General features: G+C 51.4%; 55 protein-coding genes and 1 tRNA gene (2 of these 56 cut by a window edge). 33 read left to right on the forward strand and 23 right to left on the reverse strand.

All coding sequences use genetic code 11. From position 1 onward, the window contains the following. The 4 genes from ada to mqo form a co-directional block, all read left to right on the forward strand. Positions 1–802 carry the 3' portion of a bifunctional DNA-binding transcriptional regulator/O6-methylguanine-DNA methyltransferase Ada gene (gene ada, locus AACU19_RS01835; protein WP_105278006.1) on the forward strand. Its footprint begins 263 nt before the window's first position, so only the last 802 of its 1,065 coding nucleotides appear in the window; its start codon lies beyond the left edge, outside the window; the stop codon is at positions 800–802. After that, positions 802–1,452 (forward strand): DNA oxidative demethylase AlkB, encoded by a 651-nt coding sequence (gene alkB / locus AACU19_RS01840; RefSeq protein ID WP_032184645.1) that lies wholly within the window; start codon positions 802–804, stop codon positions 1,450–1,452. The genes ada and alkB overlap by 1 nt, the downstream gene beginning before the upstream one ends. 75 nt (positions 1,453–1,527) lie before the next feature. After that, the gene (yojI, locus tag AACU19_RS01845) at positions 1,528–3,171 is read left to right on the forward strand and encodes a microcin J25 efflux ABC transporter YojI (protein ID WP_088541292.1); all 1,644 of its coding nucleotides are present in this window, start codon (positions 1,528–1,530) and stop codon (positions 3,169–3,171) included. 217 nt (positions 3,172–3,388) lie between these two features. After that, positions 3,389–5,035, forward strand: a complete 1,647-nt coding sequence (gene mqo / locus AACU19_RS01850; RefSeq protein WP_000758096.1) for a malate dehydrogenase (quinone) — start codon at positions 3,389–3,391, stop codon at positions 5,033–5,035. A gap of 149 nt (positions 5,036–5,184) precedes the next feature. Here the strand turns inward: mqo and eco are convergent, their stop codons facing one another. Then, positions 5,185–5,673, reverse strand: coding sequence for a serine protease inhibitor ecotin (eco, locus tag AACU19_RS01855; protein WP_000849211.1), 489 nt, complete (start codon positions 5,671–5,673; stop codon positions 5,185–5,187). A gap of 133 nt (positions 5,674–5,806) precedes the next feature. Next, a complete protein-coding gene (locus AACU19_RS01860; protein WP_032303389.1) occupies positions 5,807–5,971 on the reverse strand; it encodes a hypothetical protein in 165 nt (54 codons plus the stop codon). Positions 5,972–6,079: 108 nt separating this feature from the next. On the opposite strand from AACU19_RS01860, the gene napF reads away from it, so the two are divergent. From napF to ccmH, 15 genes are read left to right on the forward strand one after another with little or no spacing between them, the layout of a single operon-like run. After that, positions 6,080–6,574, forward strand: a complete 495-nt coding sequence (gene napF / locus AACU19_RS01865; protein WP_000686721.1) for a ferredoxin-type protein NapF — start codon at positions 6,080–6,082, stop codon at positions 6,572–6,574. Beyond that, on the forward strand, positions 6,564–6,827 hold the full coding sequence (gene napD / locus AACU19_RS01870; RefSeq protein ID WP_000557378.1) for a chaperone NapD: 264 nt from the start codon (positions 6,564–6,566) through the stop codon (positions 6,825–6,827). The genes napF and napD overlap by 11 nt, the downstream gene beginning before the upstream one ends. Continuing rightward, entirely contained in the window at positions 6,824–9,310 is a 2,487-nt protein-coding gene (napA, locus tag AACU19_RS01875) for a periplasmic nitrate reductase subunit alpha (protein WP_000778067.1), read from the forward strand. Before napD ends, napA begins: the two co-directional genes overlap by 4 nt. Before the next feature lie 6 nt (positions 9,311–9,316). Then, the gene (gene napG, locus AACU19_RS01880; protein WP_000091291.1) at positions 9,317–10,012 is read left to right on the forward strand and encodes a ferredoxin-type protein NapG; all 696 of its coding nucleotides are present in this window, start codon (positions 9,317–9,319) and stop codon (positions 10,010–10,012) included. Next, on the forward strand, positions 9,999–10,862 hold the full coding sequence (napH, locus tag AACU19_RS01885; RefSeq protein ID WP_000013515.1) for a quinol dehydrogenase ferredoxin subunit NapH: 864 nt from the start codon (positions 9,999–10,001) through the stop codon (positions 10,860–10,862). Before napG ends, napH begins: the two co-directional genes overlap by 14 nt. After that, complete coding sequence (napB, locus tag AACU19_RS01890) at positions 10,859–11,308, forward strand: nitrate reductase cytochrome c-type subunit (protein WP_000835174.1); 450 nt, start codon at positions 10,859–10,861, stop codon at positions 11,306–11,308. The genes napH and napB overlap by 4 nt, the downstream gene beginning before the upstream one ends. Before the next feature lie 9 nt (positions 11,309–11,317). Continuing rightward, positions 11,318–11,920 carry a cytochrome c-type protein NapC gene (gene napC / locus AACU19_RS01895; protein ID WP_000528376.1) on the forward strand — a complete coding sequence of 201 codons (603 nt, stop codon included), beginning with the start codon at positions 11,318–11,320 and terminating at the stop codon, positions 11,918–11,920. Positions 11,921–11,932: 12 nt separating this feature from the next. Next, positions 11,933–12,556, forward strand: a complete 624-nt coding sequence (ccmA, locus tag AACU19_RS01900; protein WP_105278007.1) for a cytochrome c biogenesis heme-transporting ATPase CcmA — start codon at positions 11,933–11,935, stop codon at positions 12,554–12,556. Then, positions 12,553–13,215 carry a heme exporter protein CcmB gene (ccmB, locus tag AACU19_RS01905; RefSeq protein WP_000971730.1) on the forward strand — a complete coding sequence of 221 codons (663 nt, stop codon included), beginning with the start codon at positions 12,553–12,555 and terminating at the stop codon, positions 13,213–13,215. The genes ccmA and ccmB overlap by 4 nt, the downstream gene beginning before the upstream one ends. A gap of 41 nt (positions 13,216–13,256) precedes the next feature. Then, on the forward strand, positions 13,257–13,994 hold the full coding sequence (gene ccmC / locus AACU19_RS01910) for a heme exporter protein CcmC (protein WP_001295447.1): 738 nt from the start codon (positions 13,257–13,259) through the stop codon (positions 13,992–13,994). Next, complete coding sequence (ccmD, locus tag AACU19_RS01915) at positions 13,991–14,200, forward strand: heme exporter protein CcmD (protein ID WP_000186540.1); 210 nt, start codon at positions 13,991–13,993, stop codon at positions 14,198–14,200. Before ccmC ends, ccmD begins: the two co-directional genes overlap by 4 nt. Further along, positions 14,197–14,676, forward strand: a complete 480-nt coding sequence (gene ccmE / locus AACU19_RS01920) for a cytochrome c maturation protein CcmE (RefSeq protein ID WP_001026418.1) — start codon at positions 14,197–14,199, stop codon at positions 14,674–14,676. Before ccmD ends, ccmE begins: the two co-directional genes overlap by 4 nt. Next, positions 14,673–16,616 (forward strand): cytochrome c-type biogenesis heme lyase CcmF, encoded by a 1,944-nt coding sequence (gene ccmF, locus AACU19_RS01925; RefSeq protein WP_105278008.1) that lies wholly within the window; start codon positions 14,673–14,675, stop codon positions 16,614–16,616. Before ccmE ends, ccmF begins: the two co-directional genes overlap by 4 nt. Next, on the forward strand, positions 16,613–17,170 hold the full coding sequence (gene dsbE / locus AACU19_RS01930) for a thiol:disulfide interchange protein DsbE (protein WP_000824445.1): 558 nt from the start codon (positions 16,613–16,615) through the stop codon (positions 17,168–17,170). Before ccmF ends, dsbE begins: the two co-directional genes overlap by 4 nt. After that, positions 17,167–18,219 carry a cytochrome c-type biogenesis thiol:disulfide oxidoreductase CcmH gene (ccmH, locus tag AACU19_RS01935; RefSeq protein WP_105278009.1) on the forward strand — a complete coding sequence of 351 codons (1,053 nt, stop codon included), beginning with the start codon at positions 17,167–17,169 and terminating at the stop codon, positions 18,217–18,219. The genes dsbE and ccmH overlap by 4 nt, the downstream gene beginning before the upstream one ends. A 212-nt stretch (positions 18,220–18,431) precedes the next feature. On the opposite strand, the gene narP is transcribed toward ccmH, so the two are convergent. Next, the gene (gene narP / locus AACU19_RS01940) at positions 18,432–19,079 is read right to left on the reverse strand and encodes a nitrate/nitrite response regulator protein NarP (RefSeq protein ID WP_105278010.1); all 648 of its coding nucleotides are present in this window, start codon (positions 19,077–19,079) and stop codon (positions 18,432–18,434) included. Positions 19,080–19,398: 319 nt separating this feature from the next. Here narP and yejO point away from each other — a divergent pair, with 319 nt between their 5' ends. Further along, positions 19,399–21,993 carry an autotransporter YejO gene (yejO, locus tag AACU19_RS01945; RefSeq protein WP_123057619.1) on the forward strand — a complete coding sequence of 865 codons (2,595 nt, stop codon included), beginning with the start codon at positions 19,399–19,401 and terminating at the stop codon, positions 21,991–21,993. A 100-nt stretch (positions 21,994–22,093) separates the two neighbouring features. Here the strand turns inward: yejO and AACU19_RS01950 are convergent. The 3 genes from AACU19_RS01950 to AACU19_RS01960 all read right to left on the reverse strand — a co-directional run bounded on the left by AACU19_RS01950 (position 22,094) and on the right by AACU19_RS01960 (position 24,252). Then, positions 22,094–22,170, reverse strand: a tRNA-Pro gene (locus AACU19_RS01950). Positions 22,171–22,244: 74 nt separating this feature from the next. Further along, a complete protein-coding gene (gene yejM / locus AACU19_RS01955; RefSeq protein ID WP_105278012.1) occupies positions 22,245–24,005 on the reverse strand; it encodes an LPS biosynthesis-modulating metalloenzyme YejM in 1,761 nt (586 codons plus the stop codon). 19 nt (positions 24,006–24,024) lie between these two features. After that, on the reverse strand, positions 24,025–24,252 hold the full coding sequence (locus AACU19_RS01960) for a YejL family protein (RefSeq protein WP_001135667.1): 228 nt from the start codon (positions 24,250–24,252) through the stop codon (positions 24,025–24,027). A gap of 181 nt (positions 24,253–24,433) precedes the next feature. On the opposite strand from AACU19_RS01960, the gene yejK reads away from it, so the two are divergent. Further along, complete coding sequence (gene yejK / locus AACU19_RS01965) at positions 24,434–25,441, forward strand: nucleoid-associated protein YejK (RefSeq protein ID WP_000050789.1); 1,008 nt, start codon at positions 24,434–24,436, stop codon at positions 25,439–25,441. Between the two features lie 140 nt (positions 25,442–25,581). Here yejK and rplY read toward each other — a convergent pair whose 3' ends face one another. Next, positions 25,582–25,866: a 50S ribosomal protein L25 gene (gene rplY, locus AACU19_RS01970; protein ID WP_000494197.1), complete on the reverse strand. Its 285-nt coding sequence runs from the start codon at positions 25,864–25,866 to the stop codon at positions 25,582–25,584. 124 nt (positions 25,867–25,990) lie between these two features. Continuing rightward, positions 25,991–27,751: a DEAD/DEAH box helicase gene (locus AACU19_RS01975; RefSeq protein WP_000578095.1), complete on the reverse strand. Its 1,761-nt coding sequence runs from the start codon at positions 27,749–27,751 to the stop codon at positions 25,991–25,993. 149 nt (positions 27,752–27,900) lie between these two features. Here AACU19_RS01975 and rsuA point away from each other — a divergent pair, with 149 nt between their 5' ends. From rsuA to AACU19_RS01990, 3 genes are all read left to right on the forward strand, one after another. Then, positions 27,901–28,596: a 16S rRNA pseudouridine(516) synthase RsuA gene (rsuA, locus tag AACU19_RS01980; RefSeq protein WP_001353088.1), complete on the forward strand. Its 696-nt coding sequence runs from the start codon at positions 27,901–27,903 to the stop codon at positions 28,594–28,596. Positions 28,597–28,623: 27 nt separating this feature from the next. Continuing rightward, positions 28,624–29,814 carry a multidrug efflux MFS transporter Bcr gene (gene bcr, locus AACU19_RS01985; RefSeq protein WP_000213385.1) on the forward strand — a complete coding sequence of 397 codons (1,191 nt, stop codon included), beginning with the start codon at positions 28,624–28,626 and terminating at the stop codon, positions 29,812–29,814. Positions 29,815–30,146: 332 nt separating this feature from the next. Then, complete coding sequence (locus AACU19_RS01990; protein WP_000202798.1) at positions 30,147–30,491, forward strand: YejG family protein; 345 nt, start codon at positions 30,147–30,149, stop codon at positions 30,489–30,491. 3 nt (positions 30,492–30,494) lie between these two features. Here AACU19_RS01990 and yejF read toward each other — a convergent pair whose 3' ends face one another. From yejF to yeiP, 10 genes are all read right to left on the reverse strand, one after another. Further along, positions 30,495–32,084, reverse strand: coding sequence for a microcin C ABC transporter ATP-binding protein YejF (gene yejF / locus AACU19_RS01995; protein ID WP_039020515.1), 1,590 nt, complete (start codon positions 32,082–32,084; stop codon positions 30,495–30,497). Between the two features lies 1 nt (position 32,085). After that, positions 32,086–33,111, reverse strand: a complete 1,026-nt coding sequence (locus AACU19_RS02000; protein WP_000088899.1) for an ABC transporter permease — start codon at positions 33,109–33,111, stop codon at positions 32,086–32,088. Further along, positions 33,111–34,205 carry a microcin C ABC transporter permease YejB gene (locus AACU19_RS02005; protein WP_000501604.1) on the reverse strand — a complete coding sequence of 365 codons (1,095 nt, stop codon included), beginning with the start codon at positions 34,203–34,205 and terminating at the stop codon, positions 33,111–33,113. The genes AACU19_RS02000 and AACU19_RS02005 overlap by 1 nt, the downstream gene beginning before the upstream one ends. Beyond that, on the reverse strand, positions 34,206–36,020 hold the full coding sequence (locus AACU19_RS02010) for an extracellular solute-binding protein (protein ID WP_105278013.1): 1,815 nt from the start codon (positions 36,018–36,020) through the stop codon (positions 34,206–34,208). An 81-nt stretch (positions 36,021–36,101) separates the two neighbouring features. Continuing rightward, positions 36,102–37,658: a cyclic di-GMP phosphodiesterase gene (locus AACU19_RS02015; RefSeq protein WP_039020517.1), complete on the reverse strand. Its 1,557-nt coding sequence runs from the start codon at positions 37,656–37,658 to the stop codon at positions 36,102–36,104. A gap of 180 nt (positions 37,659–37,838) precedes the next feature. Next, a complete protein-coding gene (gene mepS / locus AACU19_RS02020) occupies positions 37,839–38,405 on the reverse strand; it encodes a bifunctional murein DD-endopeptidase/murein LD-carboxypeptidase (protein ID WP_000241011.1) in 567 nt (188 codons plus the stop codon). Positions 38,406–38,817: 412 nt separating this feature from the next. Next, a complete protein-coding gene (lpxT, locus tag AACU19_RS02025) occupies positions 38,818–39,531 on the reverse strand; it encodes a Kdo(2)-lipid A phosphotransferase (RefSeq protein WP_001354773.1) in 714 nt (237 codons plus the stop codon). 38 nt (positions 39,532–39,569) lie between these two features. After that, a complete protein-coding gene (gene yeiR / locus AACU19_RS02030) occupies positions 39,570–40,556 on the reverse strand; it encodes a zinc-binding GTPase YeiR (protein ID WP_000198812.1) in 987 nt (328 codons plus the stop codon). A gap of 117 nt (positions 40,557–40,673) precedes the next feature. Next, a complete protein-coding gene (locus tag AACU19_RS02035; protein ID WP_032184621.1) occupies positions 40,674–42,140 on the reverse strand; it encodes a mannitol dehydrogenase family protein in 1,467 nt (488 codons plus the stop codon). A gap of 222 nt (positions 42,141–42,362) precedes the next feature. Continuing rightward, on the reverse strand, positions 42,363–42,935 hold the full coding sequence (gene yeiP, locus AACU19_RS02040) for an elongation factor P-like protein YeiP (RefSeq protein WP_001136827.1): 573 nt from the start codon (positions 42,933–42,935) through the stop codon (positions 42,363–42,365). Between the two features lie 154 nt (positions 42,936–43,089). Here yeiP and AACU19_RS02045 point away from each other — a divergent pair, with 154 nt between their 5' ends. Further along, a complete protein-coding gene (locus AACU19_RS02045; protein ID WP_000389030.1) occupies positions 43,090–43,344 on the forward strand; it encodes a YkgJ family cysteine cluster protein in 255 nt (84 codons plus the stop codon). Here AACU19_RS02045 and setB read toward each other — a convergent pair. Next, the gene (gene setB / locus AACU19_RS02050; protein WP_000551977.1) at positions 43,341–44,522 is read right to left on the reverse strand and encodes a sugar efflux transporter SetB; all 1,182 of its coding nucleotides are present in this window, start codon (positions 44,520–44,522) and stop codon (positions 43,341–43,343) included. The two genes, AACU19_RS02045 and setB, sit on opposite strands and share 4 nt — an antisense overlap. A 367-nt stretch (positions 44,523–44,889) precedes the next feature. Here setB and fruB point away from each other — a divergent pair, with 367 nt between their 5' ends. The 6 genes from fruB to AACU19_RS02080 all read left to right on the forward strand — a co-directional run bounded on the left by fruB (position 44,890) and on the right by AACU19_RS02080 (position 52,301). Continuing rightward, the gene (gene fruB / locus AACU19_RS02055) at positions 44,890–46,020 is read left to right on the forward strand and encodes a fused PTS fructose transporter subunit IIA/HPr protein (protein ID WP_000487253.1); all 1,131 of its coding nucleotides are present in this window, start codon (positions 44,890–44,892) and stop codon (positions 46,018–46,020) included. Further along, positions 46,020–46,958: a 1-phosphofructokinase gene (gene fruK, locus AACU19_RS02060; protein WP_000091263.1), complete on the forward strand. Its 939-nt coding sequence runs from the start codon at positions 46,020–46,022 to the stop codon at positions 46,956–46,958. The genes fruB and fruK overlap by 1 nt, the downstream gene beginning before the upstream one ends. A 16-nt stretch (positions 46,959–46,974) precedes the next feature. Then, on the forward strand, positions 46,975–48,666 hold the full coding sequence (fruA, locus tag AACU19_RS02065; protein WP_105278014.1) for a PTS fructose transporter subunit IIBC: 1,692 nt from the start codon (positions 46,975–46,977) through the stop codon (positions 48,664–48,666). Between the two features lie 423 nt (positions 48,667–49,089). Beyond that, complete coding sequence (locus AACU19_RS02070; protein ID WP_001208127.1) at positions 49,090–50,031, forward strand: pseudouridine kinase; 942 nt, start codon at positions 49,090–49,092, stop codon at positions 50,029–50,031. Next, entirely contained in the window at positions 50,019–50,957 is a 939-nt protein-coding gene (psuG, locus tag AACU19_RS02075) for a pseudouridine-5'-phosphate glycosidase (protein ID WP_001292440.1), read from the forward strand. Before AACU19_RS02070 ends, psuG begins: the two co-directional genes overlap by 13 nt. Before the next feature lie 93 nt (positions 50,958–51,050). Further along, positions 51,051–52,301 carry a NupC/NupG family nucleoside CNT transporter gene (locus tag AACU19_RS02080; RefSeq protein ID WP_000353869.1) on the forward strand — a complete coding sequence of 417 codons (1,251 nt, stop codon included), beginning with the start codon at positions 51,051–51,053 and terminating at the stop codon, positions 52,299–52,301. A 70-nt stretch (positions 52,302–52,371) separates the two neighbouring features. Here the strand turns inward: AACU19_RS02080 and AACU19_RS02085 are convergent, their stop codons facing one another. Next, positions 52,372–53,070: a transcriptional regulator YeiL gene (locus AACU19_RS02085; RefSeq protein ID WP_105278015.1), complete on the reverse strand. Its 699-nt coding sequence runs from the start codon at positions 53,068–53,070 to the stop codon at positions 52,372–52,374. Positions 53,071–53,199: 129 nt separating this feature from the next. Between AACU19_RS02085 and rihB the strand changes: the two genes are divergently transcribed. Then, a complete protein-coding gene (gene rihB / locus AACU19_RS02090) occupies positions 53,200–54,141 on the forward strand; it encodes a ribosylpyrimidine nucleosidase (protein ID WP_089575610.1) in 942 nt (313 codons plus the stop codon). Positions 54,142–54,240: 99 nt separating this feature from the next. Further along, complete coding sequence (locus tag AACU19_RS02095; RefSeq protein ID WP_105278016.1) at positions 54,241–55,491, forward strand: NupC/NupG family nucleoside CNT transporter; 1,251 nt, start codon at positions 54,241–54,243, stop codon at positions 55,489–55,491. 55 nt (positions 55,492–55,546) lie between these two features. Here the strand turns inward: AACU19_RS02095 and AACU19_RS02100 are convergent, their stop codons facing one another. From AACU19_RS02100 to AACU19_RS02110, 3 genes are all read right to left on the reverse strand, one after another. Continuing rightward, the gene (locus tag AACU19_RS02100; protein WP_001064991.1) at positions 55,547–56,635 is read right to left on the reverse strand and encodes a sugar kinase; all 1,089 of its coding nucleotides are present in this window, start codon (positions 56,633–56,635) and stop codon (positions 55,547–55,549) included. Positions 56,636–56,637: 2 nt separating this feature from the next. Further along, positions 56,638–57,495, reverse strand: coding sequence for a deoxyribonuclease IV (gene nfo / locus AACU19_RS02105; RefSeq protein ID WP_000873890.1), 858 nt, complete (start codon positions 57,493–57,495; stop codon positions 56,638–56,640). A 73-nt stretch (positions 57,496–57,568) separates the two neighbouring features. Then, positions 57,569–57,671 carry the final stretch of a YeiH family protein gene (locus AACU19_RS02110; protein ID WP_032303367.1) on the reverse strand. 947 nt of this gene lie beyond the right edge of the window, so 103 of the gene's 1,050 nt are visible here — the last part of the coding sequence; its start codon lies beyond the right edge, outside the window; the stop codon is at positions 57,569–57,571.

Raw genomic sequence — 57,671 nt, forward strand, 5'->3', positions numbered from 1 at the left:
CCACGCCTGCCGACTGCTGGAACAGGAAACGCCTGTAACGCTGGAAGCCTTAGCCGACCAGGTGGCGATGAGTCCGTTCCATCTGCATCGGTTGTTTAAAGCGACTACCGGAATGACGCCTAAAGCCTGGCAACAGGCCTGGCGCGCTCGCCGTTTGCGTGAATCGCTGGCGAAAGGGGAGAGCGTGACGACGTCCATTCTTAACGCCGGATTCCCCGATAGCAGCAGTTACTACCGCAAAGCCGACGAAACGCTGGGCATGACGGCTAAACAATTCCGTCACGGTGGCGAAAATCTGGCGGTGCGTTACGCGTTGGCTGATTGTGAGCTGGGCCGGTGCCTGGTGGCAGAAAGCGAGCGGGGGATTTGCGCGATATTACTGGGCGATGATGACGCGACATTAATCAGCGAGTTGCAGCAGATGTTTCCCGCTGCCGACAACGCGCCTGCCGATCTGACGTTTCAGCAACATGTGCGCGAGGTGATCACCAGTCTGAATCACCGCGACACACCGCTGACGTTACCGCTGGATATTCGCGGCACCGCTTTTCAGCAACAAGTCTGGCAGGCACTGCGCACGATACCTTGCGGTGAAACCGTCAGTTATCAGCAACTGGCAAACGCCATCGGCAAACCGAAAGCGGTACGTGCCGTTGCCAGCGCCTGTGCCGCTAACAAGCTAGCTATCGTAATACCCTGTCATCGGGTAGTCCGTGGTGATGGCACTCTTTCCGGTTACCGCTGGGGCGTGTCGCGCAAAGCGCAACTGCTGCGCCGCGAATCTGAACATGAGGAGAGGTAATGTTGGATCTGTTTGCCGATGCTGAACCGTGGCAAGAGCCACTGGCGGCTGGTGCGGTGATTTTGCACCGTTTTGCTTTTAACGCTGCGGAGCAACTAATCCGCGATATTAATGACGTTGCCAGCCAGTCGCCGTTTCGCCAGATGGTCACCCCCGGGGGATATACCATGTCGGTGGCAATGACCAACTGTGGGCATCTGGGCTGGACGACCAATCGGCAAGGTTATCTCTATTCGCCCATTGATCCGCAAACAAATAAACCGTGGCCCGCCATGCCGCAGAGTTTTCATAATTTATGTCAACGTGCGGCTACGGCGGCGGGCTATCCAGATTTCCAGCCAGATGCCTGTCTGATCAACCGCTACGCTCCTGGCGCGAAACTGTCGCTGCATCAGGATAAAGACGAACCGGATCTGCGCGCGCCGATTGTTTCTGTTTCTCTGGGCTTACCCGCGATTTTTCAATTTGGCGGCCTGAAACGAAATGATCCGCTAAAAAGATTGTTGTTGGAACATGGCGATGTGGTGGTATGGGGCGGTGAATCGCGGCTGTTTTATCACGGTATTCAACCGTTGAAAGCGGGGTTTCATCCACTCACCACCGACTGCCGCTACAACCTGACATTCCGTCAGGCAGGTAAAAAAGAATAAAAATAAGAATTATTATTGCTGTGCGCGCGAAGATGTTTAAACTGCGGGCTGTAATTCATTGTCCGGGTTTTCTGCATGGAACTTCTTGTACTTGTCTGGCGGCAGTATCGCTGGCCATTTATCAGTGTGATGGCGCTAAGCCTCGCCAGTGCGGCATTAGGCATTGGCTTAATTGCTTTTATCAATCAGCGCCTTATCGAAACGGCGGATACCAGTCTGCTGGTATTGCCGGAGTTTCTGGGATTATTGCTGCTGCTAATGGCGGTGACGCTAGGTTCGCAACTGGCGCTCACCACTCTGGGGCATCATTTCGTTTACCGACTGCGTAGTGAATTTATCAAGCGGATTCTCGATACTCACGTCGAGCGCATTGAACAACTCGGTAGCGCCTCGTTGTTGGCGGGGTTAACCAGCGATGTGCGCAATATCACCATTGCTTTTGTGCGTCTGCCGGAACTGGTGCAGGGGATCATTCTCACTATCGGTTCCGCGGCGTATTTGTGGATGCTATCGGGCAAAATGTTGCTGGTAACGGCTATCTGGATGGCAGTCACCATCTGGGGTGGTTTTGTGCTGGTGGCGCGGGTGTACAAACATATGGCGACCCTGCGTGAAACCGAAGATAAGCTGTACACGGATTTTCAAACCGTACTCGAAGGGCGCAAAGAGCTGACTCTGAACCGTGAACGCGCCGAGTATGTGTTTAACAACCTCTACATTCCTGATGCGCAAGAGTATCGCCATCATATCATCCGCGCAGACACCTTCCATCTTAGTGCCGTGAACTGGTCAAACATCATGATGCTGGGCGCAATCGGCCTGGTGTTCTGGATGGCGAACAGTCTCGGTTGGGCCGATACCAACGTTGCCGCGACCTATTCGTTAACGCTGTTATTTCTGCGTACGCCGCTGCTTTCGGCGGTTGGTGCGTTGCCGACGCTGCTGACGGCGCAGGTAGCGTTTAACAAGCTGAATAAATTCGCGCTCGCACCTTTCAAAGCTGAGTTTCCGCGTCCGCAGACGTTTCCCAACTGGCAAACGCTGGAGCTGCGCAATGTTACGTTTGCTTATCAGGATAACGCGTTTTCCGTTGGGCCGATTAACCTCACCATTAAACGTGGCGAACTGCTGTTTCTGATTGGCGGCAACGGTAGCGGAAAATCGACACTGGCCATGTTGCTGACGGGCTTGTATCAGCCACAAAGCGGCGAAATCTTGCTGGATGGCAAACCTGTCAGCGGCGAACAACCGGAAGATTATCGCAAACTGTTTTCGGCAGTGTTTACCGATGTCTGGTTGTTTGATCAACTGCTGGGGCCGGAGGGGAAACCTGCTAACCCGCAACTGGTTGAGAAGTGGCTGGCGCAGCTGAAAATGGCTCATAAGCTTGAGTTAAGCAACGGGCGTATTGTTAACCTGAAGTTATCAAAAGGGCAGAAAAAACGCGTCGCGCTGTTGCTGGCGCTGGCAGAAGAACGCGATATTATCCTGTTGGATGAATGGGCGGCGGATCAGGACCCACACTTCCGTCGTGAGTTTTATCAGGTGCTGCTGCCGCTGATGCAGGAGATGGGTAAAACGATTTTCGCCATCAGTCATGATGATCATTACTTTATTCACGCTGACCGCCTGCTGGAAATGCGCAACGGGCTACTTAGCGAGCTGACAGGCGAAGAGCGCGATGCTGCTTCGCGTGATGCCGTTGCCCGGACGGCATAATATTTCGACGCTGACCTGGCGGACTGCTGCCGCCAGGTCAATATTCTAAAAAAACCTTCGTTTCTAATAACCCTATAATTAATCAACGAAATTATAATGTTTCTAAAATTAGAATATAATTTATAAACATTATTTAAATGTTGTTACTTAAGTGTTACCGTTGATGCCGCGCAAATCTCACCTGCAATAAAGCGACTAAAAGTAAGGCATTAACAAGATGAAAAAAGTGACTGCCATGCTCTTCTCGATGGCCGTGGGGCTTAATGCCGTTTCGATGACGGCAAAAGCGAAAGCGTCCGAGGAGCAGGAAACTGATGTACTGTTGATTGGCGGCGGCATTATGAGCGCCACGTTGGGGACTTATTTACGCGAGCTGGAGCCTGAATGGTCGATGACCATGGTGGAGCGCCTGGAGGGTGTCGCGCAGGAGAGTTCGAACGGCTGGAACAACGCCGGAACCGGGCATTCTGCACTGATGGAACTCAATTACACCCCGCAAAACGCCGATGGCAGCATCAGTATTGAAAAAGCAGTCGCCATTAACGAAGCATTTCAGATTTCCCGCCAGTTCTGGGCGCACCAGGTCGAGCGCGGTGTGCTGCGTACTCCGCGTTCATTTATCAATACCGTTCCGCATATGAGCTTTGTCTGGGGCGAGGATAACGTTAATTTCCTGCGCGCCCGTTACGCCGCGTTGCAACAAAGCTCGCTGTTTCGCGGTATGCGTTACTCTGAAGATCACGCGCAGATCAAAGAGTGGGCACCGTTAGTGATGGAAGGGCGCGATCCGCAACAGAAAGTAGCAGCAACACGCACAGAAATTGGCACTGATGTGAACTATGGCGAGATCACCCGCCAGTTGATCGCCTCCTTACAGAAGAAATCTAACTTCTCGCTGCAACTCAGCAGCGAAGTCCGCGCCCTAAAGCGTAATGACGATAACAGCTGGACCGTCACCGTTGCCGATCTGAAAAACGGCACTGCACAGAACATCCGCGCCAAATTTGTCTTTATCGGCGCGGGTGGTGCGGCGCTGAAACTGTTACAGGAATCGGGGATTCCGGAGGCGAAAGACTACGCCGGTTTCCCGGTGGGCGGACAGTTCCTTGTTTCGGAAAACCCGGACGTGGTTAATCACCATCTGGCGAAGGTTTACGGTAAAGCCTCCGTTGGCGCACCACCGATGTCGGTTCCGCATATCGATACCCGTGTTCTGGACGGTAAACGCGTCGTGCTGTTTGGGCCATTTGCCACCTTCTCAACCAAATTCCTCAAAAACGGTTCATTGTGGGATCTGATGAGTTCCACCACCACCTCAAACGTGATGCCGATGATGCACGTTGGGCTGGATAATTTCGATCTGGTGAAATATCTGGTGAGTCAGGTGATGTTGAGTGAAGAGGATCGTTTTGAAGCGTTGAAAGAGTACTATCCGCAGGCGAAAAAAGAGGACTGGCGTTTGTGGCAAGCGGGGCAGCGCGTGCAGATTATCAAGCGTGATGCCGAGAAAGGTGGCGTACTGCGTCTGGGTACCGAAGTGGTCAGTGACCAGCAAGGGACCATTGCCGCGTTGTTGGGGGCATCGCCAGGGGCGTCAACCGCCGCGCCGATTATGTTGAATCTGCTGGAAAAAGTATTTGGCGATCGCGTTTCAAGCCCACAATGGCAGGCCACGCTGAAAGCGATTGTTCCGTCTTATGGACGCAAGCTGAATGGTGATGTGGCGGCAACCGAACGCGAGTTGCAGTACACCAGCGAAGTGCTGGGGCTGAAATACGACAAGCCGCAGGCAGCAGATAATACGCCGAAACCGCAGTTGAAACCGCAACCCGTTCATAAAGAAGTGGCGGATATTGCGTTGTAATGATGTGCCACATCCGGCATGTTATGCCGGATGTGGCGTATGCTGATAAGACGCGCCAGCGTCGCATCAGTCAACCGGCTTGGGCGTGAGATGTCGGATGCGGCGTGACCGCCTTATCCGACCTACGGGGTGGAGCACTTCACGGCAGTTTAGAGGACTACCGCGTTGTCAATTTTCTCTTCCGCCTTCCAGATGCGGTATTTCACATCTACATTGTCTGGCGTATACACCACGATCGGCAGCTTGCTGTTGTAACGCAGCATTCCAGCATCGCCCAGATACGCGGTGACAAATTTCTTCTCTTTCTTGCCATCCGGGCAGGCCATCATCGTGGAAACCGGCGAGCTAACTTTATCAAAGACGTAATAATCATAGCCCCAGCCTTCCAGCGTTTTGCTTTCCAGCTTCCCGCCGAGACGATGCAAATTGCAATCGACTTCCAGCGTCTGACCGATTAACAGTTCTACTTTCAGGGTAGATTCATCTTCTTGCGGGGTTAACTGAATCACCTGACGCTTCATGCCTTTTTCAGCTTGCGGATAAGGCGCGATTTTTTCCAGTGGCTGGACGCTCTCTGCCGCCCAGGCGGAAGTGGTAGCGAAAGCGGCAAACAATACTGCAGGTAGAATGGTCTTCATTGTTGTATTCCCTTCGTCATTTATAGGTTTTCACCGATGATGTCGCTGAAGGTTAACATATTCATCAGATTTATTAATTTGCTTTATGAATAACTAAAAGAACATTCAGACAATTTTACCTTCTCTTTTAGTGTTAAATTCTGAGGAGTGGTAAAGCCTTGAGAAATATCTCTGGCGAATTAATCGCTATATAAATATGTTTATAACCATTTGAAATGTGAGCAAAAGCCCGTTTTTGCCACTCTTCCCACCACTCTTTTGATCCTGCTACAGGTTTTACCCCGATCGGGGTATGCATCTTTGACACATCCTTTAATATCTTAGCGGCTATAAAAATGGCTTATTAATTATGCGGTTTATTTGGTCGCTCTCAATTTTCAGAGCGTATTAATGATGGAAGGTCAATGTGAAGATTGATGCATCCCGTCGGGGCATACTCACTGGTCGCTGGCGCAAAGCCAGTAACGGTATCCGTCCGCCCTGGTCCGGTGATGAATCTCATTTTCTGACTCATTGCACCCGCTGTGACGCCTGTATTAATGCTTGTGAAAACAACATTCTGCAACGCGGCGCGGGGGGCTATCCGAGCGTTAATTTCAAAAATAACGAGTGCAGCTTCTGTTATGCCTGCGCGCAAGCTTGCCCCGAATCGCTATTTTCTCCGCGCCACACCAGGGCCTGGGATTTGCTGTTCACCATCGGGGAGGCATGCCTGGCGTATCAAACAGTTGAATGCCGCCGCTGTCAGGATAGCTGTGAGCCAATGGCAATTATCTTTCGCCCGACGCTCTCCGGGATCTACCAGCCGCAACTTAATAGCCAACTTTGCAACGGATGTGGAGCATGTGCAGCCAGCTGTCCGGTATCAGCCATAACTGCGGAGTATCTCCATGCACACTAACTGGCAAGTTTGCAGCCTGGTCGTGCAGGCCAAAAGCGAACGAATTTCAGACATCAGCACCCAACTGAACGCCTTTCCCGGCTGTGAAGTCGCTGTCAGCGACGCGCCGAGCGGTCAGTTGATTGTGGTGGTGGAAGCAGAAGACAGCGAAACGCTGATCCAAACCATTGAGTCAGTACGCAACGTAGAGGGCGTGCTGGCGGTGTCGCTGGTTTATCACCAGCAGGAAGAGCAAGGTGAGGAAACACCATGAAACTCAGTCGTCGTAGCTTTATGAAAGCTAACGCCGTTGCGGCCGCTGCGGCGGCTGCCGGTCTCAGCGTGCCGGGCGTTGCCCGCGCCGTTGTTGGTCAGCAGGAAGCCATTAAATGGGATAAAGCACCATGCCGTTTCTGCGGTACTGGTTGTGGCGTTCTGGTCGGAACGCAGCAGGGGCGTGTGGTGGCCTGTCAGGGCGACCCGGACGCACCGGTTAACCGTGGTCTGAACTGCATTAAGGGCTATTTCCTGCCCAAAATCATGTACGGTAAAGACCGTTTGACGCAGCCGCTGCTGCGTATGAAAAACGGTAAATATGACAAAGAAGGCGAATTTACCCCAATCACCTGGGATCAGGCCTTCGATGTGATGGAAGAGAAATTCAAAACCGCCCTGAAAGAAAAAGGGCCGGAATCGATCGGTATGTTCGGTTCTGGTCAGTGGACTATCTGGGAAGGTTATGCCGCGTCCAAGCTGTTCAAAGCGGGCTTCCGTTCGAACAACATCGACCCGAACGCGCGTCACTGTATGGCGTCGGCGGTAGTTGGCTTTATGCGTACCTTTGGTATGGATGAGCCGATGGGCTGCTATGACGACATCGAACAGGCTGACGCGTTTGTGCTGTGGGGCGCTAACATGGCGGAGATGCACCCGATTCTCTGGTCGCGCATCACCAACCGTCGTCTCTCTAACCAGAACGTCACCGTGGCGGTGCTTTCTACCTACCAGCATCGTAGCTTCGAGCTGGCGGATAACGGCATCATCTTTACGCCACAGTCTGACCTGGTGATCCTGAACTACATCGCTAACTATATCATTCAAAACAACGCGATAAATCAGGACTTCTTTAGCAAACACGTTAACCTGCGCAAAGGGGCGACGGACATCGGCTACGGTTTACGTCCGACCCATCCGCTGGAAAAAGCAGCGAAGAATCCAGGTTCTGACGCTTCCGAACCGATGAGCTTTGAAGATTACAAAGCCTTCGTTGCTGAGTATACGCTGGAAAAAACCGCTGAAATGACCGGCGTGCCGAAAGACCAGTTAGAACAACTGGCGCAGCTGTATGCCGATCCGAACAAGAAAGTCATCTCCTACTGGACGATGGGCTTCAACCAGCATACCCGTGGCGTGTGGGCCAACAACCTGGTCTACAACCTGCACCTGCTGACCGGCAAAATTTCCCAGCCGGGTTGCGGTCCGTTCTCCCTGACCGGGCAGCCTTCCGCGTGTGGTACTGCGCGTGAAGTGGGCACCTTTGCTCACCGTCTGCCTGCGGACATGGTGGTGACTAACGAGAAACATCGTGATATTTGCGAGAAGAAGTGGAATATCCCGAGTGGCACCATTCCGGCGAAAATCGGTCTGCACGCGGTGGCACAAGACCGTGCGCTGAAAGACGGCAAACTGAATGTTTACTGGACCATGTGTACCAATAACATGCAAGCCGGACCGAACATTAATGAAGAGCGTATGCCGGGCTGGCGCGATCCGCGCAACTTTATCATCGTTTCCGATCCGTATCCGACGGTCAGTGCGCTGGCAGCGGACTTGATCCTGCCGACCGCAATGTGGGTAGAGAAAGAGGGCGCTTACGGTAATGCCGAACGCCGTACTCAGTTCTGGCGTCAGCAAGTACAGGCACCTGGTGAAGCGAAATCGGACCTCTGGCAGTTAGTCCAGTTCTCCCGTCGTTTCAAAACTGAAGAAGTGTGGCCGGAAGAGCTGCTGGCGAAGAAACCAGAACTGCGTGGCAAAACGCTGTACGAAGTCCTGTATGCCACTCCGGAAGTGAGCAAATTCCCGGTATCCGAACTGGCGGAAGATCAGCTGAACGATGAATCCCGCGAGCTGGGCTTCTATCTGCAAAAAGGGCTGTTCGAAGAGTACGCATGGTTTGGTCGCGGTCACGGTCACGATCTCGCGCCGTTCGATGACTACCACAAAGCACGCGGTCTGCGCTGGCCGGTGGTGAACGGTAAAGAAACGCAGTGGCGTTATAGCGAAGGTAACGACCCGTACGTGAAAGCGGGTGAAGGCTACAAGTTCTACGGTAAACCGGATGGCAAAGCGGTGATCTTCGCACTGCCGTTCGAACCGGCGGCGGAAGCACCGGATGAAGAGTACGATCTGTGGCTCTCTACCGGGCGTGTCCTGGAGCACTGGCACACCGGCAGTATGACTCGCCGTGTACCGGAACTGCACCGTGCCTTCCCGGAAGCGGTCCTGTTTATTCATCCGCTGGATGCGAAAGCGCGCGATCTGCGTCGTGGCGACAAAGTGAAAGTGGTTTCTCGCCGTGGCGAAGTCATCTCGATTGTTGAAACGCGCGGTCGTAACCGTCCGCCACAGGGCTTGGTGTATATGCCGTTCTTCGACGCCGCACAGCTGGTTAACAAACTGACGCTGGATGCGACCGATCCGCTCTCGAAAGAGACGGACTTCAAGAAGTGTGCGGTCAAACTGGAGAAGGTGTAAGCCATTATGTCCCGGTCAGCGAAACCTCAAAATGGTCGCCGCCGCTTTCTGCGCGATGTCGTTCGCACAGCTGGTGGGCTGGCTGCCGTGGGTGTGGCGCTGGGGTTACAACAGCAAACCGCACGCGCATCTGGTGTGCGGTTGCGCCCGCCCGGAGCCATAAACGAGAACGCCTTTGCCAGTGCCTGTGTACGTTGCGGTCAGTGTGTTCAGGCTTGCCCTTACGACACCTTAAAACTGGCGACACTGGCCTCTGGCCTGTCGGCAGGTACGCCGTACTTTGTCGCGCGGGATATTCCTTGCGAAATGTGTGAGGACATTCCGTGCGCCAAAGTGTGCCCGAGCGGTGCGCTGGATCGAGAGATCGAATCGATCGACGACGCGCGGATGGGGCTGGCGGTGCTGGTGGATCAGGAGAACTGCCTCAACTTTCAGGGGCTGCGCTGCGATGTTTGCTATCGCGAATGCCCGAAAATTGATGAGGCAATCACCCTGGAGCTGGAGCGTAACACGCGTACCGGTAAGCACGCCCGTTTTCTGCCGACGGTTCACAGTGACGCCTGTACCGGCTGCGGTAAGTGCGAAAAAGTGTGCGTGCTGGAACAACCCGCAATCAAGGTGTTACCGCTGTCACTGGCGAAAGGGGAGTTAGGTCACCATTACCGCTTCGGCTGGCTGGAGGGGAACAATGGCAAATCGTAAACGTGACGCCGGGCGCGAGGCGCTGGAGAAAAAAGGCTGGTGGCGCAGTCACCGTTGGCTGGTGTTGCGTCGCCTTTGTCAGTTCTTCGTGCTGGGAATGTTTTTGAGCGGCCCGTGGTTTGGTGTGTGGATCTTGCACGGCAACTACAGCAGTAGCTTGTTATTCGACACCGTTCCACTGACCGATCCGCTGATGACGTTGCAAAGTCTTGCCAGCGGTCATCTGCCTGCCACGGTGGCGCTGACCGGTGCGGTGATTATCACCGTGCTCTACGCCCTGGCAGGAAAGCGATTATTTTGCAGCTGGGTCTGCCCGCTGAACCCGATTACCGATTTAGCAAACTGGTTACGCAGGCGTTTTGACCTCAATCAGTCTGCGACGATCCCACGCCACATCCGCTACGTGCTGTTGGTGGTCATTCTGGTGGGTTCGGCCTTAACCGGCACGCTCATCTGGGAATGGATCAACCCCGTTTCCCTGATGGGGCGCAGCCTGGTAATGGGATTCGGCAGCGGCGCGCTGCTTATTCTCGCGCTGTTTTTATTTGATCTACTGGTCGTTGAACACGGCTGGTGCGGGCACATTTGTCCGGTTGGTGCACTGTATGGCGTGCTGGGTAGTAAAGGTGTGATTACCGTTGCGGCCACCGATCGGCAGAAATGTAACCGCTGTATGGATTGTTTTCATGTTTGCCCGGAACCGCATGTGCTACGTGCCCCGGTGCTGGATGAACAAAGCCCGGTGCAGGTCACCAGCCGCGATTGCATGACGTGCGGTCGCTGCGTGGATGTCTGTTCTGAGGATGTATTTACAATAACTACACGATGGAGTTCGGGAGCGAAATCATGAAAAGCCATGACCTGAAGAAAGCGCTGTGTCAATGGACGGCGATGCTGGCCCTGGTGGTGAGCGGCGCGGTTTGGGCGGCTAATGGCGTCGATTTTAGCCAGTCGCCGGAAGTATCCGGGACACAGGAAGGGGCCATTCGGATGCCAAAAGAGCAGGATCGGATGCCGCTGAACTATGTGAATCAGCCGCCAATGATCCCGCATAGCGTTGAAGGTTATCAGGTAACGACCAATACCAACCGCTGCTTGCAGTGCCACGGTGTCGAAAGCTATCGCACCACTGGCGCGCCGCGCATTAGTCCTACTCACTTTATGGACAGCGACGGCAAAGTGGGCGCAGAAGTGGCTCCGCGTCGTTATTTCTGTCTGCAATGTCACGTACCGCAGGCCGATACCGCGCCAATCGTGGGGAATACCTTTACCCCATCAAAAGGTTACGGGAAATAAGAGGTTATTATGGGAAATTCTGACCGTAAGCCTGGTCTGATTAAGCGCCTGTGGAAATGGTGGCGTACCCCCAGCCGTCTGGCGCTAGGGACGCTGCTGTTGATCGGTTTTGTCGGCGGCATCGTTTTCTGGGGCGGCTTTAACACCGGGATGGAAAAAGCCAATACCGAAGAGTTCTGCATTAGCTGCCACGAAATGCGTAACACGGTGTATCAGGAATACATGGATTCCGTGCACTACAACAACCGTAGCGGCGTCCGTGCGACCTGTCCGGATTGTCACGTTCCGCACGAGTTTGTGCCGAAGATGATACGCAAGCTCAAAGCAAGTAAAGAGCTGTATGGTAAAATTTTTGGCGTTATTGACACGCCGCAGAAATTTGAAGCTCATCGCCTGACGATGGCACAGAATGAGTGGCGGCGCATGAAGGACAATAACTCGCAGGAGTGTCGTAACTGTCACAACTTCGAGTATATGGATACAACCGCCCAGAAATCAGTTGCCGCTAAGATGCACGACCAGGCGGTGAAAGATGGGCAAACCTGTATTGATTGCCATAAAGGGATCGCGCACAAGCTGCCCGATATGCGCGAAGTCGAGCCAGGTTTTTAACAGGGTTATTGCGTGGGTATGCTTGAAGCCAGAGAGTTACTTTGCGAGCGGGATGAACGAACCTTATTTAGTGGCTTGTCATTTACGCTGAACGCAGGCGAGTGGGTACAAATCACCGGTAGCAACGGCGCGGGGAAGACAACGCTTCTCCGTTTGCTGACGGGGTTGTCTCGCCCTGACGCAGGCGAGGTTCTCTGGCAAGGGCAGCCCTTGCATCAGGTACGCGACAGCTACCATCAAAACCTGTTATGGATAGGCCATCAGCCGGGGATCAAAACCCGGCTGACGGCGTTAGAAAATCTGCAATTTTATCATCGCGATGGCGATACCGCACAATGTCTGGAAGCCCTGGCGCAGGCCGGGCTTGCCGGATTCGAAGATATTCCTGTAAATCAACTTTCTGCCGGGCAACAACGCCGCGTCGCTTTAGCGCGTCTGTGGCTGACCCGTGCCACGTTATGGATACTCGACGAGCCTTTTACCGCGATTGACGTTAACGGCGTCGATCGTCTGACCCAGCGTATGGCGCAGCATACGGAGCAGGGGGGGATTGTGATTCTGACTACCCACCAGCCGCTCAACGTTGCTGAAAGTAAAATTCGCCGCATTTCACTGACGCAAACGGGGGCCGCATGATGTTCTGGCGCATTTTCCGTCTTGAGCTGCGCGTGGCGTTTCGCCATAGCGCCGAAATCGCTAACCCGCTGTGGTTCTTCCTGATTGTTATTACCCTTTTTCCGCTCAGTATCGGTCCGGAGCCGCAATTGCTGGCGCGTATTGCGCCGGGCATTATCTGGGTTGCCGCGCTGCTTTCATCCTTGCTGGCACTCGAGCGACTGTTCCGTGACGATTTGCAGGACGGCAGTCTTGAACAATTGATGTTGTTGCCGTTACCCTTGCCCGCCGTTGTGCTGGCGAAGGTGATGGCGCACTGGATGGTAACAGGTCTGCCGTTACTCATCCTTTCGCCTCTGGTAGCAATGCTACTGGGAATGGATGTTTATGGCTGGCAAGTGATGGCGCTGACGCTGCTGCTGGGAACCCCAACGCTTGGTTTTCTCGGTGCACCGGGCGTGGCGCTGACAGTGGGACTTAAACGCGGTGGTGTGCTGCTCAGCATACTGGTGTTACCGCTGACTATCCCATTACTCATCTTTGCCACCGCCGCGATGGACGCGGCTTCGATGCATTTGCCCGTTGACGGGTATCTGGCAATTTTAGGCGCGTTGCTGGCAGGCACCGCGACATTAAGTCCTTTTGCGACGGCGGCAGCGTTACGAATCAGCATTCAATAACGCTGGATTACTGATTTTTGTTCGAGTCTGGTATCGAAACTATGTGGAAAACACTGCATCAACTGGCGATCCCACCACGGCTGTATCAAATCTGTGGCTGGTTTATACCGTGGCTGGCAATTGCCAGTGTGGTCGTGCTTACCGTCGGCTGGATCTGGGGATTCGGCTTTGCTCCTGCTGATTATCAGCAGGGAAATAGCTACCGCATTATCTACCTGCATGTGCCTGCGGCGATCTGGTCGATGGGCATTTATGCATCAATGGCGGTGGCGGCGTTTATTGGCCTTGTCTGGCAGATGAAAATGGCTAACCTGGCGGTGGCGGCGATGGCTCCCATTGGTGCCGTGTTTACCTTTATTGCCCTGGTCACTGGCTCCGCATGGGGAAAACCGATGTGGGGCACCTGGTGGGTATGGGACGCACGCCTGACCTCTGAACTGGTGCTGCTGTTTCTGTATGTTGGTGTGATTGCCCTGTGGCACGCCTTCGACGACCGTCGTCTGGCGGGCCGTGCGGCAGGTATTCTGGTGCTGATTGGCGTGGTGAACCTGCCGATTATTCATTACTCCGTGGAGTGGTGGAACACCCTGCATCAGGGATCAACGCGGATGCAGCAAAGTATTGATCCGGCGATGCGTTCGCCGCTGCGCTGGTCGATTTTTGGTTTCCTGCTGCTGTCTGCCACGCTGACGCTGATGCGGATGCGTAATTTGATTTTGCTGATGGAAAAACGCCGTCCGTGGGTGAGTGAACTGATACTGAAAAGAGGCCGTAAATGACCCCTGCATTTGCTTCCTGGAATGAATTTTTCGCAATGGGCGGTTACGCCTTTTTTGTCTGGCTGGCGGTGGTGATGACCGTTATTCCGCTGGTGGTTTTGGTCGTGCACTCGGTGATGCAGCATCGCGCAATTCTGCGTGGCGTGGCGCAACAGCGGGCGCGTGAGGCGCGTTTACGTGCTGCGCAACAGCAGGAGGCTGCATGAATATTCGCCGTAAAAACCGTTTGTGGATTGCCTGTGCCGTGCTGGCGGGGCTGGCGCTGACTATCGGCCTGGTGTTGTATGCGCTGCGCTCGAATATCGATCTTTTTTATACGCCGGGGGAAATTCTCTACGGCAAGCGTGAAACTCAACAGATGCCGGAAGTCGGTCAGCGTCTGCGCGTTGGCGGGATGGTGATGCCGGGTAGTGTGCAGCGCGATCCCAATTCGCTGAAAGTAACGTTCACCATTTACGACGCTGAAGGTTCAGTAGATGTCTCTTACGAAGGCATTTTGCCGGATCTGTTCCGTGAAGGGCAGGGCGTAGTGGTGCAGGGCGAACTGGAAAAAGGTAATCATATCCTCGCGAAAGAAGTACTGGCGAAACACGATGAAAACTACACGCCGCCAGAAGTCGAGAAAGCGATGGAAGCTAATCACCGTCGCCCGGCGAGTGTTTATAAGGACCCAGCATCATGATGCCAGAAATTGGTAACGGACTGCTGTGCCTGGCGCTAGGAATTGCGCTGTTGCTGTCCGTGTATCCGCTATGGGGCGTGGCGCGCGGGGATGCGCGCATGATGGCTTCTTCGCGCTTGTTTGCATGGCTGCTATTTATGTCTGTGGCTGGCGCATTTCTGGTGCTGGTCAATGCTTTCGTGGTGAATGACTTTACTGTCACCTATGTTGCCAGCAACTCCAATACCCAGCTTCCGGTGTGGTATCGCGTAGCGGCAACCTGGGGTGCGCATGAAGGCTCGCTACTGCTGTGGGTGCTGCTGATGAGCGGCTGGACATTTGCGGTGGCGATTTTTAGTCAGCGTATTCCGCTGGATATTGTGGCCCGTGTACTGGCGATAATGGGGATGGTCAGTGTCGGCTTTTTGCTGTTCATTCTCTTTACCTCTAACCCGTTCTCACGCACGTTGCCGAACTTCCCGATTGAAGGGCGCGATCTTAACCCGCTGTTGCAGGATCCAGGGCTGATCTTCCATCCGCCTCTGCTCTATATGGGGTACGTTGGTTTCTCGGTGGCGTTTGCTTTTGCCATTGCTTCTTTGCTGAGTGGGCGTCTGGACAGCACTTACGCACGCTTTACCCGTCCGTGGACGCTGGCGGCGTGGATCTTCCTGACGCTCGGCATTGTGCTCGGTTCCGCATGGGCCTATTACGAACTCGGCTGGGGCGGCTGGTGGTTCTGGGATCCGGTAGAAAACGCCTCGTTTATGCCGTGGTTGGTGGGTACTGCGCTGATGCACTCGCTGGCGGTCACTGAACAGCGCGCCAGCTTCAAAGCGTGGACATTACTGCTGGCAATCAGTGCCTTCTCGTTGTGTCTGTTGGGGACTTTCCTCGTGCGTTCCGGCGTGCTGGTATCGGTACACGCGTTTGCGTCTGATCCGGCGCGCGGTATGTTTATCCTCGCCTTTATGGTGCTGGTGATTGGCGGTTCGCTGCTGCTGTTTGCCGCGCGTGGACACAAAGTTCGCTCACGCGTAAACAATGCGCTGTGGTCGCGGGAATCTTTGCTGTTAGCGAACAACGTTTTGCTGGTCGCCGCAATGCTGGTGGTGTTGCTGGGGACGCTGCTGCCGCTGGTGCATAAGCAACTTGGGCTGGGCAGTATTTCGATTGGTGAACCGTTCTTCAACACTATGTTTACCTGGCTGATGGTGCCGTTTGCGCTACTGCTTGGTGTCGGTCCACTGGTGCGCTGGGGGCGCGATCGCCCACGTAAAATCCGCAATTTATTGATTATCGCTTTCATCTCTACGCTGGTGTTGTCGCTGATAGTGCCGTGGCTGTTCGAAAGCAAAGTTGTGGCGATGACGGTGCTCGGCCTGGCAATGGCCTGCTGGATTGCAGTGCTGGCCATTGCGGAAGCTGCGCTGCGTATTTCACTCGGCACGAAAACCACCTTTAGTTATTGGGGCATGGTGGCGGCTCACCTGGGGCTGGCGGTAACAATTGTTGGTATTGCCTTTAGCCAGAACTATAGCGTTGAGCGTGATGTGCGCATGAAGTCCGGCGATAGCGTCGATATTCATGAATATCACTTCACCTTCCGTGATGTCAAAGAAGTGACTGGTCCGAACTGGCGCGGCGGTGTGGCGACTATCGGCGTAACGCGAGATGGCAAGCCGGAAACGGTGCTGTATGCGGAAAAACGTTATTACAACACAGCCGGGTCGATGATGACCGAAGCAGCGATTGACGGTGGCATCACGCGTGACCTGTACGCAGCGCTCGGTGAAGAGTTGGAAAACGGTGCGTGGGCTGTGCGCCTTTACTACAAACCGTTTGTTCGCTGGATCTGGGCGGGCGGGCTGATGATGGCGTTGGGCGGACTGCTGTGTCTGTTTGATCCTCGCTATCGTAAGCGCGTGAACCCGCAAAAAACTGCGCCGGAGGCTGTATGAAGCGCAAAGTATTGTTAATTCCTTTAATTATCTTCCTGGCGATTGCCGCGGCGTTGCTGTGGCAGCTGGCGCGTAATGCCGAAGGGGATGATCCGACCAATCTGGAATCGGCGCTCATTGGCAAGCCGGTGCCAAAGTTTCGCCTAGAATCGCTGGACAATCCTGGTCAGTTTTATCAGGCGGATGTGCTGACTCAGGGCAAACCAGTGCTGCTTAACGTCTGGGCGACCTGGTGTCCGACCTGCCGTGCGGAACATCAATATCTGAATCAGCTTTCTGCGCAGGGCATCCGAGTAGTCGGCATGAACTATAAAGACGATCGCCAGAAAGCGATCAGCTGGCTGAAAGAGTTGGGCAATCCTTACGCGTTAAGCCTGTTTGATGGTGACGGCATGTTAGGGCTGGATCTCGGTGTCTATGGTGCGCCAGAAACGTTCCTCATCGACGGCAACGGCATCATTCGCTATCGCCATGCGGGTGATCTCAATCCCCGCGTCTGGCAAGAAGAGATCAAGCCGCTGTGGGAGAAATACAGTAAGGAGGCCGCACAATGAGGTTTTTATTGGGCGTGCTGATGCTGATGATCTCCGGCTCAGCGCTGGCGACCATCGACGTGTTGCAGTTTAAAGATGAAGCACAGGAACAACAGTTTCGTCAGCTTACTGAAGAACTGCGCTGCCCGAAATGCCAGAATAACAGCATTGCCGATTCCAACTCGATGATTGCCACCGACCTGCGCCAGAAAGTGTACGAACTGATGCAGGAAGGTAAAAGTAAGAAAGAGATTGTCGATTATATGGTGGCGCGTTACGGCAACTTCGTCACTTACGACCCGCCGTTAACGCCGCTGACCGTTCTGCTGTGGGTGCTTCCGGTAGTGGCTATTGGCATTGGCGGTTGGGTCATTTACGCCCGTTCGCGGCGTCGGGTACGCGTGGTGCCGGAAGCGTTTCCTGAACAAAGCGTGCCGGAAGGTAAGCGTGCCGGATATGTTGTTTATCTGCCGGGTATTGTGGTGGCATTAATTGTGGCTGGCGTCAGCTACTACCAGACCGGCAATTATCAGCAGGTGAAAATTTGGCAGCAGGCCACGGCTCAGGCGCCGGCGTTATTGGACAGGGCGCTGGATCCGAAAGCTGAGCCGCTCAACGAAGAAGAGATGTCCCGCCTTGCGCTGGGGATGCGTACTCAACTGCAAAAAAATCCGGGAGATATAGAAGGCTGGATTATGTTGGGCCGCGTTGGCATGGCGCTGGGTAACGCCAGTATTGCCACCGATGCATACGCCACTGCGTATCGCCTCGATCCGAAGAACAGCGATGCTGCACTGGGATACGCTGAAGCGTTGACACGTTCATCTGATCCCAACGACAACCGCCTCGGTGGTGAACTGCTACGCCAGTTGGTGAGAACGGACCATAGCAATATCCGTGTGTTAAGCATGTATGCATTTAATGCCTTTGAGCAGCAGCGATTTGGCGAAGCCGTTGCCGCGTGGGAGATGATGTTGAAACTCTTACCTGCCAACGATACTCGCCGTGTGGTGATTGAACGTAGTATCGCGCAGGCGATGCAACACCTATCACCACAGGAGAGTAAATAAGAACAAGCCCGATGGTGATGCCATCGGGCCAGACTGATGGCAAAGTGCGCTTTGTTTATGCCAGATGCGGCGTAAACGCCTTATTCAGCCTACAAAATCGTGCGAACTCAATTCATTGCTCGATCCGCGTAGGCCTGATAAGCGTAGCGCATCGGGCAGTTTTGCGTTTGTCATCAATATCAGCCCGAGGGTAAATCCATCGGGCTATTTTTTTATTGTGCCCCACGTTGTTGCAGGAACAGAATGGTGGCCGCCACGCGTGAGCGGACATTGAGTTTACGCAGCAGATTACGGATATGGACTTTTACTGTCTGCTCGGAAATATTCAACACCGAGGCAATCTGTTTATTTGACAGTCCCTGTGCCAGCTCGTGCAGAACATCCAGCTCGCGCTCCGTCAGCACGCTGAAGGGATCTTCTTCCGCGCCAAACATTTCACGTTCACTTAAGTACTGATTGACGCGTTCGCTAAAGACTTTGCTGCCTTTCGCTCCGGCACGAATCGCTTCCAGCAACACTTCCGGGTCGCTGTCTTTCAACAGATAACCGTCTGCGCCTGCGTCTATCAGCGCAAAGACATCGCTGGAGGCATCTGATACGGTCAGGATAATAATTTGCGCGGTAACGCCATCCCTGCGCAAGGCATTGAGGGTATCCAGGCCACTCATACCTTTCATATTGAGATCCAGCAAGATCACGTCGATATCCAGTCTATTCGCCAGATCGATAGCACTCGCGCCGTCGCCCGCTTCGGCGACCACTTCAAAGCCAGGATCAAGCTCCAGTAACTGACGAACACCGCGTCGCATAAGTGGATGATCATCCACAATCATCACCTGAAAAGGCGTTGCTTCAGGCATAGTAGTCTCCTGAGGTTTTATTAGAATCATTATGTTTGAGCGTAGCGTTGGAAACGCTACCAGGCGCGTGAATGTTACCCCATTTTATGTATGGACATGTAGTGAAAAGTACAGCTCAGTAGTTCACCCTCGCATCATTTTCATTATAAAGACGGAATTTTGCATCAGCTTCTCATCAAGAAAAACAACTAAAAAATCAATCACAATACTTGTGCATTTCTTTAAACAGTTTTTAAAAACTCACTCCGGGTATGGCGCTATGGGTATTTTCTTTACCCAATGCTTTTAACAGCAATTAATTTCATAGGATGAAAGATTAATGCATCACTCTGGTTCTGTTTCTCTTTGTCGTTCCGCAATATCTGTTCTGGTGGCTACAGCGTTATATTCACCCATAGCATTGGCATCAACTGTTGAGTATGGTGAGACAGTTGATGGTGTTGTCCTGGAAAAAGATATCCAGCTGGTTTATGGGACCGCCAATAATACGAAAATCAATCCTGGCGGAGAACAGCATATAAAAGAATTTGGTGTAAGTAGTAATACTGAAATTAACGGAGGGTATCAGTACATTGAAATGAATGGCACCGCAGAATACTCCGTATTAAATGATGGTTATCAAATTGTTCAAATGGGTGGCGCGGCAAACCAGACTACCCTCAATAATGGTGTGCTACAGGTTTATGGTGCAGCGAATGATCCCACGATTAAAGGCGGGCGCTTAATCGTTGAAACCGAAGGCATTGCCATCTTCGCCGTTATCGAAAAGGGAGGACTACTGGAGATTAAAGATGGCGGATTGGCATTTGCGGTAGATCAGAAAGCAGGCGGTGCGATTAAAACAACCACGCGGGCCATGGAGGTATTCGGAACAAACCGTCTCGGTCAGTTTGATATCAAAGATGGGGTTGCTAACAATATGCTGTTGGAAAACGGCGGAAGTTTGCGGGTTGAAGAGAATGACTTCGCTTATAATACCACTGTGGATAGTGGTGGTTTACTGGAGGTTATGGATGGCGGGACTGCAACTGGCGTTGACAAAAAAGCAGGCGGAAAATTAATTGTTTCAACGAATGCGCTGGAAGTGAGTGGTACAAACAGTAAAGGCCAATTTAGTATAAAAGATGGTGTGTCAAAAAATTATGAACTGGATGATGGTTCCGGGCTAATTGTTATGGAGGGCACTCAGGCAATTGACACTATCCTTGATGAGCATGCAACCATGCAATCGTTGGGAAGAGATACTGGTACGAGAGTGCAGGCACATGCAGTTTATGATCTTGGTCGGTCAGTGCAGAATGGAAGCATAAAATATTCCTCAAATGCCATATCTGAAAATATGGTTATCGATAATGGTCGCGCTAATGTCTGGACTGGCACAATGGTTAACGTAACAGTCAGAGGAAATGAGGGCATTATTGATGCAATGGCGCTGGAATTAAATTTTTATACACCGGCTACATTTTTAGGTGACGTGGTGGTTTCTGATGGTGCATCTTTAAGAACGCATGGCGCAGTGGATACCAGTAAAGCAGATGTTTCTATCGAAGAGAGTTTTTGGGCTATTATTGCCGATATCAATAATATAAACCAAAACACCCATCTCAATTTAGCAAACCTGGTGATGTCAGACGGAACTGTCGTTATGATGACTGAGCCAGCAACTCGCTCAACCGTGACGGCAAGTGCGGAAAATTTCACTACGTTGACCACTAATACCCTGTCGGGAAACGGCAATTTTTATATGCGTACCGATATGGCTAATCATCAGAGCGATCAGCTCAACGTGACCGGTCAGGCAACAGGTGATTTCAAAATATTTGTGACGGACACGGGGGCCAGCCCGGCAGCAGGTGATAGCCTTACACTGGTAACAACGGGCGGCGGTGATGCTGCATTTACCTTGGGCAATGCCGGAGGCGTTGTTGATATCGGTACGTATGAATATATCTTGCAAGATAATGGCAACCATAGCTGGAGTCTGGCAGAGAATCGCACGCAAATAACTCCTTCAACCACTGATGTGTTGAATATGGCGGCAGCACAACCGCTGGTATTTGATGCAGAACTGGATACCGTACGTGAGCGTCTTGGTAGCGTAAAAGGCGTTAATTACGATACGGCGATGTGGAGTTCGGCAATTAACACCCGCAACAACGTAACCACTGATGCGGGAGCTGGCTTTGAGCAAACATTGACGGGGCTGACGCTCGGTATCGATAGCCGTTTCTCCCGTGAAGAAAGCAGTACAATTCGCGGCTTGTTCTTTGGTTACTCTCATTCTGATATTGGTTTTGATCGCGGCGGCAAAGGCAATGTCGATAGCTATACCCTGGGTGCTTATGCCGGTTGGGAGCATCAAAACGGTGCCTATGTTGACGGGGTGGTGAAAGTTGACCGTTTTGCCAACACCATCCATGGCAAGATGAGTAATGGGGCAACAGCGTTTGGCGATTACAATAGTAACGGCGCGGGTGCTCATGTCGAGAGCGGGTTCCGTTGGGTTGACGGATTGTGGAGTGTTAGACCTTATCTGGCCTTTACCGGCTTTACCACAGATGGTCAGGACTACACGTTATCAAACGGCATGCGCGCGGATGTGGGAAATACCCGCATATTACGCGCTGAAGCGGGAACGGCGGTAAGCTATCACATGGACCTGCAAAACGGTACGACGCTGGAACCCTGGCTGAAAGCCGCCGTGCGTCAGGAATACGCCGATTCTAACCAAGTGAAAGTTAATGACGACGGCAAATTTAATAATGACGTGGCTGGAACCCGTGGCGTTTATCAGGCTGGGATAAGGTCATCGTTTACCCCGACGTTAAGCGGTCATTTGTCAGTCAGCTATGGCAATGGCGCGGGGGTAGAATCACCGTGGAATACCCAGGCGGGTGTGGTCTGGACGTTCTGATAACAGAAAATAAACAGGCCGTAATGTGTCGCGGTCTGTTTATCAAATTAATCGCAGATATAAAAAACCAACCGCAATAGGTTGGTTTTCTTGGGATTTTTGGTCGGCACGAGAGGATTTGAACCTCCGACCCCCGACACCCCATGACGGTGCGCTACCAGGCTGCGCTACGTGCCGACTCGTGGCTGCTAATACTACCGTTTTCCACAACGAATGCAAGTAAGATATTTCGCTAACTGATTTATAATTAATCAGTTAGCGATAAAACGCTTCTCGTCTGTCAGTACTTGTAATAACAAACTTAACTGTGGTTTTTCATCTTTCACTCTTTCACCACGTAAGTTGTAAGTACGGTATTTACCGTTATTGTTCAGCACCAGCGTCTTTTTCGGGGTGGTAATTGCCAGCGTATCGTTATCCGCGGCGGTAACCCAGTAATGACGGCGTTGAGGGTTGAACAAATCCTGACCTTGCGAATATTCGCTGGCAGGTGTGCTGACATGTAGCAGGCGTTGCATCAGTGTCGTCATCAGATCGGTATGATCGGTCAGGGCATTAATACGCTGCGCCGGTGTGCCGGGCCAGTGAATCACTAATGGCACCTGAAGATGACCGTGGGACCAGTCAAAGGTTTCTTCCCCTTCGTTCAGCGGAATACCCCGACCGGCAGTGATAATCACTACCGTATTGTCCAGTTTGCCGGAATCACGCAGCGCATTTAGCACGCGGTTGATCTGGTCATCAACATTGCCTGCCGCCCGGCTATATTTCCGTGCAAATGCCTGCTGATTGCTGTCGTCAATGTTAGTGCCATTGAAAGAGACCCACGAGAACCAGCGGTTATCTTCTTGTGCGTAGCGGCCCAGCCAGTTGATCCACTGCGTGGCGGTCTGCTCGTCGGATTGGGTACGTACGCTCGGCATCGAGAAATCTGACAACAATGCCTGGCGATACAGCGGGCTGGTAAAGCCATCTGACGAGAATAACCCCAGCTGATAGCCTTGCTGGTTAAGCGCAGTAATTAACGCCGCAGGCGTACGGGTCGAAAGAATGCCGTCCATATAGCTTGGCGAGATGCCATAGAACAGGCCAAAGATGCCGTTGTCTGTAGTGTTGCCGGAACTCATATGACGTGTGAACGAAATATTTTGCTCAGCAAAACCTGCCAGTGCAGGCATCTGTTTCTCGAAGCGTGAGTAATTCAGGCCATCGACAGTGATCAACAGCACATTCTGCCCGGTGCCCATATCGCGATAGCGCAGCTCGCTTAACGGATACTGAACGGAAACAGCGTCTGGGTTACCTTGCTCAATGAGACGGCGTTGATACTCCTGCGCATCAAGCAGACCATGCTTCTCAAGAAAACGTCGCGCCGTCATCGGGTACGAAAGCGGCAGGTTAGCGCGCTGCATGGTGATCGGGCGATAGAAGTTGGCATCGGCCCAGATATACACCACATGCGAGGCAATAAAAGCGATAAATAAGAATGCGGCCAGCGGGCGCGCGAAGCGCCGACGACGCGTCAGGCTGCGTAGCTTTTGCCAGCTCCACGTCGCAAACACCAGTTCAAGCAATAAAATAACCGGCACGCTAATGAACATCAGCTGCCAGTCGCGCGCCATCTCATTTTCGTCTGGGTTGATAACCAACTGCCAGACGATGGGATTAAGATGGAGATGGAAACGAGTAAAGACTTCGCTATCGATCAGTAATAGCGTCATTCCCGCCGTTGCTAAAATGACGGACAAAAACCTCATCAGCCTCTGGGAGCCGACGATAAAAGTCAGCGGGAAGAGGATCAGCAAGTAGGTGGCGAACACCAGGAAGCTGAAATGGCCGATAATGCTTACGTAGGAATAAATGCGACCAGCAAGCGTTGTCGGCCAGTCGGCGATAAACAGGTAACGGCTGCCAATGACGAGCGAAAGCAGAATATTGAACAGTGCAAACCAGTGCCCCCAACTGACCATCTGGGAGACTTTTTCACGGTAGCGCTGACGATGAGTTACCATAACCTGTTATCTGTTTCCCTTAGTGCGCTTTGTCTTCGTTGATAGAGGACTGTAAGGCGCGGGCAAAAGAGTTGGCAATAGCCTGGCGTTGGGCCGGGGCAATGCTGGTGTTGATAAGGTTAGTGACCATGTTGCCTAACACCATCAGGGAAAGGTCGGTCGGAGCCTTATGTTTTTCCAGTACGTTGAGCAGCTCTGCGAGCAATTGTTCAACCTGTTCATCACTGTAGCGGGAAATTTGTGGCATAAATCGAAATCAGTTAGTTGATGAAAGGGCAACATATTACCGTAGCAACGGTTTTTTTTCTGCTTTTTTATGCGTTAAATCATTCTCGTTACGCCGCCTTCTGTAAAATGACCGCCATCTTTTATTGCGTCGCTTAACCGGCGGTGGTTGAATACCGCCCGGTCTTAAAGGAGAGTTTATCATGAGTCTGGATATCAACCAGATTGCTCTGCACCAGCTTATCAAGCGTGATGAACAGAACCTTGAGCTGGTGTTGCGCGATTCATTGCTGGAACCGACGGAAACCGTCGTTGAGATGGTGGCAGAACTGCATCGGGTCTATAGCGCCAAAAATAAAGCTTACGGCTTGTTCAGCGAAGAGAGTGAACTGGCGCAGACGCTGCGCTTACAGCGTCAGGGCGAAGAGGACTTTCTGGCATTTAGCCGCGCGGCAACCGGTCGCCTGCGTGACGAATTAGCGAAATATCCTTTTGCTGACGGTGGATTCGTGCTGTTTTGCCACTATCGCTATCTGGCGGTGGAGTATCTGCTGGTGGCAGTTCTGAGCAACCTGAGCAGTATGCGTGTTAACGAAAATCTCGACATCAACCCAACCCATTATCTTGATATCAATCATGCGGATATTGTTGCGCGTATCGATTTAACCGAGTGGGAAACCAATCCAGAGTCGACCCGCTATCTCACTTTCCTGAAAGGGCGAGTAGGGCGCAAAGTGGCGGATTTCTTTATGGATTTCCTCGGTGCCAGCGAAGGGTTAAACGCGAAAGCGCAAAACCGTGGGCTGTTGCAAGCGGTCGATGATTTCACTGCCGAAGCACAACTGGATAAAGCAGAGCGACAGAACGTGCGCCAGCAGGTTTATAGCTACTGTAATGAGCAGCTGCAGGCAGGTGAAGAGATTGAACTGGAATCGCTGTCGAAAGAGCTGGCAGGCGTCAGCGAAGTGAGCTTCACGGAGTTTGCGGCTGAAAAAGGCTACGAACTTGAAGAGAGCTTCCCGGCAGACCGTAGCACGTTGCGTCAGTTGACGAAGTTTGCCGGTAGCGGTGGTGGCTTGACCATTAACTTTGATGCGATGCTGTTAGGTGAGCGCATTTTCTGGGACCCGGCGACCGATACCCTGACCATTAAAGGCACGCCGCCGAACTTGCGCGATCAATTGCAGCGCCGGACGTCTGGCGGCAATTAATCGGTTTGGTGTTATGAATGCCAGATGCGGCGTGAACGCCTTATCTGGCCTACAAAAAATAGCAATACCGTAATCAGGCATAATTTGCAGATACAAAAAACCCCGCCGGAGCGGGGTTTTTTTTACAACTTATTCAGCGATTAAGCGCGAACGAAGTCGATGTGCAGCAGCTTAGGTTTGTACGGGTGGCGCTGTACGTCCTGAGCTTTAACTTTGATTTCTTTACCGTCAACAACGATGGTCAGAACTTCGCTGTAGAATTCAGCTTTAACTTGCATGTTCATGACTTTGTCGTGATCCAGAGCAACAGCCAGCGGCGCTTCGTTGCCACCGTAGATGATTGCCGGGAATTTGTTAGCGGTACGCAGGCGGCGGCTCGCACCCTTACCCTGCTCGTTACGTACTTCTGCGTTGATAGTAAACATTTCTTTCTCTCTTAAATTAATCCTGCTACAGGCGACCCAGCAACAGGCAAATGATCTGCTTTGCGTATGCAAAAGCGGGCGAGATTCTATACTCAATCGCCTTGCACATCAATTAAAACTACCATTAACCGCGTAATTCGTGCGCCCGACGAAAACGACCTTCGTAATCAAACACTTTTTCACGCACTTGCCAGTACTGGCCTTTCATTCGTGCGACGACGAAATCCGGATGGCGCAGCAACGCTTGTTGGGCGAGGATATCGGCAGCGGTGATCCAGCGCAGAGGGATGCCCGGTGTGCGCGTATGCGGGCGGATAAAAAGCTGCTCGAAGGCGGTACGCTGGGCAGGTGTTTGCAGACGGAAACGCTCACTCACATCCGCGCCGTCTTCATCGTAATAGGTGATTTTCAACCATTCGCCTTTCTCGTCGTGCCCATGTTGCAAAGACATGCCGCTACAGCGTAATACCAGCGCGTCTTTCAGTCGTAGCGCCGCTTTTAACATGTCGTCTGGATCAACCAGTATGGTGTCACATTCGCGGCAGCGGCGGGCGGCAATATCATTTTCTGCGTTACATTGCGGGCAATTTTTAAAACGGAAACGGAAGTCACACTGTTCTCGATGACCGTCGTCATCATCAAACCATCCCTGACAACGACGACCAAAGTGTTCAATCAATGTCCCATCAGCGGTCGTTTTCCCCCAAAAGGTGTTGGCAAAACCGCAGGCAGGGCAGAAAACCTGTACCGGAACGTTGTCACTTTTGCCTTTCGGTGTACCGACCTCCGGCGCGTAGAGATCGTGAGGATTACCCGCATAATCAAGAATTAAGCAATCAGTCTTGCCTGGAGCCAGACGCAGACCGCGCCCGACAATTTGTTGGTAAAGACTCACCGATTCGGTAGGGCGCAGAATAGCAATAAGATCGACGTGCGGGGCGTCAAATCCGGTGGTCAGTACCGCGACGTTGACCAGATAGCGAAAACGCTGGGCTTTAAAATCTTCAATTAATACATCGCGTTCAGCGCCGGGCGTGTCGCCGGTAATAAGTGCTGCATCCTCAGCGGGCAGCAAGCCGACAATCTCTTTTGCGTGTTCGACTGTCGCAGCGAAAATCATCACCCCTTTGCGCGTTGCGGCGAACTCCATAATCTGGCTGATGATGTGCGGGGTAATACGTTGCTGTTTTTTCAGCTCACGGTTGAGATCGGCTTCGCTGAACAGCCCGTTACTCTGTGCCTGCAATCGGCTGAAATCGTATTGCACTACTGGCATATCCAGTCGTTCTGGCGGCGTCAGATAGCCGTGTTTAATCATATAACGCAGCGGCAGCTCATAAATACAGTCGCGGAAAAGGGCTTTCTCATCGCCGCGTACCATGCCGTGATAATGAAACTGATAAATCCAGCCTTTGCCCAACCGAAAAGGCGTGGCAGTCAGCCCTAACAGGCGTAAGCGGGGATTCACTTTTGTCAGGTGAGTGAGGATTTGCTGATACTGGCTCTCTTCATCGTCACCAATACGATGGCATTCATCGACAATCAACAGTGAAAATTCACCCTGAAAGGCATCAAGGTTACGGGCGACCGATTGCACGCTGCCAAATACTACTTTACCGTGGCTCTCTTTACGCTTTAGCCCAGCGGCAAAGATATCGGCTTCCAGTCCCAGCGCCTGATATTTTGCATGGTTTTGCGCCACCAGCTCTTTAACGTGTGCCAGCACCAGCACGCGACCACGCGCCAGCCGCGCCAGTTCCGCTATCACCAGGCTTTTACCGGCACCGGTGGGCAGCACGATAACGGCAGGGGTTTTATGACGACGAAAATGGTTGAGCGTGGCATCCACGGCCTCTTGCTGATATGGACGGAGTGTAAAAATCATGGTCTCGCGTAGGTAGATTATTCTGCTAATAGTATGCCACGGATCTTTTTCCCTTGAGGGAAGTTATTAGACCGCTATACTGGGCAGACAACAGTTCAGATTTTCGGGTCATTACCCGACCTCCGTTTTTTACAGGCAAAATCACACACATGCGACTTGATAAATTTATCGCACAGCAACTCGGCGTTAGCCGTGCTATTGCCGGGCGTGAAATCCGCGGCAATCGTGTCACCGTCGATGGCGAAATCGTCCGTAATGCAGCGTTCAAACTGCTCCCTGAACATGATGTCGCTTACGATGGCAACCCGCTGGCGCAGCAACACGGTCCACGTTACTTCATGCTCAATAAGCCTCAGGGCTATGTTTGCTCCACGGACGACCCGGATCACCCAACGGTGCTCTATTTTCTGGATGAACCGGTAGCGTGGAAACTGCACGCCGCAGGGCGTCTGGATATCGATACCACCGGTCTGGTGCTGATGACTGATGATGGACAGTGGTCGCATCGCATTACTTCACCGCGCCATCATTGCGAGAAGACCTATCTGGTGACGCTGGAATCACCCGTAGCTGACGATACGGCAGAGCAATTTGCTAAAGGCGTGCAGCTGCATAACGAAAAAGATCTCACTAAGCCGGCGATGCTGGAAGTGATTACCCCAACGCAGGTTCGTCTGACCATCAGCGAAGGGCGTTATCATCAGGTGAAACGCATGTTCGCCGCCGTGGGTAACCACGTGGTTGAGCTGCATCGTGAACGTATTGGCGGCATTACGCTGGATGCTGATTTAGCCCCCGGTGAATATCGTCCGTTAACTGAAGAAGAAATTGCCAGCGTCGTCTAACTTTTTAATGACTTTCAGGAGCCCGTTGTGACCACCCGACAGCATTCGTCGTTTGCTATTGTTTTTATCCTTGGCCTGCTGGCCATGTTGATGCCGCTGTCGATTGATATGTATCTGCCCGCGCTACCGGTAATTTCAGCGCAATTTGGCGTACCTGCGGGCAGTACGCAGATGACCCTCAGTACTTATATTCTGGGCTTTGCGTTGGGGCAGTTAATCTACGGGCCGATGGCAGATAGTTTCGGGCGTAAGCCGGTGGTTCTTGGCGGTACGCTGGTGTTTGCCGCCGCCGCGGTGGCGTGTGCGTTGGCACAAACCATCGATCAGCTGATTGTGATGCGTTTCTTCCACGGTCTGGCTGCGGCTGCGGCCAGCGTGGTTATCAACGCTTTAATGCGTGATATCTACCCGAAGGAAGAGTTCTCACGGATGATGTCGTTTGTCATGCTGGTGACGACCATTGCACCGCTGATGGCACCGATAGTTGGCGGCTGGGTGCTGGTGTGGCTGAGCTGGCATTACATCTTCTGGATCCTCGCCGTAGCGGCGATTCTGGCTTCGGCAATGATCTTCTTTCTGATCAAAGAAACCTTACCACCGGAGCGTCGCCAGCCTTTTCACATTCGTACCACTATTGGTAACTTTGCGGCGCTGTTTCGTCATAAGCGTGTCCTGAGTTATATGCTGGCCAGCGGTTTCAGCTTTGCCGGAATGTTCTCGTTCCTGAGCGCCGGACCGTTTGTCTACATTGAAATTAACCACGTCGCGCCGGAAAACTTTGGTTATTACTTTGCGCTAAACATTGTTTTCCTGTTCGTGATGACCATCTTTAACAGTCGCTTCGTCCGCCGTATTGGCGCGTTAAATATGTTCCGCTCGGGGTTGTGGATACAGTTTATTATGGCGGCGTGGATGGTCATCAGTGCGCTGCTGGGGCTGGGATTCTGGTCGCTGGTAGTTGGCGTTGCGGCGTTTGTGGGCTGCGTGTCGATGGTGTCATCTAATGCGATGGCGGTCATTCTTGATGAGTTTCCCCATATGGCGGGAACGGCATCTTCGCTGGCAGGAACCTTCCGTTTTGGCATAGGGGCAATTGTTGGCGCATTGCTTTCTCTTGCGACCTTTAACTCTGCATGGCCGATGATTTGGTCAATTGCATTCTGCGCAACCAGCTCCATTCTCTTCTGTCTGTACGCCAGTCGGCCGAAAAAACGGTGATCTATTGCACAACGAGGAAGCTAAAAGGCTTCCTTTGTTGATGCATGTCAACCACAAATCCATCATTCCCCCGATATATGTTTATTTTATGTAAAATCAATTTATGTAAAAAGTCACATCATTGTAGTTAAAAAGGTTGAGTTAGATCGCAGAAACGGGTACATATAGCCCCGCAAACGTGACCACGCCCGCAGATATTATTTAAATCAGAGCCATAGAGGCCACGCTGGCGAGGCATCAATCTTTACGATCTGTATAAAGACGGATTGTTGATGATGTGTTAAAATTGATGTAAACAAATTGTGAAGTAAATGTGCTTCCGGGGAAAATAAGTGACTTCATTACAACTCTCAATCGTCCATCGACTGCCGCAGAACTATCGCTGGTCTGCTGGTTTCGCAGGTTCGAAGGTTGAACCGATTCCGCAAAATGGACCGTGCGGTGACAACAGCCTGGTGGCGCTTAAATTGCTTAGCCCGGATGGTGATAATGCATGGTCGGTGATGTACAAACTAAGCCAGGCGTTAAGCGACATCGAAGTTCCATGCTCGGTACTGGAGTGTGAAGGTGAGCCGTGCCTGTTTGTAAATCGCCAGGACGAGTTTGCTGCAACATGCCGATTGAAAAATTTTGGTGTGGCAATTGCCGAACCCTTCTCAAACTACAATCCTTTTTAAGCGTCAGCTCAACGCCAGTAGCTGACGCGTATACTCCTGCTGCGGTGCGGCAAACACGCGCGCGCACGGTCCTTGTTCCACTACTTCCCCTTGTCGCAGTACGATAACCTGATGACATAACGCGCGGACAACGTGCAAATCGTGACTGATAAACAAATAGGCCAATTGATGCTTTTGTTGCAATGATTTCAATAGCGTCAATATTTGCGCCTGTACCGTTTTGTCGAGCGATGATGTTGGTTCATCAAGAATGATCAGCGAGGGCTTAAGAATTAACGCCCTGGCAATCGCAATACGTTGCCGCTGACCACCAGAGAACTCCGCCGGATAACGGTGGCGTGTTTCAGGATCTAATCCCACTTCATGCATCACGGCTATCACTTGTTGTTCGCGTTGCACGGCAGAAAGCATCGGCTGGTGAACCCGTAAACCTTCCTCGATAATTTGCAAAACGTTGAGTCGTGGGTTGAGCGAGGAGTTAGGATCCTGAAATACCACCTGAATGCGATGGCGAATAGGTAATAGCTGACGGCGGTTTAAATTTTGCAATGGCTGACCGTCAAAAATGATGCTGCCCTGAGAGTTAATCAGTCGCAGCAGCGCCAGTCCCGTCGTGCTTTTCCCGGAACCGGACTCGCCCACTAAACCCAGTGTTTCACCCGCCCGTAGCGTAAAACTGATGTTTTTCACCACCACATTATGATCCACAATGCGCTTCAAAATCCCTTTGCGAATGGGGAAGGCAACCTGAAGCTGTTCAACATCTAGCAACGTTGAGGCAGGTTCTGGCAATGGGACCGGGTCGCCTGATGGTTCACTGTTGAGTAGCTTTTGTGTGTAAGGATGAGTGGGTGAGGCAAATAGCGTAGCAGCGTTATTTTGCTCGACACAGCGACCGTTTTGCATTACCGCCACGCGGTGAGCCAGTTTTCTGACAATACTGAGGTTATGAGTAATAAACAGCATGCCCATATTCAGCTCGCCTTGCAGTTCGCGCAACAGCTGTAAAATCTGCGCCTGGACAGAGACGTCCAGCGCGGTGGTCGGTTCATCGGCAATTAATAATTCCGGTCGCGTTAACAGCGCCATCGCAATCATCACCCGCTGGCGTTCGCCGCCGGAGAGCTGATGCGGATAATCTGTCAGCCGTTTTGCCGCCTGGCGGATACCGACGCGATCAAGGCAGTTAAGAATTTCGCCACGAGCCGCTTCCCGACGCATTCCGCGGTGGAGTGAAAGCACTTCATAAAGCTGTTTTTCCAGGGTATGCAATGGATTTAACGACACCATCGGTTCCTGAAAAATCATGGCAATCTTATTACCGCGTACACCGCGTAACGTTTGATCGCTGGCATGAAGCAGCGATTCGCCATGAAAACGAATATCGCCGGAGAGATATTCAACCGGCGGGGAAGGGAGCAGGCGTAAAATTGACAGCGCGGTAACGCTCTTACCTGAACCAGACTCACCCACCAGCGCCAGCGTTTCGCCAGCCTCAATCTGTAGTGAAACATCATTGACTACTGTGCGTACGGTTTGCTGATGGCGAAAACCCACCGACAAATTTTCAATCGCTAACAGAGTTTGCGTCATGCTACACCGCCTTATTAGGATCAAATGCGTCGCGGACGGCTTCACCAATAAAGATCAGCAAAGACAACAATATCGCCACCGACAAGAAGGCGGTGATCCCAAGCCACGGAGCCTGAAGGTTATTTTTCCCTTGTAACAGCAGTTCGCCGAGTGACGGTGAACCGAGCGGCAGACCGAAGCCGAGGAAATCGAGTGAGGTCAGGGTGGTGATCGAACTACATAAAATAAACGGTAAAAAGGTGAGGGTAGCGACCATGGCATTTGGCAACATATGACGCAGGATGATACTGCGATCGCTGACGCCAAGCGCCTGCGCCGCACGGATGTAGTCGAAATTACGGGTACGTAAAAACTCCGCCCGCACCACGCCGACCAGACTCATCCAGCCAAACAAGACGGTAATTGCCAACAGCCACCAGAAGTTAGGCTGTACGACGCTGGAAAGTAAAATAATCAAAAACAGCGTCGGCATCCCCGACCATACTTCAATAAAACGTTGCCCCCAGAGATCGACTTTACCGCCGTAATAGCCTTGTAGCGCCCCCGCCAACACGCCCATCACGCTGGAGCAGAGGGTCAGCATCAGGCCAAACAGAACTGAGATCCGCGTGCCATAGAGAATGCGCGCCAGCACATCGCCGCCATTGGCATCCGTTCCCAGCCAGTTTTGCCGGGAGGGTGGAGAAGGGAAGGGCTTATCGGTAGCAAAGTTGATACTGGTAGCACCAAAGCGAATCGGTGCCCACAGTACCCAGCCTTTATCTTCCAACCGCTGTTTCAGCCACGGGTCCTGATAATCAGCCTGGCTTGCCAGCGGGCCGCCAAAATCGCTTTCGCTGTAGTTTTTCAACAACGGGAAATACCAACTGCCGTCATAACGTACCAGCAACGGTTTATCGTTGGCGATAAGTTCAGAACACAAACTCAAACCAAATAAGACGAGGAAAATCCATAACGACCAGTAGCCGCGACGGTTATGACGAAAACGCGCCCAACGGGCCTGATTGACGGGGCTGAGTCGCGACATTAACGTCCCTCAAAATCTATACGCGGATCGACCAGCGTATAGCTGATATCACTGACAATATTCAGCAGCAGGCCAATCAGGGTGAAAATATACAAGGTACCAAACATTACAGGATAATCGCGCGAGACGGTCGCTTCGTAGCCCAGTAAGCCAAGACCATTGAGTGAAAACATCACCTCAATCAGCAGCGAGCCGGTAAAAAACATGCTGATAAACGTCGCCGGAAAACCGGCAATCACCAGCAGCATGGCGTTGCGGAACACATGTTTCCAGAGAATATTTTTTTCACTTACCCCTTTCGCACGGGCGGTCACCACGTATTGCTTGCGCACTTCATCAAGGAATGAGTTTTTTGTCAGCATGGTCAGCGCCGCAAAGCCGCCAATCACCGTCGCCAGCACCGGCAGCGTGATATGCCACAGATAATCGGTGATTTTCTGATACCACGGCAGCGAATCAAAGTTAGCGGAAACCAGGCCGCGCAGAGGGAACAGGTCGAAATAGCTGCCGCCCGCGAAGAAGACAATCAGCAGGATGGCAAACAAAAAGGCAGGAATGGCGTAGCCGATGATGATAAATGCGCTACTCCAGACGTCAAAGCGGCTGCCGTTATAAACAGCTTTGCGAATACCCAGCGGAATCGACACCAGATAGATAATCAGCGTGCTCCACAATCCGAGGGTGATGGAAACAGGCAGACTGTCTTTAATCAGCGTCAGCACAGAAGCGCTGCGAAACAAGCTGTCGCCAAAATCAAAGCGAATGTAGTCCCAGAGCATTTTGAAGTAACGTTCGTGGATCGGCTTATCAAAACCGTAGCGATGAGTGATCTCGGCGATCACTTCTGGATCTAATCCGCGTCCGCCACGGTAATTACTGTCGCTGATATTGCCGACGCCCGTTTGTGCATGGCTGGCACGAACACCTTCACCGCCAGCGCCGGGTAATACTCCGGCATTACCAAACTCGATGGCGGCGATGGCCTGGTCGACCGGACCGCCAGGCGCAATTTGCACGATGAAAAAGTTGATAGTGATAATCGCCCATAACGTTGGGATCACCAGCAACAGACGGCGAATCAGATAAGCGCCCATCTACTCTCCCTGTTGTCTGGCTGACGGCAGTTTCGTCGCTTTATTAACGTCATACCACCAGGTATCGATACCCAGGCTGTAAACAGGGCGCACTGCGGGTTGAGAGAATTTATCCCACCAGGCGAGACGGTCTTCCGCCATATACCACATTGGCAGCATGTAATAATTCCACGTTAATACGCGATCCAGTGCTCGCCCCAACGGCAGTAATTTTTCTTTATTTCCCTGCGCGGCAATAATTTGGTTGATCAGCGAGTCGATAACCGGACTTTGCACGCCGGGGGCATTATAAGTGGAGTTGATATATTCCGATGACCAGGAAATCTGTAAATCGGAACTGGGCCACGGCATCGCCCGCCATACGCGCGGCATCATGTCATAGTCGCGACTGCGCATGCGGTTGGTGATTTGCGAGTTATCCACCTTGCGAATGTCCATGTTGATACCCAGCCGTTGCAGGCTGTGCTGGAACGGTAATACCCACTGACTATTGCTGCTTGCGGGAAGCAATAATTCAAAGCTGAGAGGCTGACCCGTTGTGGCATTAACGCGTTGCTGACCCTTCAGCACCCAGCCCGCTTCATTGAGAAGTTTGTCGGCTTTTAACAGGTTGTCACGATCGTAGCCATCGCCTTTCGATACCGGCGGCTGGTAGATTTGTGTGAAGACTTCTGGCGGAAGATCTTTTTTCATTGGTGCCAGAAGAACCAGCTCCGCGGCGTCGGGGTAATTTCTGGCTGCGTATTCGGTATTCTGAAAATAACTGTTCGTGCGACTCCAGGCATTGTAAAACAACGCCTTGTTCATCCATTCAAAGTCAAAGGCGAGAGTGATCGCTTCCCGGACCCGGCGATCGCTGAATACCGGACGTTGGATATTAAACGCCAGCCAGCGCGTATCCTGGGCTGATTCGTTCTTTTGCTCATCTTTGATGATGTATTTCTTATCGAAATTTTTACCGGTATAGCGCGTGGCCCAGTTTTTGGCGTCGTTTTCCAAACGTAAATCAAAAGCACCGGCTTTAAACGCTTCAAAGGCGACATTATCATCGAGGTAGTAATCGTAGCGAATGGTGTCGAAATTCCAGCGTCCACGGTTTACCGGTAAGTTTGCTGCCCAGTAATCTTTCACGCGGGAATAGACAATATTTTGCCCCATTTTCCAGGACGTAATTCGGTACGGACCACTGGCAAGCGGAGGCGTGGCGAGCGGATCGCTAAGTTTGTGATTCTTCCAGTACTTTTCTGGAAATACCGGCAGCGAAAACAGACTCAACATATCTTCTTTGCCGGGTTTCGCTAACTCAATACGCACGGTTAATGGTGCAATGGCTTTGACGGTGGTGCCTTTGTAGACCAGACGAAATTGCGGCACGCCTTCGGTCATAAATTTTTGAAAAGTAAACTCTACATCGCGGGCAGTAATGGGGGAACCATCATGAAAACGGGCGCGCGGATTAATTGCGACCTCCACCCAGGAATAATCGTCAGCATAGCGCGCACTTTCGGCAATCAGCGGGTAATAACTGCCTGGCTCGTCATCGGAAGTAGTAAATAGCGTGTCGTACAGCTGCTCGGTGCGTGCGCCCGGGTTGCCGCGCAGTGCATAACGGTTGAAATTATCGAAGGTGCCGAGGGCTGACAACGTTATCTGCCCCCCTTTTGGCGCGGCGGGGTTCACATAATCAAAATGGTTGAAATTAAACGCGTACCGGGGTTCGCCCAGCACGGCAAAGGCATAGCTTTCCTTGATAGCCTGCGCCTGCGCACCAAAGGTGAACAGAGCGATAAACAGCAGCAGTATGCGCACAATCATCTGCAACAGATTTCCTTTTACTCATCATTAGCCGCAAACCGGCATGCTTTCACTATGAATAATAAGGGACGTAAGCACGCCTTACCACTGCGGCGTATACGGTTTCTTCAGCCAGCGGACAAAATCGTCCAGCGGTAATGGGCGACTGATCCAGTAGCCTTGCATGAAATTAACGCCGCGTTCGCTTAGCCATCGCGCCTGTTCCGGCGTTTCAACCCCTTCAGCAACCGTCAGCATATTGAGACGTTTCGCCAGCGTCAGCACCGCGTCAAGTACGGGTGAAGTGATCGTTTCCGTACCGATGGCGTTGATAAATCCACGATCAATTTTCAGATAATCGAGCGTAAAACGCTCAAGATAGATAAGCGCGCTGTGCCCGGTGCCAAAGTCATCAATAGCAATTTCAACGCCGACTGAATGCAACCAGGCGAAGAGTTGCGTGGCTTCTTGCTCTTTCAACATATCGCGCTCGGTAATTTCCAGCACAATCTGGAAATGATGTGCGGGCAGGGAAGTGAGCAATTTTTGGATATCAGCTTTAAAGCTTTCGCTATGCAGATGGTCCGGCGCAATGTTAATGCCAAATTTGACGCCTACCGGCAGTACTTTTTCTAATTCTGCGGCATCACGGGCAATCAACTCAAACAGGTGCTGAGTCAGCGGCACAATCATCTTTTGCGATTCGGCAAAGTTAATGAAGGCATCCGGGGGAATTTCTCCCGCTACAGGATGCCGCCAGCGTAGCAGTACTTCCAGGCCTGTTACCCGCAAAGCTTGTGTATCAACCACTGGTTGATATACCACGTAAAATTGTTCGCGCTTGATGGCGGTCATGATTTCTCTGCCCGGTCGCATACGCACGCTCATCAGGTAATAGCAGAGAAGTCCAACCATTGTTCCACTCATGCCGCCCAGTAAAAATGCATACCACACATCGTTCCATGTCCAGTCATCCGCATAAAGCCGAACTGTCAGAGGAATGCCCGCAATTTTAGTTTCACGGACCGGCATGTCGGTTAATTCATTAACATTCATCAAACGTGACGAAAAGGTAGATAGCGCAGTATTGCCAATAATGAGGGCGACGCCATCGTAATCTTCTTGCCGTGAGCTATAGAAGAGAGAAGGCGTCAGATTGAGATTCAGAGCGGCAAACACGCCGCTATTTTTCAGCAAAGGGTTGCGATACCAGATGACGATTGCGGGTTTGTTCGGCACCATCGGCGTGCCGGGTAAGATCGCCATATCGACGTTTTTATTAATGTCGAGCGCCGGAATCAATTCATTGAGTGGAATGTCCATCTCACCAGTCGCAGATGAACAGAATGTTTTTTTATCTTTTACCAGCACAAACGTACGGACATTCATACTAAACGCCGCACGGGCGGTCAGTTCGGGGTTAGCTTGCTGACAAGTATCTAAGGTCAGCGGCTGGAGCCGGTCAGTAGTGGATTTCAGGTCGGCAAAATAGGTATCGAGATACTTTTGTACGTCGGTAATCAGTGTGTCGTATTTGACTTCGTGCTTATGCCAGGCCACTAAAAACTGAAGGCAGCTCACCAGTAGCGCAATCATCACGCCTGCAACGATGCAGGTAAGCATAAGCTTACGTCCAGAATTGGGAGCGCGTATGAACATGATTCCGTTAATTTCCTGAAATTACGACAACATTTAAAAGATAACAATGACCGGACTATAGCCTGGATCAAGACGCGGAAACATCATTTTCTCTGATGAATGAAAACAAAAAAGCACTGCCTAAGCAGTGCTTTCAGTTAACTCGTCAGGATAGCCAAGGGATTGCATCCAAACGGTTTATTAGCTGCGGCTGAGAACCCGGCGTGCTTCGTTGTAACGCTTCTTCCAGTACGGTTCATTCATGCTGGAAATAATAACACCACTGCTGGTGGAAGCATGGACAAACTGATTGTTGCCGATATAAATACCGACATGGCGTCCCGTTGAACCGGCGCGGAACAGAACTAAATCACCCGTACGCAAATTACTGCGGGAAACAGATTTACCCATTTCCTGCTGTTCGTAAGTCGAACGCGGAAGTTCTAAGCCAAATTGCTCACGGAATGTACGCTGTACGAAACCAGAACAATCGATACCTTTTTTAGTGCTGCCGCCCAGACGATAGCGTACGCCTTTCCAGTCAGCATACTGATCCATAATTCGCGATTTTACGTCGACATTACGAACCAGGTTTTCAAATTCATCCTGAGAAGCTTGCAGTGATGATGTTTCACTACCCACTGCACGTGTCTCAGGATGCATATTCTTTGCGGTGTTATTTGCACTACATGCAGAAAGCAGAACCGCTACTGCAATCGCGGGGATCCCGCGCAAGATATATCTCAAAATCGGTTGAGATTTGACCATGTTGTTTGTTTTCCCTTGAAGTCCTTAACGACAAATATCGTTATAAAAAAATGCCAAGCGACACGAGACTAATTACCTGGGCATGTTGAAACAATTCCTTAAGGCCAAATCTGTGGACTAACGCACAAAATTATATGCTGTGAGGATAATCTACCGCCGAGGCAAAACGAGTTCGAGATTACCCGATTGGTGCGGTCTTGGCGAGTGGTTTTACATGATTTTTTATAAGAAAAAGTGATACAGAAAGTTAATAAGCGGGATTGGTCAATTAAAGTACGATTGAGTGAAACGCATACAATCCATTCATTTACTTAGGGAATGATTTTTGTGTTCGATGAAAGAAAGCAAAGGCGCACATCATCAGGAATATCCTTACTATAAAAATAAACCTGATGATGTTAATTACCGTGAGTTATTTGTTTTGGAAATGTTTGTTTTTTCCCGGTAGTGATTTGTCAAAAAAGGTGATTAATCGATCACTTAATGGCGTCAGCAACATCCAGGGCAAACCAATCAATATCACGGTCATCGAACCAACAATGATGTCAGTAAACCAGTGTGCACCAATCATTACTCTGGGAAATGCAAAAACCACAAAAATAATAAGGGCGATAAGGCCTGCGACTTTGCCGAAATAACGCCACATGAATGCCGAAAAAATAAGCAGCATCATGCCGTGATCGCCGGGAAAGCTGTCTCGTGAGGCATCTTTCGTGGGGATAGGGAGCAGTTCGCTGACGCGGTTAATATTGGCAAAAGTTAATGTTGGGCTGGCCCGTTTTACAGGAATTAATGCCTGTCCCAGTTGGTTTAAGACCACTGCAGTTAATAGCATGACCAGACCAATAATCACGATACGTCGTCTGCCTGGGGCGTTTTCTTTCAGCCAGAAACTCAGCATCAACATTCCCATCGCCAGCAGTGAACAACCGTCGAAAGCGCGATTGTTGGTCAATGCAACCAGCCACAAAAAGGCCTTACTTTCGACCAGTTTCTGATTAAAAAAATAAAAAATATCCGCATCAATCGGCAACCAGAATCCATGATTAACGGGAATATACCAGGAAAGAAACAGCGCGAGGCCGACAATATTCAACAACACTATTTGCGGCAAATTTTTAATCATATTTTCTCTAATTATCTTACTGAAAAACGCAGGCAACCTTACGCGGTAGTCGCTAAACGAAGCTTCAACAGCGCGCTCTGCAAAGCATTCCAGTCAGCTTCGCTGCTGGAAATCAGCTCAATACGACTGTCCGGTGGCGCAACGTTTTGCGTTTCAATGTGCAGGTCATCGCCCTGACGGTTGATTCGCACCAGCCCTTCGGGAATACGCATCACGCCTTTGACGCGTTCCACCGGTGCAAGTCGCGCCCATTCCAGAATGCCAATGGTGTCGAATACCGTATCAGCGTCGAATATCCAGCCACAGGCCTGATGCCCTTGTCCACTGTTCAGACTGCGACGCCAGCGTTGATGCTCTGGCAGGCTTAACGCTGCTAATCCTTTTTTCACGCTATGCTGATGAGAATGCGCCGCGCTGGCGGGCAACTCGGCTAAATTGCGACGTGGCAAATCCAGAAGATGACCGTCAATTTTCCCATGCTCGCTGTGAATTAATTGCCGATCGCCACCATTTTGCTGCCACCAGCGCTGTAGCGCTTGCTCACTTTCGGGCGTCGCACGGTCGGATTTATTGGCGACAATAATGTCTGCGGCAGCCAGCTGGTCACGGAAGTTTTCATTGCTGGCGCTTTTTTCGTCCAGCAGCAGGCGTGGATCGAGAATGCACAACGTGGCGCGCAGATCTATCCACGGTTCATACACGGGCGCGGTTAAGAGATCGAGGATCTGTTTCGGATGGCCCAGCCCGGTCGGCTCTATCAACAAGCGGTCTGGTTTTCCCTGACGCAGTAAGGTATTCAACCCTACCTGCATGGGTAAACCATTAACGCAGCACATACAGCCGCCGGGGATCTCTTTCAACAATGCGCCGCTATCGGCGAGCAAAGCACCATCAATTCCGACTTCCCCAAATTCATTAACCAGTACCGCCCATTTTTCGTTGGGATCTTTATGGGCTAACAGATGAAGAATCGACGTAGTTTTCCCGCTGCCGAGAAAACCGGTGATGAGGTTGGTCCTGGTCACAACGGCTCCGCAATACTCTTAAAAGTTAACTGAGCGTTAATCCTGGCTAAAAAAGGCAGAAAAGAGAAGGGGAGAGCGGACGAAGGCGAGCTTCATCCGCTTTAACCGCAGAAATCGTTAAATTTTGAGGGTGTTTAATAGCGCCTGATGCGCGCCGAATTGTGCGATTTGCTGCCAGGCTTGTTCGATAGCCTGCACAAAATGCGGGTTATCTGGCAGATCATCACCGAAAACTTCACGCAGAGAAAGCAGGGCGGTTACGCGTTGTTCACTGCTACTGCCCGCAACAAGTTCGCAAATTTTATCGCTAAGCGGATCGCGAACATCAATGGCATTTCCGGCATCATCAACGCCGCTGACGTAACGCATCCAGCCTGCAACTCCTAATGCCAGCAACGACCAGTCCGTTTCGCGCGCCAGATGTATGCGAATACCAGCCAGCATACGTTGCGGTAATTTCTGGCTACCATCCATTGCGATTTGCCAGGTCTTATGTTTCAGCGCCGGGTTAGCAAAACGTGCAATTAACTTATCTGCATATTGTGTTAAATCGACATCTTTAATTCGCAGTGTCGGCGCTTGCTCATCCAGCATTAATGCTCTGGCGGCATGGCGAAATGCGCGATCCTGCATGCAATCACTGATGTGCGCGAATCCTGAGAGGTAACCCAGATAAGCGAGAAAAGAGTGGCTGCCATTAAGCATACGCAGTTTCATCTCTTCCCATGGCAGGACATCATTCACCATTTGTACACCTGCGACTTCCCAGGCAGGACGCCCAGCGACGAAGTTATCTTCCACCACCCACTGGATAAACGGTTCGCAGCTAATCGCGCAGGGATCATTCACCCCCAGATGTTGGCTGATTTCCGCCAGTGATTCGTCGGTTGCTGCCGGAACAATACGGTCGACCATGGTTCCCGGAAAACTGACGTGTTCTTTTATCCACCCGGCGAGTTCTGGTGAACGTTTTTCCGCCATCCCCTGCACCGCGTTTTTCACCACATGGCCATTGTCAGGAATATTGTCGCAGGAGAGTACGGTAAACGGTGCAAGGCCGCGTTCACGGCGTCGTTTCAGTGCTTCGACGAGAATACCCGGCGCGGAGTGAGGTTCTTCAGGATTTTGAAGATCGTGAATAATCCGCGGATTGCTGGTGTCGAGTGCACCGGTGGCCGGGTCAATACAATAGCCTTTTTCGGTAATCGTCAGGGAAACAATTGCCACCTGTGGCTCGCAAAATTTCTCAATAATTGCCGCTAAGGAATCCAGTTTTGCATTCAGGCATTCGTGAACGGCACCGACAATTATCGCCTGATTGCCGTCCGCACCTTTCTCCAGCACGGTATATAAATGGTTCTGTGCGCGGAGCTGGCTCATCAGTTGATCGCCGCTGAACAAGCTGATCTCACAGATCCCCCAGTCGCCGCCCTGGGCATTCAGCACACGATCGGTCAGTAACGCCTGATGTGCGCGGTGAAAGGCTCCGAAGCCAAAATGAACGATACGTGATTGCAACTGCTGGCGATCGTAGCGTGGAGCGTGTACCTGAGGCGGGAGCGTAGCGGAGGCGATTGTATTCATAGGAGTCACGTCTTAGTAACGATTGATTAACAATGACAGTGTAAAGTTATATGACAGAAATTGAAATTGGTCTGGATTGTTAATGCGATGAAGTGTGAGGGCGATCAATGAACTGGTGAATATTACGGGAGAACTATATTCAGGAAGCGCAAAATAGAAGATTGGTATAATAAATTAAAAAAGGGACAGCCTGAGCTATCCCTTTTCTGCATGCGGCTGAAGTTAGTCAGCACGACCCATATAACGGCGTTCTTCGATATGGATACGAATTTTTTCGCCCGGGCTTAAGTATTCTGGTACCTGAATCACCAGACCAGTGCTCAATGTCGCCGGTTTGTTACGGGCGCTGGCAGATGCCCCTTTGATGCCTGGTGCGGTTTCAACGATTTCCAGATCAACGGTCTGCGGCAGCTCAAGCGCCAGCAGTTGACCGTCCCAGGTCAGCACCTGCATGTCCGGCATGCCGCCCTCAGGCATAAACAGCAACTCTTCTTCAATCTGATCTTTGGTGAAGGTATACGGGGTATAGTCTTCTTTATCCATAAAGACATATTCGTTGCCATCGACATAGGAGAAGTCAACGTAACGGCGGGTCAGCGTCACGGTGTCAACGATATCATCTCCTTTGAAACGCTCTTCTACTTTCAGCCCGGTACGGACATCAGAAAAACGCATTTTGTACAGCGTAGCGGCACCGCGGGCAGTGGGCGACTGAATATCAATGTCCTTAACCAGCAGCAGTTTGCCGTTGTAATTCAGTACCATACCTTTTTTAATTTCGTTCGCTCTTGGCATCGAAAAATTCCTGTAGTCGAAAATGTCAAAAATATCGCGACAAAGTACTCGCGACGGGCCTTTCGGGCAAGTGGTATTCGCACTTTTGCTGGTGCAAAAAAGGTGGTACTGTGCGCGCTCATCAATCCGGTGGTTAACCTTAAGAGAACAACGTATGGAATGCCGTCCGGGTTGCGGGGCGTGTTGCACTGCCCCTTCAATTTCCAGCCCTATTCCCGGTATGCCAGATGGCAAGCCCGCCAATACGCCCTGCATTCAGCTTGATGAACAGCAACGCTGTAAAATTTTCACCTCGCCACTGCGGCCGAAAGTCTGTGCAGGCTTACAAGCCAGCGCTGAAATGTGCGGTAACTCGCGTCAGCAGGCAATGACCTGGCTTATCGATCTGGAAATGCTGACCGCGCCTTAAACATCTTTAATCCGCAGTAAGCAAAACAGAGTGGCGATAATCATCACCATCGCAAACCAGAACACAGCGTGATAATTCCAGATCTCGGCGACGATGCCCGCCACAGATCCTGCGATGATCCAGCCCACGCGCGACGTGTTGGTATAGAGCGTGGTGGCTGAACCTGCCTGACCGGGCATCAAATCCTGAAAATAGAGCATCCCGATGCCGCCCAGAATGCCAATAAAAATAGCATTTAGCAGCTGCAAGCCCAACAGAATGACAGGTGAATGCGCCATCAGCATTCCTGCGTAAAAACAGACGCCACCCACGGCAGCAACGCGCATTAAGAAACGCTTACCCAGACGTTTGGCAAAATATCCGGCAATCAACATGGTCGGGATTTCCAGCCCGGCGGCGGTCCCCATCATCACACCGGCCAGTTTCTCGGGAAGATGCAGTTCGTTGATAATAAATAGCGGCATGTTGATGATGTACAGGCTGTTCGAGCCCCACATCAATGTACAAATGACAAACAGCAGCAGCGTATCGCGACGGTTACGGCGCGGCGCTTCAACCGTGCCGGTCGCCAGCGGAAGCTCTTTTTGCATCGACGGTAAAAACAGCCACACCATCACGCCGCAAACAATAAACGCTACCGCTGCGCTCAGATACATTACCGTAAAGCTGAAACCCATCGCTAAGGCATAAGCCAGCGGCGGGCCAATGACCCATGCCAGTGAAACCTGAGCGCGTAAAAAAGAGCTGAACATCACCGCCTCACGTCCGGTTTTGTCGGCATGTTCACGTGCAAGGGCAAACATTTGCGGGTTAGCGGTCGAGCCAAAGCTGCTAAGAAAGACGCCAACGAATAGCAAAACAAAGTAGTTGCGATTCCAGGCAAAAAGGGTGCAGGCCAGCACGCCTAACAGGCAGCAAAAGACAATCAGCGATTTGCGATCGCCGCGCTTATCAGAGCGCCCGGCGAGAAACTGACTGACCAGAATCCCAATGACAGCGCTGCCGGTAAAGAAGAATCCCACCATCGCCGGACGGGCATGTACTTCATCGGTAAGGAAAATACTGAGTGTCGGGGTTTGCAGAGCGCCCGCAATACCGGTGAGAAAGGCAACGATTAAAAACGCCGTCGAGGTCAGGTCAAACGATTTCGCGCTGGAGACTGCGGGGGAGTTATGCATGCTGGTCGATCACTGGAAGATGAAGACGCGGAGTTTACGCTGCTTGTCAGTAAATAAACAGACAGCAAAATCAAAAGCGCCACGAATAATCAAAATGCCATTTCACTGTTGCTGATTGTCTGCTGACGCTGCTGAATTGAAATTACTGACCACGGATTTTCCCATCAGCAATTCGGAAAAATGACAAAAAATTGTGCAGCACATCAAACTTTTGTTCATAACTTTACGGCTTTCCTTGCGTGCTGAAACAGAAGTATTATGCTTTCTTGAAACGTTTCAGCGCGATCTTGTCTTTAACCCTAAGCTAGGTTGGCGCTTTTTTTCTCATAGAAGCTGAATCGTTTCAATTCAGCAAGAGAGGAGAACTATGTTCCAGTTATCCGTACAGGACATCCATCCGGGCGAAAAGGCCGGAGACAAAGAAGAGGCGATTCGCCAGGTCGCTGCGGCGCTGGTGCAGGCCGGTAATGTAGCTGAAGGCTACGTCAATGGCATGCTGGCGCGCGAACAGCAAACCTCTACGTTCCTCGGCAATGGTATTGCTATTCCACACGGCACTACCGACACCCGCGATCAGGTGCTGAAAACCGGCGTTCAGGTATTTCAGTTCCCGGAAGGCGTCACCTGGGGTGACGGCCAGGTAGCGTACGTGGCGATCGGTATTGCTGCCAGCTCGGATGAACATCTGGGTCTGTTACGCCAGCTGACCCACGTACTGAGCGATGATTCCGTTGCTGAACAGCTGAAGTCAGCAACGACAGCAGAAGAACTTCGCGCATTGCTGATGGGCGAAAAGCAGAGTGAGCAGCTGAAGCTCGATAACGAAATGCTGACGCTGGATATTGTCGCCAGCGATCTGCTGACGCTTCAGGCGCTTAATGCTGCGCGTCTGAAAGAAGCAGGGGCAGTTGACGCCACCTTCGTCACTAAAGCTATCAATGAACAACCGCTGAACCTCGGACAGGGCATCTGGCTGAGCGATAGCGCTGAAGGCAATTTGCGTAGCGCGATTGCGGTAAGCCGTGCGGCAAATGCTTTTGATGTGGACGGCGAAACGGCAGCCATGCTGGTGAGTGTGGCGATGAATGACGATCAGCCCGTCGCGGTTCTTAAGCGTCTCGCTGATTTGTTGCTCGACAATAAAGCTGACCGTTTGCTGAAAGCGGATGCGGCAACGTTGCTGGCGCTGCTGACCAGCGATGATGCGCCGACCGACGACGTGTTAAGCGCGGAGTTTGTGGTGCGCAATGAACACGGCCTGCATGCTCGTCCAGGTACCATGCTGGTTAATACTATTAAACAATTTAACAGTGATATTACCGTGACAAACCTTGATGGCACCGGCAAACCGGCAAACGGACGTAGTCTGATGAAAGTTGTGGCACTTGGCGTTAAGAAAGGTCATCGCCTACGCTTTACCGCCCAGGGTGCAGATGCTGAGCAGGCGCTGAAAGCCATTGGCGACGCTATCGCTGCTGGTCTTGGGGAGGGCGCATAATGAGCAGACGTGTTGCTACTATCACCCTTAATCCGGCTTATGACCTTGTTGGTTTCTGCCCGGAAATTGAACGCGGCGAAGTGAACCTGGTGAAAACCACCGGTCTGCATGCGGCGGGTAAAGGCATCAACGTGGCCAAAGTATTAAAAGACCTGGGAATTGATGTCACCGTTGGCGGCTTCCTCGGTAAAGACAATCAGGATGGTTTTCAGCAACTGTTCAGCGAGCTGGGCATTGCCAACCGTTTCCAGGTTGTACAGGGGCGCACCCGAATTAACGTTAAGCTGACGGAAAAAGACGGCGAAGTGACCGACTTCAACTTCTCGGGTTTTGAAGTTACCCCCGCCGACTGGGAACGCTTTGTGACTGATTCTCTGAGCTGGCTCGGTCAGTTCGATATGGTCTGTGTCAGCGGAAGCTTACCGTCAGGCGTCAGCCCGGAAGCGTTCACCGACTGGATGACTCGCCTGCGTAGTCAGTGTCCTTGCATTATCTTTGATAGTAGCCGTGAAGCGTTAGTGGCAGGTTTGAAAGCGGCACCGTGGCTGGTGAAACCTAACCGCCGCGAGCTGGAAATCTGGGCGGGCCGTAAACTGCCTGAAATGAAAGATGTGATTGAAGCTGCGCATGCGCTGCGTGAACAAGGTATCGCGCATGTCGTTATTTCACTGGGTGCCGAAGGCGCGCTTTGGGTTAATGCCTCCGGCGAATGGATCGCCAAACCACCGTCAGTCGATGTCGTAAGCACCGTTGGCGCAGGGGATTCTATGGTTGGTGGCCTGATTTATGGCTTGCTGATGCGTGAATCCAGTGAACACACACTGCGTCTGGCGACAGCTGTTGCAGCCCTGGCGGTAAGTCAAAGCAATGTGGGTATTACCGATCGTCCGCAGTTGGCCGCAATGATGGCGCGCGTCGACTTACAACCTTTTAACTGACAGCAGGAGAGGCATAATGAAAACGCTGCTGATTATTGACGCTAATCTCGGTCAGGCACGCGCCTATATGGCGAAGACCCTGCTGGGCGCGGCGGCGCGAAAAGCAAAACTGGAAATCATCGACAATCCGAACGACGCTGAAATGGCGATTGTTCTCGGTGATTCCATCCCGAACGACAGCGCGCTGAACGGTAAAAATGTCTGGCTGGGCGATATTTCCCGGGCAGTTGCGCACCCTGAGCTGTTCCTGAGTGAAGCCAAAGGCCATGCGAAACCTTACACTGCACCGGTCGCTGCAACAGCACCAGTTGCCACCAGAGGTCCGAAACGCGTAGTTGCGGTGACAGCTTGCCCGACTGGCGTAGCACACACATTTATGGCGGCTGAAGCCATTGAAACCGAAGCGAAAAAACGTGGCTGGTGGGTGAAAGTTGAAACCCGTGGTTCTGTTGGCGCGGGTAATGCGATCACCCCTGAAGAAGTAGCCGCAGCGGATCTGGTGATTGTGGCGGCAGATATCGAAGTGGATCTGGCGAAATTTGCTGGTAAACCGATGTATCGCACCTCTACCGGTCTGGCGCTGAAGAAAACCGCGCAGGAACTGGATAAAGCGGTTGCTGAAGCAACGCCGTATGAACCGGCGGGCAAAGCTCAAACAGCGACCACTGAAGGTAAGAAAGAGGGTGCAGGCGCTTACCGTCACTTGCTGACGGGCGTCTCTTACATGCTGCCGATGGTCGTTGCAGGTGGTCTGTGTATCGCGCTTTCTTTTGCTTTTGGTATCGAAGCGTTTAAAGAGCCGGGTACGTTGGCAGCGGCGCTGATGCAGATTGGTGGTGGTTCAGCCTTTGCGCTGATGGTGCCGGTACTGGCAGGTTACATTGCCTTCTCCATTGCCGATCGTCCGGGTCTCACGCCGGGTCTGATTGGCGGTATGCTGGCGGTCAGCACCGGTTCTGGCTTCATTGGGGGTATTATTGCGGGCTTCCTGGCTGGTTACATTGCGAAGTTAATCAGTACGCAACTGAAACTGCCACAGAGTATGGAGGCGCTGAAACCGATCCTGATCATTCCGCTAATTTCCAGTCTGGTGGTCGGTCTGGCGATGATCTACCTGATCGGTAAACCGGTTGCTGGCATTCTCGAAGGGTTGACTCACTGGCTGCAGACCATGGGGACTGCGAATGCGGTTCTGCTGGGGGCGATCCTCGGTGGCATGATGTGTACTGACATGGGCGGTCCGGTAAATAAAGCAGCGTACGCATTCGGTGTGGGTCTGCTGAGTACTCAAACCTATGGCCCGATGGCGGCGATTATGGCGGCAGGTATGGTGCCACCGCTGGCAATGGGTCTGGCAACAATGGTGGCGCGTCGCAAATTCGACAAAGCGCAGCAGGAAGGTGGCAAAGCCGCTCTGGTTCTTGGTCTGTGCTTTATTTCGGAAGGTGCAATTCCGTTTGCTGCTCGTGATCCGATGCGTGTGCTGCCGTGTTGTATCGTTGGTGGGGCGCTGACTGGCGCAATCTCAATGGCGATTGGTGCGAAACTGATGGCACCGCACGGTGGTCTGTTTGTTCTGCTGATCCCTGGCGCTATTACGCCGGTACTGGGTTACCTGGTAGCAATTATTGCCGGTACGCTGGTGGCGGGTTTGGCCTATGCCTTCCTGAAACGTCCGGAAGTGGACGCAGTAGCGAAAGCAGCGTAATAAAAGGTGTGTTACAGGGCAGAAATTTCCTGCCCTGTAACATTTGATGAGCGCAAAGGGAATGACCAGTTTGTGAATGTAATTTTATGAATTTAAATGGTTTTATCTTTCAGTAGAAACCTGAAATGTTCATCAAACACTAAGGTTATTTCCTCAAGGGCAGATTATTTTCTGCCCTTTTTTAGTGTTCCTGTTCTGTGCATCCCGTCACAAATTCCTCACTTTTGTAATTCAGGCATTTAATCGCATTTTGTGAGCCTGCTCAAATCTGCCCATTTTGCCTCTCTGGCGGCAATTTACTTTACGTAAAACATGCATACTATGAGCACATGTTTAAATATGAACACATGTTTAAACCGTCTTTGCAGTATCTATATTCTTGTGGATTGACAGGGTTGGTAATTTTTTACCAGAGGACGTGCTATGCGCGAAAAGGATTATGTCGTAATTATAGGCTCGGCGAATATTGATGTCGCCGGATATTCACATGAATCATTAAATTATGCGGATTCAAATCCAGGTAAAATAAAATTTACGCCTGGTGGGGTAGGGCGCAATATTGCACAAAACCTGGCGTTGCTGGGTAATAAAGCCTGGCTACTGAGCGCCGTAGGCAGTGATTTTTATGGTCAATCGCTGCTAACGCAAACCAATCAATCTGGCGTTTATGTCGATAAATGCCTGATTGTGCCGGGAGAAAATACGTCGAGCTATTTATCATTACTCGATAATACCGGTGAAATGCTGGTTGCTATAAATGACATGAATATTAGCAACGCTATTACAGCTGAATATCTCGCACAGCACCGTGAATTTATTCAGAGGGCAAAGGTCATTGTCGCGGACTGTAATATCAGTGAAGAGGCACTGGCATGGATTCTGGATAATGCCGCCAACGTACCCATATTTGTCGATCCTGTTTCTGCGTGGAAATGTGTCAAAGTGCGCGACCGTCTAAATCTGATCCACACTCTCAAGCCAAACCGCCTTGAAGCGGAAACCCTGAGTGGGATTGCGCTGTCAGGGCGTGAAGATGTGGCAAAGGTTGCCGCCTGGTTCCATCAACATGGCCTGAACCGCCTGGTGCTGAGCATGGGCGGTGATGGTGTTTATTACAGTGATATCGGCGGTGAAAGTGGTTGGTCTGCGCCGATTAAAACCAATGTCATTAATGTTACCGGAGCGGGCGATGCCATGATGGCGGGACTTGCTTCGTGTTGGGTAGACGGAATGCCGTTTGCCGAATCTGTTCGTTTCGCACAGGGATGTTCGTCAATGGCGCTCTCCTGTGAATACACCAATAACCCCGATTTATCGATTGCCAACGTTATATCGTTAGTGGAGAACGCAGAATGTCTGAATTAAAAATTTCCCCTGAATTATTACAAATTTCCCCGGAAGTGCAGGACGCTTTAAAAAACAAAAAACCGGTTGTGGCACTGGAATCGACAATTATTTCTCACGGGATGCCATTCCCGCAAAATGCTGAGACGGCAATTGAAGTAGAAGACACAATTCGTAAGCACGGTGCTGTACCTGCAACAATCGCCATTATTGGTGGTGTCATGAAAGTAGGTTTGAGCAAAGAAGAAATTGAATTGTTAGGCCGTGAAGGACATAACGTGACGAAAGTCAGTCGCCGTGATTTACCTTTTGTCGTTGCCGCAGGAAAAAATGGCGCGACCACCGTTGCTTCAACGATGATTATCGCGGCACTGGCAGGAATTAAAGTATTTGCAACGGGGGGGATTGGTGGTGTGCATCGCGGTGCGGAACATACATTCGATATTTCTGCCGATTTACAGGAACTGGCAAATACTAATGTCACCGTTGTTTGTGCCGGTGCAAAATCTATTCTCGATTTAGGATTAACAACAGAATATTTAGAAACCTTCGGTGTACCGTTAATTGGCTATCAGACAAAAGCGCTGCCTGCGTTTTTCTGCCGTACCAGCCCATTTGAAGTCAGTATTCGCCTTGATAGTGCCACGGAAATCGCTCGTGCAATGGCAGTGAAATGGCAAACCGGTTTGAACGGCGGCCTGGTAGTGGCGAATCCGATCCCGGAGCAGTTTGCGATGCCGGAGGAATCTATCAATGCAGCCATAGATCAAGCTGTCGCCGAAGCCGAAGAGCAGGGCGTTATTGGTAAAGAAAGCACACCGTTCCTGCTGGCTCGTGTTGCTGAACTGACCGGTGGTGACAGCCTGAAATCCAACATCCAACTGGTGTTCAACAACGCCATTCTGGCGAGCGAAATTGCCAAAGAATACCAGCGTCTCGCGGGTTAATTTCTGACGGGCAGAAAGCCGTCGCCCGTACTGATCATACATACCAAAACCTGGCGCTAGCGCCGGGTTTACTGGCATGAAAGGAAAATCATTATGGATATAATGAGAAGTTTGGTGGGTATGGTGGTATTGCTGGCAATTGCATTCTTATTGTCAGTGAATAAAAAAGGTATCAGCATACGCACGGTCGGGGCTGCATTGCTGCTGCAAATCGCTATTGGTGGCATTATGCTCTACTTCCCACCGGGAAAATGGGCAGTAGAGCAGGCGGCATTAGGCGTGCATAAAGTGATGTCTTACAGTGATGCCGGTAGCGCCTTCATTTTTGGTTCGCTGGTTGGGCCGAAAATGGATGTCCTGTTTGATGGCGCGGGCTTTATCTTCGCCTTTCGCGTACTTCCGGCAATTATTTTCGTCACAGCGCTCATCAGCCTGCTGTACTACATTGGCGTGATGGGGCTGCTAATCCGCATTCTTGGCAGTATTTTTCAGAAAGCCCTCAACATCAGCAAAATCGAATCTTTTGTTGCGGTTACCACTATTTTCCTCGGGCAAAATGAGATCCCGGCGATCGTTAAACCGTTTATCGATCGCATGAATCGCAACGAGCTATTTACGGCAATTTGTAGCGGGATGGCGTCCATTGCCGGTTCGATGATGATTGGTTATGCCGGAATGGGCGTACCAATTGACTACCTGTTAGCGGCATCGCTGATGGCGATCCCTGGTGGTATTTTGTTTGCACGTATTCTTAGCCCAGCCACCGAGCCTTCGCAGGTGACATTTGAAAATCTGTCGTTCAGCGAAACGCCGCCAAAAAGCTTTATCGAAGCGGCGGCGAGCGGTGCGATGACCGGGTTGAAAATCGCCGCTGGTGTGGCGACGGTGGTAATGGCGTTTGTGGCAATTATTGCGCTGATCAACGGCATTATCGGCGGAATTGGTGGCTGGTTTGGTTTTTCCAATGCCTCTCTGGAAAGTATTTTTGGCTATGTGCTGGCACCGCTGGCGTGGATCATGGGCGTGGACTGGAGTGATGCCAACCTTGCGGGTAGCCTGATTGGGCAGAAACTGGCGATTAACGAATTCGTCGCTTACCTGAGTTTCTCCCCATACCTGCAAACGGGCGGCACGCTGGAAGTGAAAACCATTGCGATTATCTCCTTTGCGCTTTGTGGTTTTGCTAACTTTGGTTCTATCGGTGTTGTCGTTGGGGCGTTTTCGGCTATTTCGCCAAAACGCGCGCCGGAAATCGCTCAGCTTGGGTTACGGGCGTTGGCAGCAGCAACGCTTTCCAACCTGATGAGCGCGACCATTGCTGGGTTCTTTATTGGTTTAGCTTGAGTTTCATTACCGGATGTACGCGCTTATTAAGCGTTGCACCCGGTAATCGCGTACTATTCCAGATTATTTTTTACTGCATCATCCCGGAGAATTTATTCTCCGGGTCCATCTCCAGCGCCAGCCCTAACAACTGCTTTCTGTTTTTAATCAGATACCCTTTCTTGCTTTTAATTAATAAACCGTCATGAATGAATTGCGCGAGAACATATAAAAGATGTCGATAAGAAACGCCCAAATACTCTGCCGCTTGCGTATGCTTTTCTTGATAAAGATCACCTTCCTGCGAGAGTAATATAAAAGCTGCCAGGCGATTCACTAACGGAAATGATTGATTCTGAGTTAAAGAAACAATATTGCGATAATTTTTATGGCTTAAAGTAACGCAGAGTTTTCGTAAAAATAGCGTGTCGTTTAATAACAGCGGACGGTAATGTTTCATCGGGAGTGCAAGGCACCAACACTCTTCAATCGCCTGCACCGCACGTGGTTCATGGTCTTTATCGATTAACTCAATCTCACCAATAAAACAGGGGGCGGCAAAGAAATCGATCAGCGACACGCGACCATTGGCAAGCGTGGCGTAAAGCCTGGCGCGGCCTCGCGTCAGGTAAAACAGCCATAACGGCTGTTGCCCTTCCTGCACAATGTAGTCACGCGCTAAAAAATGAAACAGCCGTGTATCGGCTGAAACATCCGTTGAAAAGCAATCCTTATACGCGGACTCACTCATCAATTGCTGCTTAAGAACATTATTGTGGATTTCATTCACGATGTTTATCCGCTATGAGATTTCTCATATTTAGCATACGTACGCTGTTGTTAAGATTCAATCATCGGCCCGGTCGAATTTTCTTTGCTGTAGAAAAAATAACGCAACTGGAAACAGAGGAAATAAACAATGGAAAAGAGAAAAATTATTCTGGATTGTGATCCGGGTCATGATGATGCTATTGCCATAATGATGGCCGCGAAACATCCGGCGATTGATTTATTAGGTATCACTATTGTGGCGGGGAATCAAACCCTCGATAAAACATTAATTAATGGCCTGAATGTTTGCCAGAAACTGGAGATTAATGTTCCGGTTTATGCGGGGATGCCGCAACCCATTATGCGTCAACAAATCGTTGCTGATAATATTCACGGTGAAACCGGACTGGATGGCCCGGTATTCGAACCGCTGACTCGTCAGGCAGAAAACACCCATGCGGTGAAATATATCATCGATACCCTGATGGCAAGCGATGGCGATATCACTCTGGTGCCGGTTGGTCCGCTTTCAAATATCGCGGTGGCAATGCGTATGCAACCCGCAATCCTGCCAAAAATCCGTGAAATTGTGCTAATGGGCGGCGCTTACGGTACTGGCAACTTCACCCCTTCTGCCGAGTTCAACATCTTTGCTGACCCGGAAGCGGCGCGAGTGGTGTTCACCTCCGGCGTTCCATTAGTGATGATGGGCCTCGATCTCACCAACCAGACCGTTTGCACTCCGGACGTGATTGCTCGGATGGAAAGAGCAGGCGGCCCTGCCGGAGAGTTGTTCAGCGACATCATGAACTTCACTCTGAAAACCCAGTTCGAAAACTACGGTCTGGCTGGCGGCCCGGTGCACGACGCCACCTGTATCGGCTATCTGATTAACCCTGATGGCATAAAAACCCAGGATATGTACGTCGAAGTGGACGTTAACAGTGGCCCTTGTTACGGGCGTACCGTCTGCGACGAGCTGGGCGTTCTTGGCAAGCCCGCCAATACCAAAGTCGGCATCACTATTGATACCGACTGGTTCTGGGGATTAGTCGAAGAGTGCGTGCGCGGCTACATCAAAACCCACTAAGTGTTGATATCAAGCCGGGCCGGTGTCGCTGGATGCAAGCCTGGCTATTTCTGATGGGCAGAGAGCCGTCGCCCAAAATGACATGAAGAGATAATAACTATGGATGTCATGAGAAGTGTTCTGGGAATGGTGGTACTGCTGGCAATTGCGTGTTTGCTGTCAGTAAACAAGAAGAAGATCAGCCTGCGTACTGTCGGTGCGGCGCTGGTATTACAGGTCGTGATTGGCGGCATTATGCTTTGGTTACCACCAGGGCGTTGGGTCGCAGAAAAAGTCGCTTTTGGCGTCCATAAAGTGATGGCGTACAGCGATGCAGGTAGCGCTTTTATCTTCGGTTCTCTGGTCGGACCGAAAATGGACACCTTATTTGATGGCGCAGGATTTATCTTTGGTTTCAGGGTATTACCGGCAATTATCTTCGTCACTGCACTGGTGAGTATTCTCTACTACATCGGTGTGATGGGGATCTTAATTCGCATTCTCGGCGGTATATTCCAGAAAGCATTGAATATCAGCAAGATCGAGTCATTCGTCGCGGTCACTACCATTTTCCTCGGGCAAAACGAAATTCCGGCAATCGTTAAACCCTTTATCGATCGTCTGAATCGCAATGAATTATTTACAGCGATTTGTAGCGGGATGGCCTCGATTGCTGGTTCGACAATGATTGGTTACGCCGCACTGGGCGTGCCTGTGGAATATCTGCTGGCGGCATCGTTAATGGCTATCCCTGGCGGGATCTTGTTTGCCCGCATGTTAAGTCCGGCTACGGAATCTTCGCAGGTTTCCTTTAATAACCTCTCTTTCACCGAAACACCGCCAAAAAGCATTATTGTAGCCGCCGCTACAGGGGCAATGACCGGGCTGAAAATCGCCGCAGGTGTGGCGACAGTGGTGATGGCATTTGTTGCAATAATTGCGTTGATTAACGGTATTATCGGCGGCGTTGGCGGCTGGTTTGGTTTTGAACATGCCTCGCTGGAGTCCATTTTAGGTTACCTGTTGGCTCCGCTGGCGTGGGTGATGGGGGTTGACTGGAGTGATGCGAATCTTGCCGGGAGTTTGATTGGACAGAAACTGGCGATTAATGAATTTGTCGCTTACCTCAATTTCTCACCTTATCTGCAAACAGCTGGCACTCTGGATGCTAAAACCGTGGCGATTATTTCCTTCGCGTTGTGCGGTTTCGCTAACTTTGGTTCTATCGGGGTGGTGGTTGGCGCATTTTCTGCGGTTGCGCCACACCGTGCGCCGGAAATCGCCCAGCTTGGTTTACGCGCGCTGGCGGCGGCGACACTTTCTAACCTGATGAGTGCCACCATTGCAGGATTCTTTATTGGCTTAGCGTAGTGCGCGAGTTATGAGCCGGATAAGACGCGGTCAAGCGTCGAATCCGGCAAGATTGTTACACCATCGGCACTAATGAAAGCGCGTTATCGGCAGACAGGGTAGGGTTGTTTAAGCTGCCGCTGGCGCGTGAAATTGCCGCGCAGGCCATCGCAAAACGGGCACTATCACGGAAACTGCTTCCTTCCAGAAAGCTATACACCAGGCCCGCCATAAAACCATCGTCAGCACCAAAACTGTCTACCGTCGTATGCGCTGGCGCAGTCAGCAAAAATTGTTCGCCATCCTTTTGGCTGCAATAAACAGACTCATCGGGCAAATAAACAAACAGTTGCTGAACGCCTTGCTGATGCAACGCATTCACTGCGGCATTACGATCAGCATCGCGGGTTATCGGCTGGCCCCATAAAATTTCCAGCTCCGGCAAAGTGGGTTTCAGAGTGTGAATATGCGCCAGCCAGTGTTTGATTTTGCCCGCTTTGAATTCTGAAACGGTATCGACAAACACCGGGATTTCATCAGCGAGGGTAAAGACCCACTCCAGCGCCTCGGCTGTCAGGTTGCAATCAGCCAGTACCACGCCCGCATGACGAAGTAAATCGCGCGACCCGTTCAGTAGTTGCGGTGTCAACTGATCCAGCAGATGGGTATCGTTAATCGCCAGCACGGTTTGATCGTCTCGATTGGCAATTGCCAGATACGTCGATGTGCTTTGACCATGTAAACGAACGCAGCCGGAGACATTCACGCCGGCGCGGCGCGTTTCTTCCAGGAGCATTTCGCCATAAAAGTCATCGCCAATCACTGAAAGCAAATGGACGTCGCGGCCTAACAGCGCCAGATTGTGGGCGATATTGCGTCCAACGCCGCCTGCCGAGCAATGAATTGTACCGGGATGAGAAGCCGCTTGCGGGTAACGGATATCCGCCATCCCGCGAATATCCATATTGATTGTCCCCACCACTACGCAGTATTCCTGCTCGGTGAGAATGTAACCTTTGCCTTTAATCCGACCTTTGCGCATTAAATCCATAATATGCGCTGCAACACGCGAACGGCTGATTTGCAGCATATCCGCAATTTCGTTCTGCTGAATCAGCGGGTTACGCCTTAATATTGCAAGGATCTCCTTCTCCCGGTTATTCATCTTCAGGCTACCGCTTTTTCAGTTTGTTGCGCTTTCAGCCAGGCGATCTCTTCTGCCCAGATATCCGGGTTGATGGTTTCAAGGATCAGCGGAATTCCGTCGAAACGGTCGTCCTGCATGATCCAGCGGAACGCATCATGACCGATATTGCCTTCACCGAGGCTATGATGGCGGTCAACGCGGCTGCCAAAGGTGCTTTTCGCATCGTTAAGGTGCATCCCGCGCAGATACTTAAAGCCGACAATACGGGCAAAATCCGCGAACGTTTTCTCGCATTCGGCTGGAGTACGCAAATCATACCCGGCAGCGAAAGCATGGCAGGTATCAATGCAGACGCCGACGCGGGATTTATCTTCCACGCCGTCGATAATCGCCGCGAGATGTTCGAATTTAAACCCTAAGTTGCTGCCCTGACCGGCGGTATTTTCAATCACCGCTGTCACACCTTGAGTTTTATCCAGCGCAATGTTGATGGATTCGGCAATACGCGCAAGGCAATCCTCTTCTGAAATCTGCATCAGATGGCTGCCAGGGTGGAAGTTGAGCAAAGAAAGCCCCAGCTGTTCGCAACGCTGCATTTCATCTATAAACGCATCGCGTGATTTCTCCAGGGCTTCGGTGACTGGATGTCCGAGGTTAATCAGATAACTGTCGTGGGGAAGAATTTGCGCCGATGTGTAGTGATATTTTTCACAGGCGGCTTTGAATTCATCGATGGTTTGCGTCGTGAGCGGTGCGGCACGCCACTGACGTTGGTTTTTGGTGAACAAGGCAAACGCGGTTGCGTCGATTTCAGCGGCGCGAATTGCGGCATTTGCCAGACCGCCAGCAGCACTAACGTGCGCTCCAATGTATTTCATGCGAGGACTCCTGTTAAACCCGCTGGAGGAAAACGGTAATGATAGCGGGTTAACAGGAGCAAGATGTAGTGGTTTATGCGATGACGCTTTGAATCACATAGTTAATCGCACCACCACCAACAATCAGCCAGGCAAACAGTACCAGAGCCATCAGCAGAGGTTTCGCCCCGGCTTTT

It is taken from the genome of Escherichia sp. MOD1-EC4550, assembly GCF_963876935.1.
GTDB lineage: Bacteria > Pseudomonadota > Gammaproteobacteria > Enterobacterales > Enterobacteriaceae > Escherichia > Escherichia coli_F.

What these genes read in the sequence shown, in the direction of transcription:
- alkB (WP_032184645.1), top strand. Translation starts at nt 802, where the DNA reads ATGTTGGATCTGTTTGCCGATGCTGAACCGTGGCAAGAGCCACTGGCG.
- yojI (WP_088541292.1), top strand. Translation starts at nt 1,528, where the DNA reads ATGGAACTTCTTGTACTTGTCTGGCGGCAGTATCGCTGGCCATTTATC.
- mqo (WP_000758096.1), top strand. Translation starts at nt 3,389, where the DNA reads ATGAAAAAAGTGACTGCCATGCTCTTCTCGATGGCCGTGGGGCTTAAT.
- eco (WP_000849211.1), bottom strand. Translation starts at nt 5,673, where the DNA reads ATGAAGACCATTCTACCTGCAGTATTGTTTGCCGCTTTCGCTACCACT.
- AACU19_RS01860 (WP_032303389.1), bottom strand. Translation starts at nt 5,971, where the DNA reads ATGCATACCCCGATCGGGGTAAAACCTGTAGCAGGATCAAAAGAGTGG.
- napD (WP_000557378.1), top strand. Translation starts at nt 6,564, where the DNA reads ATGCACACTAACTGGCAAGTTTGCAGCCTGGTCGTGCAGGCCAAAAGC.
- napA (WP_000778067.1), top strand. Translation starts at nt 6,824, where the DNA reads ATGAAACTCAGTCGTCGTAGCTTTATGAAAGCTAACGCCGTTGCGGCC.
- napG (WP_000091291.1), top strand. Translation starts at nt 9,317, where the DNA reads ATGTCCCGGTCAGCGAAACCTCAAAATGGTCGCCGCCGCTTTCTGCGC.
- napH (WP_000013515.1), top strand. Translation starts at nt 9,999, where the DNA reads ATGGCAAATCGTAAACGTGACGCCGGGCGCGAGGCGCTGGAGAAAAAA.
- napB (WP_000835174.1), top strand. Translation starts at nt 10,859, where the DNA reads ATGAAAAGCCATGACCTGAAGAAAGCGCTGTGTCAATGGACGGCGATG.
- napC (WP_000528376.1), top strand. Translation starts at nt 11,318, where the DNA reads ATGGGAAATTCTGACCGTAAGCCTGGTCTGATTAAGCGCCTGTGGAAA.
- ccmB (WP_000971730.1), top strand. Translation starts at nt 12,553, where the DNA reads ATGATGTTCTGGCGCATTTTCCGTCTTGAGCTGCGCGTGGCGTTTCGC.
- ccmC (WP_001295447.1), top strand. Translation starts at nt 13,257, where the DNA reads ATGTGGAAAACACTGCATCAACTGGCGATCCCACCACGGCTGTATCAA.
- ccmD (WP_000186540.1), top strand. Translation starts at nt 13,991, where the DNA reads ATGACCCCTGCATTTGCTTCCTGGAATGAATTTTTCGCAATGGGCGGT.
- ccmE (WP_001026418.1), top strand. Translation starts at nt 14,197, where the DNA reads ATGAATATTCGCCGTAAAAACCGTTTGTGGATTGCCTGTGCCGTGCTG.
- ccmF (WP_105278008.1), top strand. Translation starts at nt 14,673, where the DNA reads ATGATGCCAGAAATTGGTAACGGACTGCTGTGCCTGGCGCTAGGAATT.
- dsbE (WP_000824445.1), top strand. Translation starts at nt 16,613, where the DNA reads ATGAAGCGCAAAGTATTGTTAATTCCTTTAATTATCTTCCTGGCGATT.
- ccmH (WP_105278009.1), top strand. Translation starts at nt 17,167, where the DNA reads ATGAGGTTTTTATTGGGCGTGCTGATGCTGATGATCTCCGGCTCAGCG.
- narP (WP_105278010.1), bottom strand. Translation starts at nt 19,079, where the DNA reads ATGCCTGAAGCAACGCCTTTTCAGGTGATGATTGTGGATGATCATCCA.
- yejO (WP_123057619.1), top strand. Translation starts at nt 19,399, where the DNA reads ATGCATCACTCTGGTTCTGTTTCTCTTTGTCGTTCCGCAATATCTGTT.
- yejM (WP_105278012.1), bottom strand. Translation starts at nt 24,005, where the DNA reads ATGGTAACTCATCGTCAGCGCTACCGTGAAAAAGTCTCCCAGATGGTC.
- AACU19_RS01960 (WP_001135667.1), bottom strand. Translation starts at nt 24,252, where the DNA reads ATGCCACAAATTTCCCGCTACAGTGATGAACAGGTTGAACAATTGCTC.
- yejK (WP_000050789.1), top strand. Translation starts at nt 24,434, where the DNA reads ATGAGTCTGGATATCAACCAGATTGCTCTGCACCAGCTTATCAAGCGT.
- rplY (WP_000494197.1), bottom strand. Translation starts at nt 25,866, where the DNA reads ATGTTTACTATCAACGCAGAAGTACGTAACGAGCAGGGTAAGGGTGCG.
- AACU19_RS01975 (WP_000578095.1), bottom strand. Translation starts at nt 27,751, where the DNA reads ATGATTTTTACACTCCGTCCATATCAGCAAGAGGCCGTGGATGCCACG.
- rsuA (WP_001353088.1), top strand. Translation starts at nt 27,901, where the DNA reads ATGCGACTTGATAAATTTATCGCACAGCAACTCGGCGTTAGCCGTGCT.
- yejF (WP_039020515.1), bottom strand. Translation starts at nt 32,084, where the DNA reads ATGACGCAAACTCTGTTAGCGATTGAAAATTTGTCGGTGGGTTTTCGC.
- AACU19_RS02000 (WP_000088899.1), bottom strand. Translation starts at nt 33,111, where the DNA reads ATGTCGCGACTCAGCCCCGTCAATCAGGCCCGTTGGGCGCGTTTTCGT.
- AACU19_RS02005 (WP_000501604.1), bottom strand. Translation starts at nt 34,205, where the DNA reads ATGGGCGCTTATCTGATTCGCCGTCTGTTGCTGGTGATCCCAACGTTA.
- AACU19_RS02010 (WP_105278013.1), bottom strand. Translation starts at nt 36,020, where the DNA reads ATGATTGTGCGCATACTGCTGCTGTTTATCGCTCTGTTCACCTTTGGT.
- AACU19_RS02015 (WP_039020517.1), bottom strand. Translation starts at nt 37,658, where the DNA reads ATGTTCATACGCGCTCCCAATTCTGGACGTAAGCTTATGCTTACCTGC.
- mepS (WP_000241011.1), bottom strand. Translation starts at nt 38,405, where the DNA reads ATGGTCAAATCTCAACCGATTTTGAGATATATCTTGCGCGGGATCCCC.
- lpxT (WP_001354773.1), bottom strand. Translation starts at nt 39,531, where the DNA reads ATGATTAAAAATTTGCCGCAAATAGTGTTGTTGAATATTGTCGGCCTC.
- AACU19_RS02035 (WP_032184621.1), bottom strand. Translation starts at nt 42,140, where the DNA reads ATGAATACAATCGCCTCCGCTACGCTCCCGCCTCAGGTACACGCTCCA.
- yeiP (WP_001136827.1), bottom strand. Translation starts at nt 42,935, where the DNA reads ATGCCAAGAGCGAACGAAATTAAAAAAGGTATGGTACTGAATTACAAC.
- AACU19_RS02045 (WP_000389030.1), top strand. Translation starts at nt 43,090, where the DNA reads ATGGAATGCCGTCCGGGTTGCGGGGCGTGTTGCACTGCCCCTTCAATT.
- setB (WP_000551977.1), bottom strand. Translation starts at nt 44,522, where the DNA reads ATGCATAACTCCCCCGCAGTCTCCAGCGCGAAATCGTTTGACCTGACC.
- fruB (WP_000487253.1), top strand. Translation starts at nt 44,890, where the DNA reads ATGTTCCAGTTATCCGTACAGGACATCCATCCGGGCGAAAAGGCCGGA.
- fruK (WP_000091263.1), top strand. Translation starts at nt 46,020, where the DNA reads ATGAGCAGACGTGTTGCTACTATCACCCTTAATCCGGCTTATGACCTT.
- fruA (WP_105278014.1), top strand. Translation starts at nt 46,975, where the DNA reads ATGAAAACGCTGCTGATTATTGACGCTAATCTCGGTCAGGCACGCGCC.
- AACU19_RS02070 (WP_001208127.1), top strand. Translation starts at nt 49,090, where the DNA reads ATGCGCGAAAAGGATTATGTCGTAATTATAGGCTCGGCGAATATTGAT.
- psuG (WP_001292440.1), top strand. Translation starts at nt 50,019, where the DNA reads ATGTCTGAATTAAAAATTTCCCCTGAATTATTACAAATTTCCCCGGAA.
- AACU19_RS02080 (WP_000353869.1), top strand. Translation starts at nt 51,051, where the DNA reads ATGGATATAATGAGAAGTTTGGTGGGTATGGTGGTATTGCTGGCAATT.
- rihB (WP_089575610.1), top strand. Translation starts at nt 53,200, where the DNA reads ATGGAAAAGAGAAAAATTATTCTGGATTGTGATCCGGGTCATGATGAT.
- AACU19_RS02095 (WP_105278016.1), top strand. Translation starts at nt 54,241, where the DNA reads ATGGATGTCATGAGAAGTGTTCTGGGAATGGTGGTACTGCTGGCAATT.
- AACU19_RS02100 (WP_001064991.1), bottom strand. Translation starts at nt 56,635, where the DNA reads ATGAATAACCGGGAGAAGGAGATCCTTGCAATATTAAGGCGTAACCCG.
- nfo (WP_000873890.1), bottom strand. Translation starts at nt 57,495, where the DNA reads ATGAAATACATTGGAGCGCACGTTAGTGCTGCTGGCGGTCTGGCAAAT.